Here is a 56,075-nt window from a genome sequence, read left to right on the forward strand (position 1 = left end):
AGGACGACCGGTTGGCCTCGTCCTCACCGCCGGGCAGGCGGGTGATGCGCCGGCCTGCGAGCAGCTCCTCCCGCTCGTCGCGAAAGGCGCAATCCTGATCGCCGACCGCGCCTACGACCCCAACGCGATCCGCGCGACGGTGACCGAACGCGGCGCCTTCGCGAACATCCCGCCCCGCGTGATCCGAAAGGGCAGCTTCCCGTTCAGCTCCTGGCTCTACCGCCACCGGAACCTCGTCGAGCGCTTCTTCAACCGCATCAAGCACTTCCGCGGCCTCGCCACCCGCTACGACCGCTCGCCCGACAACTTCCTCGCCGCGCTCAAGCTCGCCGCGATCCGCATCTGGCTTGCTTCGAAATGGGTCCGCATCCTAGACGAATGGGTCCAGCGCTCCCCCTTTCGTCTCGCCGGCAGCACTTGCGTCCGGCAGCACCTGCGACCGGGCGCCGCGCCGCTCGTACGGACGGCTCGGAGCAACCGCGTCGTTCACGTCCATGACGAGGCACTCGACACCGCGTAGCGATAGAGAGAGCGTCCGGCTCCGTTCTGGCCGATAGCGGTATGTCGACATGGCGGCTGTGGATGGACCAAGGTCTTGCCCGTCGCCCGGCTGTCCTCAATACGGCATGACGATCAGAGAGTTTCGGTAGGCGCCCCAGTGTGCCGTCGTGATGTCGTTGGCGGTGGAAGCCGGGTAGGTCTCGAGACCGGGCCCGAACCTTGCCCGGACGAGCCCACCCTCGGCCGGAACAATGCCCGCATGCCGCGCCGCCGCGCAGACGTTCGAATCGCTTGTGTAGGGACCCGACCCCCACACGCCTCCCCTGCTTTCCGCAGGGCAGCGGCAGAGGCCGCTTTCGGCGCTTTCCCAGTAGGCCGGACATTTCGGGATCAAACCGAGCCTGCGCTCCGGGTGGTCGACACCCTCGAATACCATTGTGCCGCTATAGCCTCCCCATGCGCCGGACTGAAGGCCGTTGCTGAGCGACCCTGTGTAATAGACCCGACCATGCTCGGTGCGGGCCGTAACCCAACCTCCCTCCGGCCCCACGGCGCCGACATGGGCAGCGGCACCGCAAATCGGGGAATCCCAAGTATAGTAATAGGTCCCGAAGAGGAGGCCCGCTTCGAATGGCGGCTCGCATCGGCAGGTCAGTCGGCTGCGCGCCGAGGGCATGCGGTCTGGACACAGCCCTGGCGTCAACTCCCCTTCATCACCGACGGTGAACTCGAGTGGCTCGCAATCGAGGCCGTTCACGACGAGAGCCATCCTCGCTCGTCCCGCCGGTACGCGCTCGTCCTCCAGGGCCATGCCGCGACAGATGGTGTTGGTCGCCGCCGAGCGTAGCGCCGCCATGCCGCGGATCGAGAACAACTCCCAGACTTCTTCGATTTCGCCGGTAGATGATCGCGAATAGGGAAATTTCAGACCGACCCTTGCCTTGCAGGGATGAGGTTGCCCCTCTCCGACGAGATACGCCGAAGAGCGTGGAAAGGTGAACTGGAGGCAGAGGCGATCTCCACGATTCAGCTCAGGCACCGTGATGCCGATCCGGTCGGACCGATCGATGACGTAATGAAATTGGGTTTCTGAACTCGTCTGGGTGTAGAGACGCGCAAGACTTACGCTTTCGCAACTACAGTTGTCGTCGCGCGTGTTCCGTAAGGAGGGCGGGAGCATCCCGCCATGAGGAATTACCCCGTCCGTGGGAAGCTCGTCCAAGACGGCGAACTTCGAGCCCACCCAGTCGTTGTCCAGCGGGCCATCGCAGTGTCCCCAGGAACCCACGAAGGCCTTGTGTTCGTCCACGAACTCGATGCGATACCGACCCCAGAATCGGGACGGCGGATTGCCCTTGGCTTCTCGACAGGGATGCTCGCCGGTGGGCTGAATCCACTCCCCCGCGAGGACCGTGCCCTCCAGAATCGAGGAGGACAGCCGACCGTTCTCGTCGGCGTAACGACCGAGTACGAACGAGCCGAAATTCGTCCGCTCCAGGGTCGTAACTCCTCGGCTCGTGTTCCAGTAGCCGGTTGGGCTCTCTTCGGCGCCGCCGGCTACCGGCGCCGCCATCCACAGCATGGCGAAGAAGGTGAGGTATCCGCCCAACCTCCATCTCATCCGCATTGCGTGTCCCCCCAGCGTCGCCGAAGCGATTTACGCGTAGTTCTGGGCGTCCAGCCGTCCCGAAAGGGACTCGGAGAGCTATCCCGCTGGGGAAGAACAGTTCAAGGTGGGAATTCTACGGGTATATCCCTGTTCGTACGCATTGCAGGCGGACAGGGAGCATAGCCAGAGACCGTTCATGGGCTTCCAGCGCGTGATGCTGCTGCTCGCGCTTGTTCAGCCGCCCGGATCGCTCGAGTGCGCCTCGGGAGCGCATCGGGAGCGCATCGGCGAGAGAACGCCAGCAGGATGCTCGCGACACTGGCTGAGCGGCCAAAGCCGCGATACGTTATGAGTTCGCGTCGCGATCGATCGAGAACTGGGGCATGCGACGGATTGCGTCGACGGGGCGGAAGCGCTCGGCGCGGTCGTTGTTGGATGGGAGACAGATTAAAAGCGATCCTGATCTCGTTCAGCCGGAGGTTTTCAGCAAATGCGCAAGCGCGGAAACATCTCTGCCGACCGGTGGGTCAAGATCATGTGCGACTACTCCGCCGAGGGTGTCTGGATGCGCGGCGGGGCCGTCGCTCTGGACGGCTTTCCCGTCAGCGAAAATCTGAAGGCGCGTTTGCGAGGCTGGCAACGTTACTACGAAATGAACGCGGCACCGGAGACCGAGGTCTTTTTCGACGTCGCCCTCTTCAGCCGCGTCGGGCTGGACATCGCGCGAGCCGTAAAGGCCGAACTCCCCGATTGGACTGTGGTGTACTTCGACGAGGCGCTCCTCGCGGCTGCCCCGGAGTCGGCTCCGAAATCGGCATATATCTACGAGATCGTTCTGTCGGATTGAGTTCTGGCCTCATCACCGGCGAAACGGATTTCTTCCAGCCGGGCCAGCGACAACGCGCCCTCGCACCGCATCCTGGTGGGGAAGGCCGAGTTCGAAGCCGCGTGGGCTTGCCGCTCGGCGAACGGGGCATGTACCCGTCGCGCGCGGGAGAGGACCCGCCTTCCGTCGGCTTGCGGGAAATCGCCTCTGCGGTGCCTGTCGCCACGCAGAAGACGTGCGGACGCGTTCCAGGAACCGAGCATCGATCCACGAAGCATCGGTGATGCGCTCGGCAGCGTCGATGTCGTGCGGCACGCGAGAGGCGTCTCGGTTCGCGGCGGATGAGCCTCTCCTCCGCCGACACTCCAGACCGTGTCCGCTGTCCCGGGACGGCGCACACCACCCCGTCCCGCCCCTCACCCACCCCCCAACCCCTCCGCCAGCGCCTCGAACACCACCCGCACCCGCCGGCTCGTGCGCATCTCCCGGTGCGTCACGAGCCACAGCGGCACCTCGGTGCCGGGCGCGTCGGGGAAGAGGCGGACGAGGCCGGGGAGGCGCTCGGCGATCTCGCGCAGCACGATGCCGACGCCGACACCGCGGCGGACGAGCTCCCAGAGGACGACGGCGTTCTCCGAGACGATGCGGAAATCCGCCTCGGTGAGCGCGTGTCCCTCCGCCACGAGGTGCTCCACGAAGCGGGGAAGCGGCTCGAAGCCCATGATCTCGCCCGGCGGCACGTCGGCGAGGGTGCGCGGGCGGCCCCGGCGAGCGATCCAGCTCTCGGCGGCGTAGAAGTGGGCGACCATCTCGCCCACGCGCCGGCCGATCAGCTCCGGCTCGGCGGGGCGCACGTGGCGCACCGCGATGTCGGCCTCGCGCCGGCGCAGGTCGGAGAGCGCGTTCGAGGCGACCAGAACGAGCGTGACCCGCGGCGCCTCGCGGCGCAGGCGCGCGACGACGTCGGGCAGCAGGTAGGCGCACACCGCGTCCGTGGCCGAGATCGTGACGCGGCCCGAGACGTCGGCCGCCCGGCCCGCCGCCGCCAGCGCCATCGCGTCGGCCGCGGCTCCCATCGCCTGCGCGTGCTCGAGCAGCCCGCGCCCGAGGTCGGTGAGGACGAGGCGCTTGCCGACGCGGTCGAACAGCGTCGCGCCGAGCGCCGCCTCGAGCGCCGCCACCTGGCGCGACAACGTCGGCTGCGTCGCGCCGATCCGCCGCGCGGCGGCGGAGAGGGAGCCGGCTTCCGCGGTGGCGCGGAAGGCGCGCACCAGGTTCCAGTCGAGCCCATCCATACGCCAATGTATGAGCGATCGCCGCATTTCGGCAATTCCCATCGCCCGTGCATGAGGGCTAAGCGGAGCCGAGACAAGCCGGGCCGAGCGAAGGAGGCCGTCATGCTCGCCACCAGGAAGGACGCGCGGTTCTGGGACAGGATCGCGCCGCGCTACGCCAAGATGAAGGTCGGCGACGCCGCCGGCTTCGAGCGCACGCTCGCGGCGACCGCCGCGCGGCTCGCGCCCGATCACCGCGTCCTCGAGATCGGCTGCGGCACCGCCACCACGGCGCTGCGCCTCGCGCCGGGCGTCGCGCGCTACGTCGCGAGCGACGTGTCGGCGGCGATGATCGCGATCGGCCGGGAGAAGGCGCGGGCCGCCGGCTGCGCCCACATCGAGCTCGTGGAGGGGACGGCCGAGGACCTGGCGGGGAACTCGGCCGCACCCGAGGGCGGCTTCGACGCGGTGCTCGCCTTCAACGTGCTCCACCTCGTCGCGGACCGGCCGGCGACGCTGGCGCGCCTGCGGGGCCTGCTCGCGCCCGGCGGGCTGCTGATCTCGAAGACGCCCTGCCTCGGGGAGATGAACCCGGTCTTTCGCCTCGTCGTGCCGGCGCTGCGCCTCGTGCGCATGGCCCCGCGCACCGTCGCCTTCGTCACGGCGGCCGCGCTCGAGGAGGAGATGCGCGACGCCGGCTTCGAGATCGTCGAGCGGGCGCGCCACGGCTCGAAGCCGAAGGACCCGCGGGTCTACCTCGTGGCGCGCCGGCCGTAGGCGCCCCGCAGCCGTCGCCTCCGGAACGCCCGACCGCGCATTCGGCTTGACGGGGCGTTCGCAGGTGGTCACCTATGCGTGAAGCGGGGTGAGTGGGAGCACGATGGCGGCCGCGTCCAGATATTCGACGACCAAGAGGCCCATGAGCGCCCCACGGATCTACCTGATCCGCATGGGCGTGTTCCTGGTGCTGGCGGGCTTCCTCGCCTTCATCCTCTACGAGCCGATCTGGGAGGCGTTCCTCGCCAATCCCGGGCTCAACGGCATCATCGTCGGCGTGCTGCTCATCGGCATCGTGCTCGCCGTGCGCCAGGTCGTGCGCCTGTTCCGCGAGGCGCGCTGGGTCAACGCGGTGGACCTCGAGACCGGCGAACAGATCGCGACCAAGCGCCCGGTCCTGCTCGCGCCGGTGGCGCAGGTGGTCAACGCGCGGGCGAACGGCGGAGGGCCGGTCGGCATCCCAGTCGCGACGCTGCGCTCGCTGCTCGATTCCGTCGCCGCACGCCTCGACGAGAGCCGCGAGATCGTGCGCTACCTCGCAGGCCTGCTGATCCTCCTCGGCCTGCTCGGCACGTTCTGGGGCCTGATCGAGACGGTGGGCGCGGTCGGCGAGAACATCGCGGCGCTGCGCTCGGGCGGCGACGCCGCCGTGCTGTTCGACGAGCTGAAGTCGAGCCTCGCCGCGCCCCTCACCGGCATCGGCATCGCCTTCTCGTCCTCCCTCTTCGGGCTCGGCTCCTCCCTCGTCGTCGGCTTCCTGGAGCTGCAGGCCGGCCAGGCGCAGAACCGCTTCTTCACCGAGCTGGAGGACCACCTTTCCGCCCATGCGGTGGAGGACGCGCCGCCGGTGACGCTCGCCAAGACCGGGGCCTCCGGTGTGCCGCCCGAGCTCGCGGCGGCGATCGCGCGGCTCTCGCAGGTCGTCGAGAGCGGCGGCGGCGGGCGCCAGACCTCGCAGGCGATGGCGAACCTCGCCGAAGGGATCCAGGGCCTCGTGCAGCACATGCGCGCCGAGCAGCAGATGATCCGCGACTGGGTGGAGGCGCAGGCCCAGCGCGAGAAGGAGCTCAAGCAGGTCCTCGAGCGGATCGCCGGCGAGAAGGCCTGACCCCATGGCGCTCGCCACCCGCCGCACGAGACGCGAGCGCGGCCTGAACTACTGGCCGAGCTACGTCGACGCGCTCTCCACGCTGCTCCTCGTCATCGTCTTCCTCCTGTCGATCTTCGTGCTCGGCCAGTTCTTCCTCACCCAGGAGATCGCCGGGCGCGACACGGCGCTCGACCGGCTCAACCGCCAGATCGCGGAGCTGACCGACCTCCTCGCGCTCGAGCGGGCCCAGCGCCGGGAGAGCGAGGACGAGCTGGCCGCGCTCCAGTCGACTCTCGTCGCGACCGAGGAGGAGCAGGCGCGCCTCCAGGCGCTGCTCGCGGACGGGCTCGGCGCCGGGGAGCGCGAATCGGCGCTCGCCCGCGAGCTCGACTCCGAGCGCCGGGAGACCGATCGCGCGCTCGACCAGGTCGCCCTGCTCAACCAGCAGCTCGCGGCGCTGCGCCGCCAGATCGGCGCGCTGGAGGCGGCGCTCGAGGCCTCCGAGCAGCGCGACCGCGAGAGCCAGGCCCGGATCGCCGATCTCGGCTCGCGGCTGAACGTGGCGCTCGCCCAGCGCGTCCAGGAGCTGGCGCGCTACCGCTCGGACTTTTTCGGCCGGCTGCGGCAGATCATCGGCACGCGGCCCGACATCCGCATCGTCGGCGATCGCTTCGTCTTCCAGTCGGAGGTGCTGTTCCCGCCGGGCCAGGCGGCCCTGCGGGCCGGGCCGCAGCCCGAGCTCGAATCGATGGCGCAGGCGATCCTGGAGCTCGCCGAGGAGATCCCCCCCGACATCGAGTGGGTGCTGCGCGTCGACGGCCACACCGACGTGCGCCCGATCAACACGGCGCAGTTCCCGTCGAACTGGTACCTCTCCGCCGCGCGCGCGATCGCGGTGGTGAACTACCTCGAGCAGGCGGGCGTCCCGTCCGAGCGGCTGCTCGCGGCCGGCTTCGGCGAGTTCCAGCCGATCGCCGAGGGCGAGACGGAGGAGGATCTCGCGCGCAACCGGCGCATCGAGTTCAAGCTCACCGAGCGCTGAGCGCACGTCGCACGTCCGGGCGGCCGCGGCGCTCGCCGCCTCGTCGTCCTCCTGCGGGCCTGGATCGGCGGGCCCGATGCCCCTAGTCTCCGGGCGCATCGGTGCGGGACACGTGCCGACGCGGACCCGATGGACGCAGACCCGACCGACGTGGACCCGACCGACACGGACCCGACCGACACAGGCACCATGACCGCGACCGACCGCGACCTCGCCTCCGTCCTCGACTTCCTCGTCCTCGCCGAGCGGCTGAAGACGGAGCTGCGCCATTCCTGGCTCTCCGACGGGCGCCGGGAGAGCGTGGCCGAGCACACCTGGATGATGGCGCTGATGGCGCTCGCGCTCGGGCCGCGGCTCGAGCATCCGGTGGACGTCGCGCGCGCCATGGAGCTCGTCGTCGTCCACGACATCGCCGAGACCGAGGTGGGCGACATCCCCGTCTTCGAGAAGAGCGCCCGCAAGGCGGCGAAGGCGCGGGCCGAGGCGGCCGCGATGGAGCGCATCTGCGCGCGCCTGCCGCCGGATCTCGGCGCACGGATCGGGGCCGCCTGGCGCGAGTTCGAGGACGGGGTTACGCCGGAGGCGCGCTTCGCCCGCGCCCTCGACCACCTCGAGGTCCAGCTCCAGCACAATCTCGCCGACCTCGACACCTGGGAGCCCGTCGAGCTCGGCCTCGTCTGGACCAAGATGGACGGCCCCTGCGCCCACGACGCCACCCTGCGCGCGCTCGCCGCCGCGATCCGAGCCCGCGCCGAGGCCAAGCTCGCCGCCGCCGGGCACGACGTGGCGGCTCTTCGGGCGCAGCACGCGACCCCGCGGGTGCAGCCGTGACCGGTGCCGGAGCACCCCGCGCGCGCATCGCGCACGTCGCCTTCTGGACCGCGGACCTGGAGCGCCTCGCCGCCTTCTGGGCGGAGGCGCTCGGCGCCGAGGTCGGCCCGCTCTACGAGAGCGCGCGCCGACCCGGCTTCCGCTCGCGCTTCCTGCGGCTCGGCGGCGAGGTCACCGTCGAGCTGATGAGCGCACCGTGGATCGATCCCGCCGCGGCCGGGCCGCAGGACGAGCGCGCGGGGCTCGCCCACATCGCCGTCTCGCTGGGCGCCACCGAGGCGGTCGATGCGCTGGCGCACGAGCTCGCGCAGGAGGGCCGCCTCCTCGCGCCCCCGCGCTGGACCGGCGACGGCTTCTACGAGGCGATCATCGCCGATCCCGACGGCAACGCGATCGAGATCACCGCCTGAGGGGGGCGCGGCGTTCGGCTTGCGGGCCCGCGAGGCCCACCTTAGGTTCGCGATCCCCTCCCTTCGTGTCTCGTGTCCATGCCTCCCGAACTCCTGCAGCTCCTCTCCCTCGACGTCGTCGCCTCGGCGCTGCTCGTGGCGGGCCTCCTCGTCGTGCGCATCCTGGCGATCCGCTTCGTCCGGACGCGGGCCGGGATGCCGGATCACGTGCAGCGACGCTCGATCTCGGCGGTGAAGAACGGCACGCTGATCCTGCTCCTCGTCGGGCTCGCGCTGATCTGGGCGCCGCAGCTGCGCACCTTCGCCCTCTCGCTGACCGCCGTCGCCGTGGCGCTCGTGGTGGCGACGAAGGAGCTGATCGCCTGCCTGTCGGGCGCGCTGCTGCGCGCCTCGAGCCGGCCCTTCTCGGTGGGCGACTGGGTCGAGATCGGCGAGGTCCGCGGCGAGGTCGTCGACCACGACATGCTGGCGACGCGCATCGACGCCTTCGCCGCCGGCCCGGGCGGCTTCCAGCGCACCGGCGAGGTGATCACCGTTCCCAACAGCGTGTTCCTGTCGACGCCGATCCGGCGGCTGTCCGCATTGCGCGCGCAGGTCGTCGCCACCACGGCCGTGGTCGTCGACCCTCCCGGCCTCGGGCCGGACGCGCTGCGCGCGGCGGTGGAGGATGCGCTCGTGACTGCGCGGGCCGGAGGGGCGCTCTGGGAGGGGGAGCCGAGCGTGCGGTTCTCGACGACCGACCTCGGCCGGCTGCGGATCGAGGTGACGCTGACGGCGCCGACCCGGAGCGCCGAGACCGCAGCGAGCGCGGTGACCCTCGCCGTCCTCGCGGCGTTGCGCCCGCCCGCCGCGTGAGGCCCGCGTATTTCCCTTGCGGAGCGCGGGGTTTCGTGCGAAACGACTGCGCAACCAGGATCCGGGCCCCTCTGGCGGGAACGTGCCGACCATCCCGCGATGTCGGATCCTCGCATCGGCTCGTCGGCGCCGGTCACCCCCCCAGATGGAGCTCACGTTCCTGGCTGCCGAGTTTCTCGGCAAGCCCGCTTGGCTTTGGCTCGCCTTCATCGGCGTCGTCGGCCTGATTCTCGCCTTCGATCTCGGCGTTCTCCACAGGAAGGCCCACGAGATCGAGCTGCGCGAGAGCATCCTGCTCTCGCTGTTCTACATCGGTCTCGGCCTCTCCTACGGCGGCTTCGTCTGGTGGTATCTCGGCCCGGATTCGGGCATGCAGTACCTGACGGGCTATGCCGTCGAGAAGAGCCTCTCGATGGACAACGTCTTCGTCATCGGCGTCATCCTCGCTTATTTCGGCATCCCGCGCGCCTACCAGCACAGGATCCTGTTCTGGGGCATCCTGGGCGTGATCGTGCTGCGCGGCATCATGATCGGGCTCGGCGCCGGGCTCGTCGCCCAGTTCCACTGGATCCTCTACCTCTTCGCCGCCTTCCTGATCTTCACCGGCATCAAGATGCTGATGTCGGCGGGCGGCGACGACCACTACGACGTCGAAAGCAACGCCGTCCTGAAGTTCATGCGCAAGCGCTTCCACGTCACGGACCGGGTCGACCAGGACCGGTTCTGGCTGCGCCTGCCGCATCCCCGGACAGGGGCGCCCACCTGGTACGCGACGCCGCTCTTCCTGGCGCTCGTGTGCGTCGAGCTCGCGGACGTGATCTTCGCTGTGGATTCCATCCCGGCGATCTTCACGATCACCACGGACCCGTTCATCGTCTTCACCTCCAACATCTTCGCGATCCTGGGCCTGAGGGCGATGTTCTTCATGCTCTCCGCGCTGGTGCACCGGTTCGAGTATCTCAAGTACGCGCTCTCGGCGGTGCTGGTCTTCATCGGCTCGAAGATCTTCGTCGCCGACCTGATGGGCTGGGAGAAGTTCCCCCCGCCGGTCTCGCTGGGCGTGACGTTCGGGCTCCTCGCCGCGGGCTTCCTGTTCAGCCTGTGGAAGACCCGCGCGCCCGAGCCGATCCCGGCTCCCGTCCCGGTGCCGGTCTCGGTCGAGGCGCCGCCCGTCGAGCGCATCGGCTGACGCCGTCGAGCCCCCGCGGCCTGCGCCGCGGGGGCTCTCCCCGTGCCGTCCGAAGGCCGCAGACGTGCCCGCGCTTCCGCTCTTCGCTCACTGGCTCGACGTCGCCACGAGCCCCCTCGTGCTGATCGCACCCCTCGTCCTGGCGCTCGCGAGCGGCCGGCGCTCGGTCGTGCGTCTGGGGACCACGCTCGTCGCTCTCGTCCCCTCCGCATTCTCCGCGCTCGGCGAGCCGCTCGCCGAAGCGACGACGCTCCTCGCCCTCGGTGCGTTGGCGGGCCTCGTCGTCGCCGAGATCTGGCTCGCCCTCGCGCTCCCGGTGCTCGTCGGAATCTGGCGCGGGTTGCGCCGCCTCTTCGGCGGGCGTCGCGGGCCGGGGCCACCGCCGTGATCCCTCCGGCAGGCGCGCGGCGCCATCGTCGCCGCCTGCGCGGGGAACCGCTCGAGGCCGCCCTCGTCAGCGAGCTGCCGACCCGATCGCCTCGAACGCCCCCGTCCGCTCGGAGAGGAAGAGCGCATCGATCGTGCGCAGCGTGACGAGCGCGCTGTCGACGCCCGTGAGCGCATCGCGCGCCGCGGGCTCCCCCCGTACGGCCCGGCAGAAGGCCTCGGCCTGGAGCCGGTACTGGTCCGCCGGCGCGATCTCGATCACGCGCTCGGCGCCGCCGCGCACGATCACGATGCGGTTCGCCACGTCGGGTCGCGCGTTGAACGGAAGCGCGTCGAGCACGAGCTCGCCCTCCTCGCCCTCGACGCGCACCCATTGGCCGGGGGCGCGCTGCGTCCCCACCGCGAAGGACAGCCGGCGGCCGGCGCCGAAGTCGACGAGGCCGCCGACCTCCCGGTCGATGCCGCTGCCCGGGTCGCGGTCGATCACCGCGAGCGCGCGCACCGGGTCGGCGTCGAGGAGGAGGCGCGCCGACATGATGGCGTAGCCGCCGATGTCGAGGAGCGCGCCGCCGCCGAGATCGAGCCGGTTGCGGATGTTCGCCGGGTCGCGGTTGAAGAAGGAGAACGAGACGTGCACGTGCGTCGGCCTGCCGATCGCCCCCTCGGCGATCAGCGCGCGGGCACGCTGCCATTGCGGATGATGGCGGATCATGTAGGCCTCCGCCACGATCGGCCCCGGCGGCAGGTCGAGGAGCGCCTGCGCCTCCGCGGCGTCCCGCGCGATCGGCTTCTCGCACAGCACGTGCTTGCCGGCCCGCGCCGCGGCGAGGGTGTAGGGCACGTGCAGGTGATTCGGCAGCGGGATGTAGATCGCCTCGACGTCGTCGGCCGCGATCAGGGCCTCGTAGGAGCCGTAGGATCGCGCGATCCCGAGCGCCTCGGCCTCCGCCCGCGCCCGGGCCTCGTCGCGCGAGGCGATGGCGACGACCTCGCACAGCGGGCTCGCCCGCATCGCGGGGATCACCTTCTCGCGCCCGATCTTGGAGGCGCCGAGCACGCCGAAGCGGACGGGGGCGAGGGCGGGCGTATCGGTCGTCATCGGCGGTCTCCGGGTGCGAGCGTCGTCTCGACGCGTATCGGGCGCGCCGGCGCGCGCGTCACAGGTCCGGCTTGCCCGCGATCACCGTGAGCATGCGCCCATCGCCGAGCATGCGCGCGCCGGCGCGGCGCACGTCGTCGAGCGTCACCGCCGAGACCAGCGCGTTGCGGCGTGCCACATAGTCGATGCCGAGATCGTTGAAGGCGATCTGCACGAGCTGGCTCGCGATCTTGGTCGAGGTGTCGAAGCCGAGCGGATAGGAGCCGGTGAGGTAGGCCTTGGCCTTCTCGAGCTCCTCCGCGGAGGGGCCTTCCTCGCGCAGCCGGTCGATCTCGCCCGCGATCACGGCGAGCGCCTCGGGCACGCGCTCGTTCTTGGTCGCGGTGAAGCCCCAGGTCGTCGCCGCCGCCCGGAAGGTGGCGAGCGAGGTGCCCACCGAGTAGGCGAGCCCGCGCTTCTCGCGCACCTCCTGGAACAGGCGCGAGGTGAAGGCGCCGCCGCCGAGAACGTGGTTGAGCACGTAGGCCGGCACGAAGTCCGGGTCCGACCAGGGCAGGCCGTTCATGGCGAAGCGGATGACCGATTGCGGCACGTCGATTTCCACGACGTGCCGCGCACCGACGCCCGCGAGCGCGGTGAACGGCACCGCCGTGAGGGTGGGCTCCTCCGGCAGGGCGGCGAAGGCGTGATCGACCCGCCGCGCCACCTCGTCGGCGGCGATGGCGCCGACGACCGCCACCTTCAGCCGCCCCCGCGCCGCCTGCGCCCGGTGCAGCGCGACGACGTCCTCGCGGGAGATCGCGGGAAGGCTGTCGAGCGTGCCCGACGTCGGCGTACCGTAGGGATGGCCTGGGAACGCCTCCGCGAAGAAGCGCCGGGAGGCGACGGTGCCGGGGTCCTTCATCTGGTAGCGCAGGCTCGCCATCGACTGCGCGCGCACGCGCTCGAGATCGGCCTCGTCGAAGCGCGGCTCGAGCAGCGCGAGGCGCAGCAGGCCGAACGCCTCGTCGGCGTGGCGGGTGAGCGTCTTCAGCGTGCCGCCGAGCGAATCGGGGCCGGCGCTGAAGGACAGCTCGATCGCCCGGTCCGCCAGGCGCTCGTGGAAGGCGGCGGAGGAATGCGGGCCCGCGCCCTCGTCGAGGAGCCGCGCGGTCGTCTGCGCGAGGCCGGCCTTGCCGTCGGGGTCCTGCGCGGCGCCGCCCTCGAACAGGAACGACAGCGCCACGAGCGGGACGACGTGCGATTCGACGTGCCAGACCTCGATGCCGGCGGGCGTGATCACGCGCCCGACCTTCGCGGGAGGGGCGGTCACGGGCGTGACGGCGACGGACATGGATGTTCCTTCCCGGGGAGCGTCCCCGACTGGTTTGCGCCTCAGCCGGCCTTGCGGAGCTGGCCGGTGACGGAGCGGTGCGGGGCGAGGACGCGCCCGGCCGCGGCGGCGAGATCCTCGCGCGTCACGGCCTCGACCTCGGAGGGCCAGCGCTTCACGTCCTCGATCGTCTCGCCGATGGCGAGCGCCGCGCCGTAGATGCGCGCGAGCGAGGTCTGGCTGTCGGCGGCGTAGACCGTCTCGGCGACGAGCCGCGTCTTGGCGCGGGCGATCGCCGCCTCCTCCAGCGCCGCGTCGGGAACAGCGCGGATCGCGGCGTCGAGCGCCTCCTCCGCCGCCTCGAGGCCGACGTCGTGGGCGGGCACGAGGTAGAGGGCGAAGCGCGTGTCGTCGATGGCCGACGCCATGTACCAGGCGCCCGCGTTCACCGCGACACCCTCGTCGAGGACGAGCCTGCGATAGAGGTAGGAGGTCGGCCCGCCGCCGAGGAGCTCGGCCAGCACCTCGAGCGCCGCGCTCTCCCGCGCGGAGCCGGTGACGACGGAGGGGGCGAGGTAGAGCCGCTGCAGGGTGGGCTGCTCGACCCGCGGATCGGCGACCGCGACGCGGCGCATGGCGCGCGGCTCGGGCTCGCGGGGGCGCACCCGCAACGGACGGGCGCCGCGCGGCGCGACCCGGCCGTAGCTGGCATCGGCGAGGCGCAGCACCTCGTCGGGGACGACGTCGCCCGCGACGACGAGGATGGCGTTCTCCGGCGTGTAGAAGCGCCCGTAATAGTCGAGCGCATGGCCGCGATCGAGCGCCTCGATCTCGTGCATCCAGCCGATGATCGGGATGCCGTAGGGGTGGTGCACGAAGAGCGACGCCGCCATCGCCTCCGAGAGCTGCGCCGCCGGATCGGTCTCGACGCGCATGCGCCGCTCCTCGAGCACGACGTCGCGCTCCGGAGCGACGACCTCGTCCGACAGGCGCAGGTTCGCCATGCGGTCGGCCTCGAAGCCCATCATCGTGCCGAGGTGCTCCTTGGCGACGCGCTGGAAATAGGCCGTGTAGTCGTAGGAGGTGAAGGCGTTCTCCTGGCCGCCGAGCTCCGACACCACCTTCGAGAAGGCGCCGGCGGGGTGCTTCTCGGTGCCCTTGAACATCAGGTGCTCGAGGAAGTGGGCGATGCCCGAGACGCCGATCGGGTCGTCGGCGGAGCCGTTGCGGTACCAGACCATGTGGGTCGCGACCGGCACGCGGGTGTCCGGCACGACGACGACGTCCATGCCGTTGTCGAGCGTGTAGGAATGGACCTGCGGGCCCTCGGCGGAGAAGTCGGGCCGGGCGCCCGCGCCGGGGGCGTGAATCAGGCTCGGGCCGGCGGGCGTGCGGGGCATGGGCATCCTCGTGAGGGGTGCGAGAGGCGGGCGTCGTGGCGGGAATATAGGGGCCGCGCACGCTCCCGAGAAGCCGGGCGCGGCGCGGCGTCGCCGGAGGCCCGTGCGACCGGGCGCGCGATCACGGTCCGGGGAGCGGTGTTTCCGCCCGCTTGATCGGCGCGCGGGCGATGCCTACCTTCGCGCCATGCCGAGTCGACGAGGGCGCGCCGCGCGCGCCCCACGAAAGAAAGGGACTGCGAGATGGCGACCGTGAAGGTGACCGACCAGAGCTTCGAGGCGGACGTGCTCAAGTCCGGGGAGCCCGTGGTCGTGGATTTCTGGGCGGAGTGGTGCGGCCCCTGCCGCATGATCGGCCCGGCGCTCGAGGAGATCGCCGGCGAGATGGCCGGCAAGGTGAAGATCGCCAAGGTCAACGTGGACGAGAACCCCGGCATCGCGGGGCAGCTCGGCATCCGCTCGATCCCCACGCTGATGATCTTCAAGGGTGGGGAGCTCGCCTCCCAGAAGGTCGGCGCGGCGCCCAAGGGCGACCTGCAGCGCTGGATCCAGTCGAACGTCTGATCGCGTCCGCGCTTGACGGCCCGCGCGGCTCTCGCGCATGACTGAACGCGGCCCCCCGCCTGGGCGGGCCGCGTTCGAGAGATCCCGGCCGCGCGATGCTCAAGACCCGCCTGATTCCCTGCCTCGACGTGAAGGACGGCCGTGTCGTCAAGGGCGTCCAGTTCGTCGACCTGCGCGACGCGGGCGACCCCGTCGAATGCGCCGTCGCGTACGACCGCGCCGGCGCCGACGAGCTGTGCTTCCTCGACATCACCGCGAGCCACGAGGATCGCGGCATCCTGCTCGACGTCGTCACCCGCACGGCGGAGGCCTGCTTCATGCCGCTGACCGTCGGCGGGGGCGTGCGCACCGTGGACGACATCCGTGCGCTGCTGCTCGCGGGCGCCGACAAGGTCTCGATCAACACCGCCGCCGTCACGGACCGGGGCTTCGTGCGCCGCGCCGCCGAGAAGTTCGGGGCGCAGTGCATCGTCGTGGCGATCGACGCCAAGCGGGTCTCCGCCGCGGGCGAGCCGGCGCGGTGGGAGATCTTCACCCACGGCGGGCGCAAGGCGACCGGGCTCGACGCGGTGGACTACGCCCGCGAGGTCGTGGCGCTCGGCGCCGGCGAGCTGCTCGTCACCTCCATGGACAAGGACGGCACCAGGTCCGGCTACGACGTCGCGCTGATGCGCGCCATCGCCGACGCCGTCTCCGTGCCCGTCATCGCGTCCGGCGGCGTCGGCACGCTCGACCACCTCGTCGCCGGCGTTCGCGACGGGCATGCGAGCGCGGTGCTCGCCGCCTCCATCTTCCATTTCGGCGAGCACACGATCGACGAGGCCAAGCGCGCCATGGCGGACGCGGGGCTGTCCGTGCGGCTCGACGCGTGAGGCGGCCGATGCGGAGACGCGCGCGATGACCGGCTTCACCCTCGGCGACCTCGAGCGCAACCTGGCCGCGCGGGCGCAGGCCTCGCCGGCGGAGAGCTACACCGCCCGGCTGATGGCCGATCCGCAACGCGCGGCGAAGAAGCTCGGGGAGGAGGCGGTAGAGGCCGTCATCGCCGGGGCGACCGGCGACCGTGCGGCGCTCGTGTCCGAGAGCGCGGACGTGCTCTATCATCTCATGGCGCTGCTCCTCGCCCGCGGGGTCGCGTTCGACGAGGTGCTCGCCGAGCTCGAGGCCCGCACCGGCCGCTCGGGGCTCGCCGAGAAGGCGGCGCGCACGGCCGAGGGCGTTCGTGCCGCACCCGAGGGAGGCCGCCCGTGACGCCGACCGATCCCGCCCAGCGCCAGACCCTGGCGGAGGCCGCCCGCGAAGGGACGATCTCGCCCTACCGCCGGTTCTCCCGGGGCGAATGGGCGCACCTGCGCGCCGACACGCCGCTGACCCTGACCGCCGAGGAGGTCGACCGGCTCCAGTCCCTCAACGACCCGATCTCGCTCGACGAGGTCATCGCCATCTACCTGCCGCTGTCGCGGCTGCTCTCGCTCTACGTCGCGGCGACCCAGGGCCTGTTCAAGGCGACGCAGCGCTTCCTGCTCGCCGAGAACGAGGTGAAGTCGCCCTACATCATCGGGGTCGCGGGCTCGGTGGCGGTGGGCAAGTCGACGACCGCGCGCGTTCTGGAGGCGCTCCTGGCGCGCTGGCCGAACACGCCGAAGGTGACGCTGGTCACGACCGACGGCTTCCTCCTGCCCAATGCCGAATTGAACCGGCTCGGGCTGATGGAGCGCAAGGGCTTTCCGGAGAGCTACGACACGGCGGCGCTCTTGCGCTTCCTCAACGCCATCAAGTCCGGCGAGAGCACGGTGCGCGCGCCGCTCTACTCGCACCTCGTCTACGACGTCGTGCCCGGGGAGGAGGTGGTGATCGAGCGGCCGGACATCCTCATCGTCGAGGGGCTCAACGTCCTGCAGCCGGCGCGCCTGCCGAGGGACGGCACGGCGATCCCGTTCGTCTCCGACTTCTTCGACTTCTCGATCTATCTCGACGCGGACGAGGCGGACCTGCACCGCTGGTACGTCAACCGCTTCCTGCGGCTGCGCCACACCGCCTTCCGGGATCCGCGCTCGTTCTTCCGCCGCTACGCCGAGCTCGACGAGGCCAAGGCGATCGAGATCGCCGACGGGCTGTGGAACCGCATCAACCTGCCCAACCTGCGCGAGAACATCGTGCCGACGCGCCAGCGCGCGAGCCTGATCCTCAAGAAGGGCGCGAGCCACCGCATCGAGGACGTGCAGCTCAGGCGTCTGTAGCACCCCTCGCCCCCGGCCGAGCGGCGTGGTGAAGCGTGCTCGGGGCCGGACGGAGCCTCGTCCTTCCCTGTAGGGGAAGGTGGATCGGCGCACAGCGCCGAGACGGATGGGGCGCGGGACGCGCGTTCGGCGAAGCCGAAGAGCACCGGCGGGGCCGCAGACCGTGTGCTTCCGCTTCCCGGAACGCGTCGCTTGCGCGCCGCGCCCCATCCGTCACGCCGCTTCGCGGCGCGCCACCTTCCCCTACAGGGAAGGAGTGCGGCCGGAGGCCGTACGCCCTCGTCCCCCCGGCCCCTCTCTCCTCCCGGGAGAGGGGAGAGCGCGCCGCTTCAGGCGCTGGCGCTGGTCTTCTCGTCGCGCTCGGAGTGGATCAAGAGCGGGCCGGACTTGCCCTCGATCGTCTCGGGGCTGATCACCACCTGCTCCACCGAGTCCATGCCCGGCAGGTCGTACATCGTGTCGAGCAGGATCGCCTCGAGGATCGAGCGCAGGCCGCGGGCGCCGGTCTTGCGCTCGATCGCCTTGCGGGCGACCAGCTTGAGCGCCTCGTCCTGGAAGGTGAGCGCCACGTTCTCCATGTCGAAGAGCCGGGCGTACTGCTTGACGAGCGCGTTCTTCGGCTCGCGCAGGATCTGGACGAGCGCCTCCTCGTCGAGGTCCTCGAGGGTGGCGAGCACCGGCAGGCGGCCGACGAACTCGGGGATGAGGCCGAACTTCAGCAGATCCTCCGGCTCGACCTCGCGGAACACCTCGCCGGTGCGCCGGTCGTCGGGCGCCGAGACCTTGGCGCCGAAGCCGATGGACGAGCCCTTGCCGCGCTGGGAGATGATCTTCTCCAGCCCCGCGAAGGCGCCGCCGCAGATGAACAGGATGTTCGTGGTGTCGACCTGGAGGAACTCCTGCTGGGGATGCTTGCGTCCGCCCTGCGGCGGCACGGAGGCCACCGTGCCCTCCATGATCTTCAGCAGCGCCTGCTGCACGCCCTCGCCCGACACGTCCCGGGTGATCGACGGGTTGTCGGACTTGCGCGAGATCTTGTCGATCTCGTCGATGTAGACGATGCCGCGCTGGGCGCGCTCGACGTTGTAGTCCGACGCCTGCAGCAGCTTGAGGATGATGTTCTCGACGTCCTCGCCGACGTAGCCGGCCTCCGTCAGCGTGGTCGCGTCCGCCATCGTGAAGGGCACGTCGAGGATGCGCGCCAGCGTCTGCGCCAGCAGCGTCTTGCCCGAGCCGGTGGGCCCGATGAGCAGGATGTTGGACTTGTTCAGCTCCACGTCCGAGTGCTTCGAGGCGTGGGCGAGGCGCTTGTAGTGGTTGTGTACCGCGACGGAGAGGACCTTCTTGGCGTGGTTCTGCCCGATCACGTAGTCGTCGAGGACCGCGCGGATCTCCTTGGGCGTCGGCACGCCGTCGCGGGACTTCACCAGCGAGGTCTTCGACTCCTCGCGGATGATGTCCATGCACAGCTCGACGCACTCGTCGCAGATGAACACCGTGGGTCCGGCGATGAGCTTGCGCACCTCGTGCTGGCTCTTGCCGCAGAAGGAGCAGTACAGCGTGCTCTTCGAATCGTTGCCGCCGGTCTTGCTCATGTCCGATCTCCAATCCGAGCCCGCGCCGCCGCAGCGCGGGCCGTTCTCATACATATAGGCGGTGGGCTAACAAACGGTAGCCCCGTTCCCGGACCGGCCCGGGCGGTCTCGCGGGCCGACCTCCGCCAGGGTCTCACGACGCTCCCGATCGGCGGTACCGGCGCCATGCAAACACGCGCGCGCGCCGCGATCAATAGGCCGGCGGGCGCGTGCGACACCGGTCGCACGCGCCCGCCGGTAGAGAAGTCCCGTACGGAATCAGGCCGGGGCCGATTCGGGACGCTGGCTCAGCACCTCGTCGATGAGGCCGAACTCCTTGGCCGCATCGGCGGTCATGAAGTAGTCGCGCTCGAGCGCGTTCTCGATGGCGGCGAGGTCCTTGCCCGTGTGCTTCACGTAGATCTCGTTGAGGCGGCGCTTGAGCGCCTCGATCTCGCGGGCATGGATGAGGATGTCGGTCGCCTGGCCCTGGAAGCCGCCGGAGGGCTGGTGGACCATGATTCGCGCGTTCGGCAGCGCGAATCGATGGCCGGTCGCGCCGGCGCACAGGAGCAGCGAGCCCATCGACGCGGCCTGGCCGACGCACAACGTCGACACCGGGTTGCGGATGAACTGCATCGTGTCGTAGATCGACAGACCCGAGGTCACCACGCCGCCCGGCGAGTTGATGTAGAAGGAAATCTCCTTCTTCGGGTTCTCGGCCTCGAGGTAGAGGAGCTGCGCCACGATCAGCGACGCGGAATAGTCCTCGACGGGGCCGGTCATGAAGATGATGTTCTCGCGCAGGAGGCGCGAGTAGATGTCGAACGCGCGCTCCCCGCGGCTCGATTGCTCGACCACCATGGGCACGAGCGTGCTGTTGTAGACCTCGAGCGGATCTCTCATCGTCTCACGGCTCCCGGTGAAGCGGGCCGCGCCCTCTGGGGCGCGGCCTCGTCGGATCTGTCGAAGGTGGGAGAGCAGGCGTCCGGGATCAAGCCTCGCCGGGCTTGGTCTCGGCCTCGGCGGAGGCCTCGCCCTCGCCCGCCGTCTCCCCCTCGTCCTCGTCGGCGAAGAGCTGCTCGCGGGTGACCGTCTCCTCGGCGACCTTCACCTGGCCGAGGATGTGGTCGACGACCTTCTCCTCGAAGAGCGGTGCGCGGATCTCGGCCAGCGCCTGGGGGTTCTTTTGGTAGAACTCCCACACCTGCCGCTCCTGGCCGGGATACTGCCGGGCGCGGGCGACGAGGCCCTGCGTCACCTCGTCGTCGGTGACCTTGATCTCGTTGGTCTCGCCGATCTGGGCGAGCACGAGGCCCAGGCGCACGCGCCGCTCGGCGATCGTGCGGTACTCGACCTTGGCCTCCTCCTCGGTCGTCTTCTCGTCGGCGAAGGTGCGGCCCGAGCGCTGCATGTCGGTCACGACCTGCTGCCAGACGCTCTGGAACTCCTGCTCCACGAGGGACGGGGGCAGGTCGAAGGCGTACTTTTCGTCGAGTCGGTCGAGCAGCTCCTTCTTGACCTTGGCGCGCGAGCGCGCGTCGTAGTCCTTCTGGATCGCCTCGCGCAGCGCGTCCTTCAGCGCGTCGAGGCTGTCCATGCCGAAGCCCTTGGCGAACTCGTCGTCGAAGGTCACCTCGCCCGGCGCCTGGACCTCCGTCACCTTGGTGGCGAAGGAGGCCTCCTTGCCGGCGAGATGCGCAGCCGGGTAGGCCTCCGGGAAGGTCACGACGATGGTGCGCTCCTCGCCCGCCTCGGCGCCGACGAGCTGGTCCTCGAAGCCGGGGATGAACGTGTTCGAGCCGATCTCGACCGTGACGCCCTCGCCCTTGCCGCCCTCGAACTCCTCGCCGTCGATGGAGCCGACGAAATCGACCACGACGCGGTCGCCGGTCGCGGCGGCCCCGGCCTTGGCCGAGAACGGCTTCTGCTGCGCGGCCATGCGCCCGAGCGCATCGTCCACCTCGGCGTCCGACACCGCGGCCACCGGCTTGGTCACCGACACGTCCGAGATGTCGACGAGCTCGAAGGTGGGCAGCACCTCGAGCGCGACCTTGAAGGCGAGATCGGACTTGGCGTCGAGTGCCTTCTCCATCTCGTCCTTGTCCTCGGGGAAGTCGTAGCGCGGCTGGTTGGCCAGCTTGAGCGCGTTCTCGTCGACGATCTTGCGCTCCGCCTCGGCCACCGCGTTCTGCACGACCTCGGCCATGACCGACCGGCCGTAGAGCCGGCGCAGGTGCGCGACCGGCACCTTGCCCGGCCGGAAGCCGTTGATCTTCACGCGGTCCTTCAGGGTGGCGAGCTCGTCGCCGAGCCGCTTCTCGAGCTCGGAGGCCGGCAGGACCACCTGGAATTCCCGCTTCAACCCGTCCGACAGCGTCTCCGTCACCTGCATCGCGTCTATCCGTTCTCGATCCTCGAATTGAGCTTCGGCCGCCGAACGATCCCGCCGATCGGCGCGCGGCACTGGCCGCGCCGCCCCGTCGACCGGAAAGCTCCGGAAACCCCGATCCGGCGGCTTGGTGCGGGCGGAGGGACTCGAACCCCCACGACTTTCGCCACCGGAACCTAAATCCGGCGCGTCTACCAATTCCGCCACGCCCGCGCCGCGGGGCGGCGTACCACCCCGCACCGGTTGGCGGCTCTATATCACGCTCGCTCGCCCGCGCACCAAAAAAATCGGCGCCGGCGCCCGCCGCAGGGCCGGGCGTCCGCGACCCCGATCAGGCGTCCTTCATGAGCGCCCAGATCACCCCGGCGACGAAGAGCCCGCCCACGGCGAGCGTCGTCACGGCCTCGGACGGGTTGGCGTTCGCGAGCCACCAGCCGCCGCCGCCGGCGGCGCCGATCATCAGGACGTGTCTCATCTCGGCACGATCCTCCGCGCGCGGCCGACCGCCGGCCGCCTCGAGGCCGCGGCCGCGCAAGCGGCGTGCCGGGACGGCCGGGCTAGCCCGCGAGCGTCGCCCGAACGGCCAGGCCCGCCGCGCGCCCCGTCTCCCAGGCGCCGTGCGCCGTCGAGAAGTCCCGCGCCGAGGTGGCCTCGCCGGCGAAGTGGATGCGCCCGTCGACGGGGACCGCGAGCGCGCCGCGGTCGCCCGCGTGGCCGGGCAGCGCGCAGGAATAGGAGCCGTGCACGAAGGGCTCGGCCAGCCAGTCGCTCGCCGCGAGCGGGCGGATCGTGCGGCGCACGCCCGAGCCGAGGATCCCCGCGAGCTCGTCCAGCGCGAAGGCCGCGAGCGCGCCCTCCCCGGCCCGCGAGAGATCGCGGGCGAGGCGCCCGCCGACGAACACCTCGATCAGCGGCGCGCCCAGCGGGCGCAGCAGGTAGGAGCCGGTGCGCGCGTCGTCGAGGCGCCCGAAGACGTGGCCGTTCGGCGAGAACGCCTCCGGCTCGTCGAGCGCGAGGTAGAGCTTGTCGGCGAGGCCCAGCGGCAGCCCGGCGGCGGCGACCTCCTTCTCCGGCAGCGGCGGGTCGAAGCGCACGCCCCGTCGCGCCAGGACGGCGGTCGAGACCGTGACGATCACCGCCCGCGCCGAGATCCCGCCCTTTGCGGTGTCGAGCCGGATGCGCCGTCCGCCGTGGTCGATGCGCGTCACCGGGCAGTCGAGCACGACGGGCGCGTTCGCGCCGAAGGCGGCGATCAGCGCGCCGTACCCTTCGCGCACCCGCCAGTTCTCGCCCGTGTCCGCCTGCGCATAGGCGGCGTAATCGAAGGTGGAGACGCCGTCGAGGCCGACGCCGCTGACCCAGGTCGAGATCGCGTCGAGCAGCGGGTCGAAGCGCCCGCCCGCCAGGAAGGCGCTCGCGGGCAGGTCGACCCGCTTGCGCGCGCCCTCGCGCAGGGCGGCGTCGAACGCCTCCCAGGCGGCGTCGAACTCCGCCTGGTCCCGCGCGTCGAAGCCCTCCCCTTCGGTCTGCTCGCCCCAGCGCGGCGGCGTGCGGTCGACCGTGAAGCCGAGCGCGCCGGCGATCTCGGTGAAGGGGTTGCGATCGGCCGAATGCAGCCAGCCGCAGCCGAGATCGAGCGGATGACCCTCGCGCCGGATCGTGCGCGCCCGCCCGCCGATGCGCGGGCCGGCCTCGAGCACGAGCGTCTCGAGCGGCGCGCCCGCGAGCGCGTCCGCCGCCGCGAGGCCCGCGGCCCCGGCTCCGACGATGGCGACGTCGATCTCCCGCATCCCGCGTCCCTCCGCGCGCACGTCCGACGTTCGGACACGCCCTCGAAGTAGCACCGGTGCGCGCCACCGCAAGGCGCCGGCGCGAGCGCCCGCGAAACCGTCCTGCCCCCTGCCGCGTTGGTGCCCCGGCGGATGGAGCGGTCGGCACGCGGGCGTGCGCCGGCCGCTTTCTTGCCTCCGGGGGCGAGATCTCCGATAACCCGGACGATGGCTCTTTCGCACCGCCGAACGCGCGGCGGCGGACGACGAACCGGCACGCCGAAGGGGATTGTCGCTTGCGCACCATGATCCGCTATGGCGGTCTCGCCGTCCTGATCTCGGCGCTCGTCATCGTCGTGCTCCTGCCCTTCGCCACCTCCTTCGTCGAGAGCTGGTCGCGGCGCGACGTCGACCTGCGCTCGCAGCTGGTCTTCAACGCCGCGCGCGCGCAGATCGAGGACGCCTGGGCGCGCGGCGACGCCGCGGCGCTCGAGGCCCTCTTCGGCCGCATCGCCACGGACGCGCGCATCGCCGCGATCGGCCTGTGCGAGGACGGCGCGCTGACGCTCGCCACCGGGGGCATGCCGGCCGGCTTCGGCTGCGACGCCGCGCCGGCCGACGGCGCCGCCGGGCCGCGTCCCGTCGCGCTGGACGGCGAGACCGCGCTCGTCACCGCTCATCTCCTGTCGGCGCCGGGAGAGGGCGACGCGCGCCTCGTCCTCCTGCACGACCTCGCCTTCATCGAGGAGCGCGCCGGCGAGACCCGCATGGCGCTCGTCCTCGCGCTCGTCGGGGTGGGCTTCGGCGGCGCGGCGCTGGCCTCGGCCCTGTCCATCATCGTGCTCTCGCGCTGGCGCCACTCGGTGCGCCAGGCGATCGAGGACGTGCGCGAGGGGCGGAGCGAGGACGACACCCCGTCCGACACGCAGATCGGGGAGGAGATCAAGAGCGCGCTCGGCGAGCTGGAGCTGGCGCGCCGGCAGATCGACACCGTCCACACGATCTGGAACCCGGACACGCTGCAGGTGGCGCTCGCCAACGAGCTGCCGGGCTCGGAGGTGATCGTGGTCTCGAACCGCGAGCCCTACATCCACAATCGCAAGGAGGACGGCACGATCCAGGTCCAGCGGCCGGCCTCGGGCCTCGTCTCGGCGCTCGAGCCCGTCACCCGCGCCTGCGGCGGCACCTGGATCGCCCACGGCTCGGGCTCCGCCGACCGCGAGGCGGTGGACGAGCACGACCGCGTCGGCGTGCCGCCGTCGAAGCCGAGCTACACGCTGCGCCGCCTCTGGCTCTCGGACGAGGAGCAGGACGGCTACTACTACGGCTTCGCCAACGAGGGCCTCTGGCCCTTGTGCCACATCGCCTTCGTGCGCCCGATCTTCCGCGAGAGCGACTGGCGCTTCTACCGCTCGGTGAACGAGCGCTTCGCCGAGGCGGTGGTGGCGGAGGCCAAGCGGCCGGACCCGATCGTGCTCATCCAGGACTATCATCTCGCGCTCGCCCCGCGGATGATCCGCGATCGGCTGCCCAGCGCGACCATCATCACCTTCTGGCACATTCCCTGGCCGAACTCCGAGACGTTCGGGATCTGCCCCTGGAGGGAGGAGATCGTGGACGGGATGCTCGGCTCCTCCATCCTGGGCTTCCACACCCAGTTCCACTGCAACAACTTCCTCGACACGGTCGACCGCTTCATGGAGAGCCGCATCGACCGCGAGAGCGACTCGATCTCGCTCGCCGGGCACGAGACCTTCGTGCGGCCCTACCCGATCTCGATCGACTGGCCGCCGGCGGCGCTCGAAGGGCAGGCGCCGGTGCCCGAGACGCGCGTGACCGTGCGCGAGCGGCTGGGGCTCGCGCCGGACATCAAGCTCGGGGTGGGCATCGAGCGCTTCGACTACACCAAGGGCATCCTCGACCGCATGCGCGGGGTCGACGCCCTCCTCGACGCGTTCCCGGAGTGGAAGGGGCGGTTCTGCTTCGCCCAGGTGGCGGCGCCCACCCGCGCCAAGCTCGCGAGCTACCGCAACCTGCAGGCGGAGGCCGAGGAGCTCGCCGCGGAGATCAACGCCCGCCACGGCGCAGACGGCTGGGAGCCGATCAAGCTGCTGGCGCGCCACCACGAGCCCGACGAGGTCTTCGAGCTGTTCCGCGCATCGGACCTGTGCATCGTCTCCTCGCTGCACGACGGCATGAACCTCGTCGCCAAGGAGTTCGTCGCCTCGCGCGACGACGAGCAGGGCGTGCTCGTGCTCTCGGCCTTCGCCGGCGCCTCGCGCGAGCTGTCCGAGGCGCTGATCGTCAACCCCTACGACGCCTACGAGATGGGCCGGGTGATCCACCGCGCCTTGACGATGGACGCCGCCGAGCAGCGCGAGCGCATGAAGGTGATGCGCGAGCAGGTGGAGGCGCGCAACGTCTACCGCTGGGCGGGGCAGATGCTGCTCGACGCCGCGCGCCTGCGCAAGAAGGAGCGCATCATGCGCCTGATCGAGGCCAAGGAGCGCCGCAGCGGACGCCCGAACGAGCGCAGGAGGAAGCCCGCCGCATGACCGCCGCCACCACCCCCATCGACCGCCACGCCCTGTTCCTCGACTTCGACGGCACCCTCGTCGAGATCGTCGACCGCCCGGACGCCGTCGCGGTGGCGCCGGAGGTGCCCGGAACGCTGGAACGCCTGTCCCGGGCGCTCGGCGGGGCGCTCGCCATCGTGTCGGGCCGCCCGATCACCTTCCTCGACGCCAAGCTCGCGCCGTTCGCGGGCGACGCCGCGGGCCTGCACGGGGTCGAGCGCCGGCTCGCCGGCGTGCTCCACCCCTGCCGGCCGGAGGAGCATCCGGAGCTGCGCCGCGGCATCGCCGCGCTGCACGAGGCGCTCGATCCGGTCGCGAACGTCATCATCGAGGACAAGGGCTGCTCGGTCGCCGTGCACTGGCGCATGGCGCCCGCGGAGGAGGGCCGCGCCAAGGGGCTCGTCGACGATCTCGCCGCGCGGCTCGGGGCGGACTACCGCATCCAGCACGGCAAGATGGTGGCCGAGATCCTGCCCGCGCTCTCCGGCAAGGGGCCGATCATCGCCCGCTTCATGGAGGAGGCGCCCTATGCCGGGCGCACGCCGGTCTTCATCGGCGACGACCTCACCGACGAGAACGGCTTCGCTACCGTGAACCGGCTCGGCGGCGTCGCCGTGCGCATCGGCGACGGCGCTACCTGCGCGCGCCACCGCCTGCCCTCCGTCCAGGCGCTCTACGCGACGCTTTCCCGCTGGGCGGACGCCGGCGGCGTCGACTTCACGGACGTGCCGCCGGCGTGATCTCGGGGGTGTCGCCCCGGATTGCGAAGCAAGTCCGGAGCCCAGACCCTCCTGAGCCGTGAGGAGTGGGCCGACACGCCTCCATAGGCATCGGAGGGGCGGATCGGAGGGACGCGCGCGCTATCGCCCGAGCTCACCGGCGCTCGAACACCAGGTTCGTGATCTCCGTGCGGGCGCCGTCGATCACGTCGGTGACGCGCAGGGTGAAGCGGTCGGAGCCCTCGGGGTTCTCGAGCGTCATCTGCTGCCGGCCGCCGCCGACGCGCTCGGGGAAGCGCACGGCGAGAACCATCCGGTCGCCCTCGAGCCTGCCGGTGAGCCGCGCCGGGCCGGCCCGCGAGCCGACGTAGACGCCGCTGTAGGTGCCGCTGCCGTCGACGGCGAGGTCGGCGCCGATGGCGCGGGTGAAGATCAGCATCGCCCGGCAGGTGCCGTCGAGCGCGATGCGCGTCTCGTCCGCGGCACCGTCGATGCGGCAGGTGACCCGGCGCGGGCTGGGATCGCTGTCGCGCGTGACCGTGCCCGCGCCCACCCAGGTCCCCTCGAACCGCTGATTGAAGGCGGGGCCGGCCTCCGCGGGGCCCGCCGGCGGCAGGGCCGCCGAGGCTACCACCACGAGCCCCGCGAGCCCGAGCGCTGCGCGTCGCATTCTCGTCGTCCTCGTCCTGTCGCCCCCTCCCCGGCTGCGCGAACGCCGCCGGCGCGAAAAGGTGCCGGTGACGCATCGGCAAAGAAAAAGGGCCGCTCGCGCGGCCCTCTCGTCCGTTTCCGACGGCGGCGGCGCGGATTACTCCGCGGCCTCCGCGTCCCCCGAGCCGGGCTCGGGCGCCTTGCGGCGGGTGCGGCGGCGGGGCTTGGCCTCGTCCTCGCTCTCGCCGGCGACCGGCGCCGCGGCCTTGCGGGTGCGCTTGGGGGCGGGCGCCTCGTCCGCGACCGGCGCCACGGGGGCGGTCGACGGCCGGGTCACGAAGGCCGGCAGGCTCTGCGCGGCGCTCTCGTCCTCGGCCTCGGGGCGACGGCGCTCCCGGCGCGGGCGCTCGCGGCGGCCCTCGTCGCGGGCCTCCTGCGGCTCGCCGTAGCGCGGCGCGTCCCCGGCGTCGTGGCCGAACGCCTCCTGCCGGGGCTCGTGTCCACGGGGCTCCTGGGCCCGAGGCTCCTGAGCCCGGTACTCCTGCCCACGTCCTTCCTGAGGGCGCCCGTCCTGAGGGCGCCCGTCCTGGCCGCGGAAGCCGGGGCTGCGGGTATCCTGGCTCCGGGCATCCTGGCCGCGGCCGTCCTGACCGCGCCCGTCGCGGCGGTCGCGCGGCTGGAAGCGCTCGCGGCGGTCGTCCCGGCGCTCCTGGCGCGGTGCACGATCCTCGCGCGGTCCACGATCCTCACGCGGTCCGCGGTCGTCGCGCGGTGCACGATCCTCGCGCGGGCCGCGGTCGTCACGATTCGCGCCTCGGCCGAAGCTCGGCTGCGGCTGCTGGGCCGGGTCGAGGTCCTCGAGGCGCTCGCCGCCGCGGTAGTCCCCGTCGTCGTCGCCCTCGTCGCCGTCCTCGTCGTAGCCGCGCTGCGGGAAGCCGTACTGCTGGCGCAGCTGCTCCTGGGCGGCGGCGATGATGCGGTAGTAGTGCTCGGCGTGCTGGAAATAGTTCTCCGCCATCACCGGGTCGCCGCTGGCCAGCGCATCGCGTGCGAGCTGGCTGTACTTGTCGGCGACAGTCTGAGCGGTGCCACGCACCTTCACGTCTGGGCCGTTCGACTCGTAGCTGCGCGTGAGCGGGTTGGGGCCCTTGTTGCGGCTACGGCCCCGCATGCGCCTGTTCTGGTTCGGTCTCATGGATGTGCTTCGACCCTTGCCTGGCCTCTCGTCGTCGACGCGAGCGCAATGCGCGCGGACGAGGATCAGCCGTCGTCGGCGCGCGCCTCCGTCATCTTCCAGGTCGACCCGGCGGCGGCTGCCGCGCGTCGTCCTCGATGTCGGGTTCGGTGACCGCCGGACCGTCTGGCGCCCCGTCCTGGCGGTGATCGTGTCGCCCCTTCGCGTCCTGATCGACCTCGCCTGCTCGATGAACCGGCGAATCTGGCGCTCTGGAGTCTGCTCGATTGCGGTCGCACCCTAGACGCTTCGGTGCGCGCCGCCAAGCGTTATTTGGGCGGCCGCCGCGCGATTGCAAGCGAAAAGCGGAGGGGGACGGGGGCAGGGACGCCGGCCATGCCCCCCGCTCACCGGCCGAAGACGACGATGCGGGGTATGCCGGCGAGATCGCGGGCGAGCCGCAGGAAGACGAGCCCGTGCGTCTCGCCGAGCCGCGACACCGGCTCCGCCTGCCCGATGCCGACCTCCACGGCGAGGACGCCGCCCGGCGCCAGCAGGTCGCGTCCGCGCGCGAGAATCGCGCGGTAGGCGTCGAGCCCGTCCGCCCCGCCGTCGAGCGCACGCACCGGGTCGTGCGCGCGCACCTCCCGCGCGAGGCCGGGAAGATCGCCTTCGGGAATGTAGGGCGGGTTCGAGACCACGAGGTCGAAGCCCGGCGCCGGCGCGAGCGCGCCCGTCCAGTCCCCCACGACGAAGGCCGCGCGGTCCCCGACGCCGTTGGCGCGGGCGTTCTCCCGCGCCGTGCGGCAGGCTTCCTCCGAGCGGTCGAGGCCGATGCCGGAGGCGTCCCGACGCTCGGCGAGGAGCGCGACGAGGATGCATCCCGACCCCGTGCCGAGGTCGAGGATCCGCGGCGCCCGCCCGGGCGCGAGCGCGAGCGCGGTCTCGACGAGCGTTTCCGTGTCGGGCCGCGGCACCAGCGTCTGCGGCGCCAGCCGGAAGCGCAGGCCCCAGAACTCCGCCTCTCCGAGGATGCGCCAGACCGGCTCGTGCGCGAGCCGCCGCGCGGCGAAACCGGCGAGGCGGGCGGTCGCGTCCGCGCCGAGCGGGCGCTCGAGCTCGGCCAGCAGCACGCCCGGGCGCACGCCCGCGGCCTCGGCGACGAGGATGCGCGCGTCGAGGGCCGGCTCGTCGAGCCCCGCCCGCGCAAAAGCGCCCCGCACGGCCGCGAGCGCCGCACCACGCGTCCCGCCTGGATCGAGAGCGACCGGATCGAGAGCCACGTGACCCGTCACCCCTCCTGCTCCGCGAGCAGCGCCGCCCGGTGCTCGGCGACGAGCGCGTCGACGACCTCGTCGAGCGCCTCGCCGGCGAGGACGGCATCGAGCTTGTAGAGGGTGAGGCCGATGCGGTGATCGGTGACGCGTCCCTGCGGGAAGTTGTAGGTGCGGATGCGCTCCGAGCGGTCCCCCGAGCCGACCTGCGCCTTGCGATCGGCCGCGCGGGCGGCGTCGGCGCGGGTGCGCTCGAGGTCGTAGAGCCTGGCGCGCAGGAGCTGGAGCGCGCGCGCCTTGTTCTTGTGCTGCGAGCGCTCCTCCTGGACCACGACGGCGATGCCGCTCGGCAGGTGGGTGATTCGCACCGCCGATTCGGTCTTGTTGACGTGCTGCCCGCCGGCGCCGCCCGAGCGCATCGTGTCGATGCGCAGGTCGCCCTCGTCCAGCGCGAGATCGACGTCGGCGGCTTCCGGCAGGACGGCGACCGTCGCCGCCGAGGTGTGGATGCGCCCGCTGCCCTCGGTCTCGGGCACGCGCTGGACGCGGTGGACGCCGCTCTCGAACTTGAGCCTGGCGAACACGCCGCGCCCGACGATCTCGGCCACGATCTCCTTGAAGCCACCCATCGCGCCCTCGCTCGCCGAGATCGGCGAGACGCGCCAGCCGTGGATCTCGGCGTAGCGGGCGTACATCCGGAAGAGGTCGCCCGCGAACAGCGCCGCCTCGTCGCCGCCGGTGCCGGCGCGCACCTCGAGGATCGCGCTGCCCTCGTCGGCGGCGTCCTTGGGGAGCAGCATCAGCTGGAGCGCGCGTGCGGCCTCCTCGGCCGCGGCCTGCGCCTCCTCGCGCTCCTCCCGGGCGAGGCCGCGCATCTCGGGGTCCGTCGCGGGATCGGCGATCAGCGCCTCGATGCCGGCGAGGTTCTCCTGCGCCCCGCGCCAGGCGCGGATCGCCGCGACCACGCCGTCGAGCTCGGCGAGCTCGCGCGAGAGCGCGACCACCGTCTCCGAATCGGGGCCGGCGGCGAGCATGTCGGTGATCACGGCGTGGCGCTGGACGATGGCGTCGAGGCGCTCGGTCGGGGGCGAGAGCGTCATGTCAGACCGGGATATGGCGCGCCTCCGCGAAGGCGGCCAGGGTCGCGCGCAGGGAGGCGTCGCCGTCCTCGCGGGCGAGCTCGCGCGCGAGGACCTCGGCGATCGCCCCGGCCTCGGCGGCGATCAGCGCCGCCTTCACCGGCCCGACGGCGGCGGGGGACATCGACAGCGTGCGGTAGCCGAGGCCCACCAGGGCGAGCGCCTCCAGCGGGCGGCTCGCCACCTCGCCGCACACGGACACGCGGCAGGTCGTGCCCTTCGCCGCCTCGACGATGGTGCGGAAGGCGCGCAGGGCGTTGACCGAGAGCGCGTCGTAGCGGCTCGCCACCTGCCGGTTCTCCCGGTCCGCCGCGAACAGGAACTGCAGCAGGTCGTTCGAGCCCACCGAGACGAAGTCCGCCCGCTTGCAGATCTCCTCCATCTGGAAGAGCAGCGAGGGCACCTCGATCATCACGCCGACCTCGATCCTGGTCGGCAGCGTGTGGCCGTGGCGGGTGAGGTGGGCGATCTCGCGGTCGACGATGGCGCGCCCGCGCACGAACTCGTCGACGGTGGCGACCATCGGGAACATGATCGCGCACGCCCGGCCCGCGCTCGCCTTCAGCAGCGCGCGCACCTGGCTGCGCAGCAGGCCCGGCCGGTCGAGGCCGATGCGGATCGCCCGCCAGCCGAGCGCCGGGTTCTCCTCCTCGATCTGCGACATGTAGGGCAGGATCTTGTCGCCGCCGATGTCGAGGGTGCGGAAGACGATCGGCATCGCCGGCCCGATCTGCTCCAGCACCGCCTGGTAGAGCTTCTGCTGCTCGGCCGTCGAGGGCATGCGCTCGGCGACCATGAACTGGATCTCGGTGCGGAAGAGCCCGATGCCGGCGGCACCGGTCTCCTCGAGATGCGGCAGGTCGACGAGAAGGCCGGCATTGAGCTGCAGCTCGATCGCCGCGCCGTCCCTGGTCACGCTGGGCACGTCGCGCAGCGCCCGGTACTGCTCCTGGCGCTTGGCGCGCAGCCGCGCCTTCTCGGCGTAGGCCGCCTCGATGTCCGGGCGCGGGCGCACCTGGATCTCGCCGGCGACGCCGTCGACGATGATCGCGTCCCCCTGCTCGACGAGGGAGGTGACGTTCTCGACCTCACCCACCGCGGGGAGCCCGAGCGCGCGGGCGACGATGGCGACGTGGCTCGTCGGCCCGCCTTCCTCCAGAACCACGCCGCGCAGGTTGGCGCGCTGGTAGTCGAGCAGCGCGGCCGGCCCCATCGAGCGCGCGACGAGAATGGCGTTGTCCGGCAGCGCCTCGGCGGCCGTGACGAAGTCGCGCCCCACGAGCTGGTGGAGCAGGCGGTTGGCGAGGTCGTCGAGGTCGTGCAGGCGCTCGCGCAGGTACGGGTCGGTCTGGCGCAGCAGGCGCGCGCGGGTATCGGACTGCACGCGCTCGACCGCCGCCTCGGCGGTGAGCCCGGTGAGCACGACCTCGCGCATGCGCCTGAGCCAGCCCTGGTCGTGCGCGAACATGCGCACGGTCTCCAGCACCTCCCGGTGCTCGCCCCCGTCGCCGACGTCGCCGCGCTCGATCAGCTCGTCGATCGAGGCGCGAACGGCCTTGATCGCCGTCTCGAGCCGCGAGACCTCGGCTTCCGGGTTCTCGGCGATGAGGTTCTTCACGACGACGCGCGGCTCGTGCAGCACCACGTGGCCGAGCCCGACGCCGTCGGCGAGCGAGACGCCCTGGATGTAGAGCGGCCGGCGCACGGCGATGTCCGCGCCCGGCTGGGCGAGCGCCTGGAGCTCGCCGGAGGCGACCATCTCGGCGAGCACCATCGCCGTCGTCTGGAGCGCCTCGACCTCCTCCTCGGTGTAGGTGCGCATCGTGCGGTTCTGCACGACGAGGACGCCGAGCGTGTTGCCCGCCCGCAGCACCGGCACGCCGAGGAAGCCGTGATAGATCTCCTCGCCCGTCTCCGGCTTGTAGGAGAAGGACGGGTGCGTCTGCGCGTCGGCGAGCGCGAGCGGCTGCGCCTCGCGGGCGATGAGGCCCACCAGGCCCTCGTCGGCGCGCATGGTCGTGAGATGGACGGCCTCGCGGTTGAGGCCCTCCGTCGCGTAGAGCTCGAGGGTCTGGTCGGCGCGCAGCACGTAGACCGAGCAGACCTCGGCCACCATGTTGGCCGCGATCAGCACCACGATCCTGTCGAGCCGGTCCTGCGTCGAGATCGGCTCGGCCATGATCTCGCGGAGCCTGCGGAGCAGAACGCGCGGACCGCCGGGATGGGCTCTCGTCGGCAGGGCCGGGTCTCCTTCACGCCGGGTCTTCTTCACGCCGGGCGATCGCGCCCGGCTCCAGGGTCGGGCGCGCGGGTCGGCGCACGCCGCTCGTCTGCCGCGGCCGCCTCAGGCCGCGTCCAACCCGTATAGCGAGTGCAGCGTGCGCACGGCAAGCTCGGTGTAGGCCGCGTCGATCAGCATCGAGAACTTGATCTCCGAGGTGGTGATGGCGCGGATGTTCACCCCCTTCTCCGCCAAGGCCTTGAAGGCCTTCGCGGCGACGCCGGCATGGCTGCGCATGCCCACCCCGATGGCCGAGACCTTGACCACGTCGGTGGCGCCCTCGAGCTTTTCGTAGCCGATCTTCGGTTGCAGATCCTCCAGCAACGTCCGGGCACGGGCATAGTCGCTCGCCGGCACCGTGAAGGTGATGTCCGTCGTCGCCGAATCGCGCGAGACCACCTGGATGATCATGTCGACGTTGATCGCGGCGTCGGCCAGCGGCACGAAGATCGAGGCCGCGACGCCCGGCGTGTCCGCCACCCGCCGCAGCGTGATCTGGGCCTCGTCCTTGGAATAGGCGATGCCGGTGACGGTCTGCTGTTCCACGATGTCCTCCTCGTCACAGATCAGCGTGCCCGGCCGCGGGTCCTCGGGCGGATCGAAGCTCGAGCGCACGATCGTGCGCACGCCGTAGAGCATGGCGAGCTCGACCGAGCGCACCTGGAGCACCTTGGCCCCCAGGCTCGCCATCTCGAGCATCTCCTCGTAGGAGACCTTGTCGAGGCGCTTCGCCTTGGGCACGATGCGCGGGTCGGTCGTGTAGACGCCGTCGACGTCGGTGTAGATGTCGCAGCGCTCTGCCTCGAGCGCGGCGGCGAGCGCCACCGCGCTCGTGTCCGAGCCGCCGCGGCCGAGCGTCGCGATCCGCCCCGTCGGGGCATGCACGCCCTGGAAGCCGGCCACCACCGCGACCTCGCCGCGCTCGGCGAAATGGGAGAGGATCCTCGAGCCGTCGACCCGCGTGATGCGCGCCGAGCCGTGCGTGCCCGAGGTCTCGATGGGGATCTGCCAGCCCTGCCAGGAGCGCGCGGGGATGCCGATCGCCTGGAGCGCGATCGCCAGCAGCCCGGAGGTCACCTGCTCGCCGGAGGCGACGACGGCGTCGTACTCGCGCGCGTCGTGGATCGTCGAGGCCTCGCGGCACCAGCCGACGAGCTCGTTGGTCTTGCCCGCCATGGCGGAGACCACGACGGCGACATCGTAGCCGGCCTTCACCTCGCGCTCGACGTGCCGCGCCACGTTGCGGATGCGGTCGAGATCCGCGACGGAGGTGCCGCCGAACTTCATCACCAACCGGGGCATGGGGGGTCTCGCCTCGCTGTCCGTGCGCGCAGGGATGATGCCCCGCCGCCGGCGCGGAGCGCCACTCCAATGACCGCGCGCACGATGCGTGTCAACGCGCCGTTAGGCGAGGACCGCCGCCGCCCCTCCCGGGCAGCTCTCCCGCAGCTCCGCCGCGATCCACTCCCGGAATGCGCTCACCGCGCGCGTCGGCGCGCGGTCGCGGGCGGTGACGAACCAGTAGGAAATGCCGGTGGGGTAGCGGTCGGGGAAGGGGGCGACCAGGCGGCCCATGGCGAGCGCGTCGGCGGCGAGCGTCTCCCAGGCGAGGAACACGCCCTGCCCGGCCATCGCGGCGTCGAAGCACAGGGCCGCGTCGGAATAGACCGGGCCGTCCTGGAGGATCCGCGCGTCGAGCCCGTTGGGAGCGAGCCAGACGTCCCAGGTGAACATGGCGTTGGGCTCGGCGACGATCGGCACGCGGGCGAGATCGGCGGGCGTGCGCAGGCGCGCGGCGAGCGCGGGCGCGCAGACCGGGAAGACGAGCTGCGCGATCAGCCGCTCGGCCCGCACCCCGGGCCAGCCGCCGCGTCCGACCCGGATGCAGACATCGACGTCCGAGACGTTCGGGTCGACGAGATCGAGCGCGGCGTCGATGCGCACCCGGATGCCGGGATGGGCGCGGGTGAAGCGGTCGAGCCGCCAGACCAGCCATTTCGAGGCGAGCACCGGCGCGACCGAGACGGTGAGCACGTCCTCGCGCCGCCGATCGGCCAGCGCCACCGCCGCCGAGAGCTCGGCGAAGCCGGCGGAGAGCCGCTCCAGCACCGCCGCGCCGAGGTCGGTCGGCACCAGCCCGCGGGGGCGCCGCTCGAACAGGGTGCGGCCGAGCTCGGCCTCGCATTTGAGGATCTGCTGGCTCACCGCGCCCACCGTGACGCCGAGCTCCTCGGCGGCGGCGCGCAGCGTCCCGAGCCGGCCCGCCGCCTCGACCGCGCGCAGGGCCCCGAGATGGACCCGGGCGAGGTTACGCATATAGCTCCCCTATAGGCTCGTCGAGAACAACGGGATTTCGCCCAAGGCCCCGAGGCGCCATGGTGCAGCCATGCTAAACCTCTTCCAGATCCTCCGGCAAGCGCTCGCGACCGCCGAGCCCGAGCCGGACCCGAACGACCCCTTCTCCCACCCGGCGATCGCCGCGATGAGCCCCGCCGAGCTGGCGGACCTGCCGCTGCCGCACCCGCCGGCCCCGGCGCCGCTCCCGCGCGGGGTGCGCGCGCCGCGCCACGATCAGGGCACGAGGACGAGCTTCCCCCTGGCCTCGCGCCGGGCGATCCGCCCGATCGCCTCGGCGGCCTGCGCCAGCGCGTAGGTCGCCTCGACCCGCGCGGCGAGGGTGCCGTCCGCGGCCCAGGCGAGGAGCCGCTCCATGTTCCGCGCATGCCGCGCGGGCTCGCGCTCGAGGAACGCGCCCCAATAGACCCCGCGGATGTCGCAGCCCTTGAGCAGCACGAGGTTGAGCGGGATCTTCGGGATCTCTCCCGCGGCGAAGCCGATGACGAGGTAGCGCCCCTCCCAGGCCGTGGCGCGCAGCGCCGCCTCGGCGAGATCGCCGCCCACCGGATCGTAGACGACGTCGACGCCGCGCCCGCCGGTCAGCGCCTTGAGGTGCGTCTTCAGGTCCTCGCGCGCGTAGTCCACCGTCTCGTCGGCGCCCGCCGCGCGGGCCAGCGCGAGCTTGTCCGCCGACGAGGCGCAGGCGATCACCCGCGCCCCGAGCGCCTTGCCGACCTCCACCGCCGCGAGCCCGGTCCCGCCGGCGGCGCCGAGCACGGCGAGCGTCTCGCCGGGGCGAATCGCCGCGCGATCGGCGAGCGCGTGGAGCGTCGTGCCGTAGGTGATCGACAGGCCCGCCGCGCGCACGTCGTCGAGCCCCGCGGGAACGGGCGTCAGGCGGTCGGCCGGGGCGACGACCCACTCCCGCGCCGCACCGTGCCCGACATAGGCGACGACGCGGCGCCCGAGCTCCCAGCCCTCGACGCCCGCTCCCAGCGCGGCGACCTCGCCGCACAGCTCGCCGCCGGGCGAGAACGGCAGGTCGGGGCGGACCTGGTAGCGCCCCTGGACGATCAGCGTGTCGAAGAAGTTGAGGCCCACCGCGCGCATCCGCAGCAGCACCTCGCCGGGGCCGGGCTCCGGTACCGGGATCTCGGCGAGCGCCAGCGTCTCGGGCGGCCCGAGCCGCTCGCACAGGATCGCCCGCATCGTCCCCGTCATCGCCGCGCCTTTCGTCCCGGATCGCCCCTACCGCGCCTCGACCACGCCGCCGCTCTCGAGCGTCCGGCGCAGCCGGGTGAAGGCGAGGCGGATGCGCGATTTCACCGTGCCGAGGGGCAGGCCGGTGCGCTCCGCGATCTCGGAATGCGAGAGCGCGTCGAAGAAGGCGAGACGCACGAGCACGAGCTGCTCCTCGGGAAGGCTGCGCATCGCCTCGCGCACGGCCGCCTCGCGCTGGCTGGCGTCGAGCTCGCCCTCGAGGTCCGTGTCGTCGACGACCTCGAAGAGCGGGCTGTCGGGCTCCACCGGCGTCGAGCGATCCCGCCGCATCAGGTCGATTCGGCGATTGCGGGCGATTCGGTAGAGCCAGGTGGTGAGGGAGGACTTCGCCGGGTCGAACATCTCGGCCTTGCGCCAGAGCGTCACCATCGCGTCCTGCACGATCTCCTCGGCGAGCGCCTGCTCGGCGCCCTGCCGCAGCAGGTAGGCGGTGAGCCGCGGGGCGTACCAGTCGAACAGGCGCGCGAAGGCGTCGCGGTCGCGATGCTGCGCCACCGCGGCGATCAGCGCCTCGTGCTCGCTGGGAGAGGGCAAGACGTCCTCGATTCTCCGCCCCGGAGCGGCGACGATCGGCGCACCGGACACCTTGCAGTGTTAAGCCTTCGGGACGGGTCCGGCAATCCGCCGCGCCCGCGATCCGTCCGTGTCGCGGGCATTCAGGCAAGGTTAACGTATTTTTGCCCATTTCAGGCCAATCTAGTGCTCAGCGAAAGCCGAGCCCGCCGGAAGGCGGTGAAACCCCGCGATCCAAGGTGAGCGTCATGAGAACTTCCCGATCGATCCGCCGCTTCGCGCCCACGCTCGCGCTCGTCGGCGCCTGCGTGGCCGCCCTCGCGCTGACGACCGGTCCCGCCACGGCCCAGCAGGCGGAGGCCACGCCGCTCGGCCAGTTCAACGACTGGGCCGCCTTCGTCACCGAGGCGAGCGGCACCAAGATGTGCTACGCGTTGTCGCAGCCCAAGACCCGCCGTCCCGAGGGCCTCAGCCGCGACCCCGGATACCTCTTCGTCTCCTTCCGCCCCTCGGAGAACGTGACGAACGAGGTCGCTGCGGTGATGGGCTTCCCCACCCAGGACGGGCAGACCGCCACGGGCGTGATCGACGGCACGACCTTCAACTTCGTCACCCGCGGCGAGAACGTCTGGGTCCAGAATCCGGACCAGGAGGACGATGTCGTCCAGAGCTTCGTCCGCGGTCGCTCGTTCGAGCTCAACGTCCGCTCCGGGCGCGGCAACGACACGACGGACGTCTATTCCCTCTCCGGCTTCACCGCGGCGCTCAACCGCGCCAAGGAAGAGTGCGGCGTCTGATCGCGACGCCGCGCGCACCCCGTCACCCCTCCTCCGCCCGGGTCCAGAACGGCGTCGCCTTGCCGAGCTTGGCGAGCGCCTTCCGGGCGGACGCGAGATGCTCGGCGCCGGCCTCCGCGGCGTCGGGCCGCGCGAGCTTGGCGAAGCCGCGGGCGAGCGCCTCGTCGGCGGGATCGAACAGCGCCTCCATCCGCGCGCCGACGGCGAGGTCGTTCAGCGCGCCGAGGTCCTCCTGCAGGGTCTCGAGCCGGCCGAGCATCTCCGCGTGGCGGCGCCCGCGGACGCGGGCCGCCTTCTTCCCCTCCTTCGCGGCGAAGGCGGTCTCGAAGAACTCCACCGCGTAGCGCAGCTTCTTCACCTCGATGCGCAACTCGTGCCGGGTCTCGGGGTCGAGCGTGGACAGATCCGCGCCGTCGCGCGCGATGCGCTTGCGCCGCTTCTTCAGCAGACGCCGCGCGAAGTCCGACACGGACGCGTCGCGCACCGGGTTCTCGCCGGCGAGCCAGGCCCCGGCCTCGATCCAGGCGGCGGTGTCGATCAGCATCAGCCGATACCGCTCGCTCGTCGAGGCCTCCCGCGCCTGCGCGCTCGCCGCGTCGCGCCGCGCCGCGAAGACGGCGGCGAGATGCGCGAGGTCGGCGTCGTCGGGGTGCGCGGCGCGCATCGGCTCGACCACGGTCGCGATCTGCACGTCGAGATCGCGCGCGTCGCCGAGGGCGTTCGCCATCCACTTCAGCTCGGCGGAGACGGCGCGGCGGCGCTCGTCCTCGACGACCGACTTGAACAGCGAGATCGCCGCGCGCAGGCGCCGCAGCGCCACCCGCGACTGGTGGATCGCGCCGGGCGCACGGAGGTCGCGCAGCGCCTGCTCGTTGGCGACGAGCTGGGCGAGGCAGGCGCGGGCGATCGCCTGGAAGGCGGCCCCCGCCGTCATCGCGGGGTCGAGCGCGACCTCGATCTTCTTGACCACCCGCGGCCCCTCGCCGGCGGCGAGCGCGAAGCCGCGATCGGCCTTGGTGCGGAAGCCGAGCCGCGCAGGGACGATCTCGGCGATCCGGCGCGCGAAGGCGAACAGGTCGGCGGGGCCGCCGGCGCGCAGCTCGAGCTCGATCTCGCAGACCGGCTCGGTGCGCTCTCCCGCGCGCACCGTCCCCTCGTCCACCACCATCTCGGCGGCGAAGCCGCCGTCGGTGATCGCCAGCGTGCGCCGGCGCACCGACACGCCGAAGGCCGGCACGAGCCTCTCGCGGACCTTGCGCTTGGCGAAGAGCGGGGCGAGGGGCGTGCCCGCGAAGACGGCGAGGTCCGGCGCGTCGCCGACCGCCGGCGTCTCGATCTCGGCGCGGTCGAACAGCGCGGCGGCGAGCTTGCCGCCGGCCTTGGCGGTCTGGATCCGCGCGGACCCGGTGCGGCGGATGCGCAGGCTCACCCCCTGCGCCCGCAGGCGGCCGTCGGGCGTGTCGAAATAGGTCGCCTCCGTCCGCTTCGCCTTCGGCGCGGCGGCGAGCGCCGCCTTCAGGAGGGGATGGCGGGCGAGCCGCTTCCAGTCCGCGGGCGCGAGCTCGAGCTTGAGCTCGACCTCTCGCGCCGGGGCGGAGGGGGGAGCGGCGGGAGGCTGGAGCGGGTCCGGGGCGGCGGCGTCCATGGCTGTCTCTGAGGAACGATCGTCGTGCATCCCGCTAGCAAGCGCAGGCCGACGGGCGATGCAAAGCTTTTTGCGAGAAAGCGATCGCGCGCCGCCTCCTCCGGGCCGAGATAGCCGGCTAACCCAGTCGTAGAGACGGTAGCAGAACTCGGGCGCCAGCGAGAGATCGACGGGTCCGCAGAGTCGCGCCGCCGCGAGACGGCGCATCTGCGATTCCGCCCCTGCGGAGACGGCGTCCGTGAAGATCCGGGTCGGCAGATCGCCCATGCTGGAACGATCCGCCATGCGCGCGCCGCCGAGCAGGCCGCCCAGCGCGGAGCCGAGCAGGCTCGTGGAGGTATTCCCCTCGGCGGACGCCGCGAGCTGGCCGCGCGCGTCGGGTCGATCGTCGCCGCGCCCCTTGCATGCCGCCCGCCGCGGGTGGCACTCCTGGCGGCGTCCGATCACAGCCCGCGAGGAGGCCGAAGCTGCCCGACGACTCCCCCTCCCGCCGCCCTCCGCGCCCGGTCACGCCCGCCGTGCTCGACCGGATGGCGCTCGCCTATCTCGAGCGCTTCGCCTCGTCGTCGGAGAACTTGCGGCGCGTGCTCGCGCGCAAGGTGGAGCGGCGGTGCCGGCTGCGGGGGGAGGCGCCGGAGGCGGCGCTGGCGCTCGTGGAGGAGGCGGTGGCGCGGGCGGTGCGGGGCGGGCTCGTCGACGACGCGGCCTATGCGCAGGGGCGGGTGGCGAGCCTCAGGCGCCGCGGCGGGTCGCGCCGGGCGATCGCGGCGCGGCTCTCGGCCAAGGGCGTCGCGCCCGAGACGATCGACGCGGCGCTCGCCGGCGACGCCGAGGCGCGCGTCGCGGACGATCCCGACGCCGATCCGGAGATGGAGGCGGCGCTGGCGCTCGCGCGCCGGCGTAGGCTCGGGCCGTTCCGCACGGCGGCCCGGGCGGAGAACCGCGAGCGCGACCTCGCCCGGCTCGCGCGGGCGGGCTTCTCATACGGCGTCGCCAGGGCGGTGGTCGACGCACAGGACGGCTGAGACACCCGCCGTCGATCCGGGCAACGCAATCTTAGAGGCCGCCGTGCCAGGGTGCGGGACGTTGCCTCGCCCGGAAAGCCGGATCATGTCCCGCCCGATCGTCGTCGTCGCCGACCATCTCGCCGTCAACGGCGGCTCCGCGCGCGTCGCGGTGGAGAGCGCGCTCGGCCTCGCGGCGGCAGGGCATCGCGTCCTGTGCGTCGGCGGGGCGGGCGCGCCCGATCCGCGGCTCGCCGCCGCCGGCATCCCGGTGCGGATCGTCGCGCCGCCGGAGCGCGCACGGGGCCGCGCGGCGTCGGCCGTGCGCGTGATCTGGAACGCCGATGCCGGCCGCGCCGTGGCCGAGAGCCTGGCGCAGGCGGGGCCCGAGGCGATCGCCCACGTCCATTCCTGGGGCCAGGAGATGTCCGGCGCCACCTTCGCCGCCGTGCGCGGGGCCGGGGCGGTGGGGGTCGTGACGCTGCACGATTTCCTGTCCGTGTGCCCGAACGGCACGTTCTTCGATTTCGGCGAGGCGGCGATCTGCACCCGCGCGCCGCTGTCCGGGGCCTGCATCGCCCGGGCCTGCGACGCCAAGCCGTATCCCTTCAAGCTGATGCGCCTCGCCCGCCACGCGGCCACCGCGCGCCTCGGCCGGCTGTTCGAGGCCTGCCCGGACGCGATCGTGCTCAGCGCGCTGCATCGCGAGGTGATCGCCCCCCACCTGCCGCCCGGCATGCGCCTGCACCGGGTGGCGAACCCCGTCGAGATCGACGCGCCCGACGGCCCGCCCGCCCCGCGCGCGCCGGACGCGCCGTTCCTCTTCGTCGGCCGGCTCACGCCGGAGAAGGGCGCCGCGCTCTTCGCCCGCGCCGCCGCGACGGCGGGCGTTCCCGCGGTCTTCGTCGGCGACGGTCCCGAGGCGGACGCGATCCGTGCGGAGAACCCGCGGGCGCGGCTGCTCGGCTGGCAGGCGCCGGAGCGCGTCGCGGCGCTGATGCGCACGGCGCGCGCGCTCGTCTTCCCTTCGCTCTGGTACGAGACGCAGGGGCTCGTCGCGCTCGAGGCGCAGGCCGCGGGCACGCCCGTCGTCGTCTCCGACGGCTGCGCCGCGCGCGAGTTCGTGCGCGACGGCGAGACGGGCCTGCACGTGCCGTCGGGCGACGTGCAGGCGCTCGCCGCGCGCCTCGTGCGTCTCGCCAGCGACCCGGACCTCGCCGAGCGCCTCGGGCGGGCGGCGCAGGCGGCGTTCCTGGCCGATCCGCCGAGCCGCGCCGCGCACGTCGCCGCGCTCGAGACGGTCTACGAGCGCGCGGCCGCCGCGCAGGCCGGCGCGCGCCCGCGCAGGCCGGGCGCGCGCGAAAGGGCGGTTGCGGCGAAGGCCGGTTGAGGCGAAGAATGCCCCCGAAGCGGGCCGCTGCGGCTCGCGAGAGGGGGCCCTCGCGATGAAGACCGTGCTCGTACCCACCGCACCGCACGAGCTGATGGACGCGACGCTGCAGACCGCGATCGCGCTGGCGCGGCGATTCGGCAGCTACGTCGAGGGCTTCTCGCTGCGTCCGCCGCTCGCCGAGATCGTCTCGGTCGACATGGTCATGGGCCTCACCTGGGCCGCCGACGAGCGGGCGGACGAGGAGGCCGAGGTCCAGGCACGCGACACGTTCCAGCGCTTCATGGACACCGCCGGCATGGCGCGCGACGCCGGGCCGGGGGAGGGCCCGCGCTGGCGCTGGCACGCGGACGCGCCGGCGGGCGACGAGTTCGTCGGCGCCTATTCGCGCATCTTCGACGTCACCGTCGTCGGCCGCCCGACCCAGACGGCGACCGGCCCGCGGATGGCGACGCTCGAGGCCGTGCTGTTCGAGGGCGGCCGGCCCGCGCTGATCGCCCCGCCGCGGGCGCGCGACACGATCGGTGAGACCATCGTCGTCGCCTGGAACGGCTCGACCGAGACCGCCCACGTCATCGGCATGGGCATGGAGCTGCTCGCCCGCGCCAAGCGCGTCCACGTCCTCACCGTGGAGAGCGGCATGGTGCCGGGCCCGAGCGGCGAGGCGCTCGCCCGCGCGCTCCAGCGCCACGGCCTGCCCGTCGAGCAGGTGCATCTCGGCCCCGAGAAGCGCAATGCCGGCGAGGCGATCCTCGACTACGCCGAGGGCGTGGGCTGCGACCTGCTGTTCAAGGGTGCCTACACGCAGAGCCGCATCCGGCAGATGATCTTCGGCGGCGCCACCAGCCATATCCTGGCGAACGCCACCATCCCCGTCTTCATGGCGCACTGATCCCGCGCCCGTTTCCGCCTCGACACAGAGCTCACGAGACCACCCGCGAGAAGGACCCCCGATGGAAATCGCCCGCCCCTACCTGCTCTTCCTGGGCGACGCGCGCGACGCGCTCGCGGCCAAGACCGGCCTCGGCATCGTCGACTGGCGTCGCGACTGGGTCGTGGGCCAGCTGCGGCTTCCCGGCTGCAACGCCGATGCGAAGCTCCCCGACATGACCATCGCCGAGGGCGCGGCGGCGGGCGCGCGGACGCTCGTGATCGGCGTCGTCAACGCCGGCGGCGTGCTCCCCGACCATTGGGTCGACGAGGTCGTCGCGGCGCTCGACGCCGGCATGGACGTGGCGGCGGGCCTGCACACCCGCCTCGGCTCGGTGCCCGCCATCGCCGAGGCGGCGGCCCGCAACGGCCGGCAGCTCTTCGACGTGCGCCATTCCAGCGAGCGCTTCGCCACCGGCAAGGGAAACAAGCGCCCGGGCATGCGCCTCCTCACCGTGGGCACCGATTGCTCGGTCGGCAAGAAGTACACCGCGCTCGCGCTCGAGAGCGGCATGCGCGCGGCGGGCTTCGACGCGGACTTCAAGGCCACCGGCCAGACCGGCGTGTTCATCTCCGGGCGCGGCGTCGCCATCGACGCGGTGGTGGCGGACTTCATCTCCGGCGCGGTGGAGTGGATCTCGCCGGCGTCCGCCCCCGACCACTGGGACCTGATCGAGGGCCAGGGCTCGCTCTTCCATCCGTCCTTCGCGGGCGTCTCGCTCGGCCTCCTGCACGGCGCCCAGCCGGACGCGTTCGTCGTCTGCCACGAGCCGACGCGCACCACGATGCGCGGCGTCGACACGCCGCTGCCGACGATCGGCGACGTGATCCACATGACGCTCTCGCTGGGGCGGCTGACCAACCCGGCGATCCGCTGCGTCGGCATCGCGGTCAACACCGAGAAGCTCGCCGAGGACGCGGCGCGCGCGGAGCTCGATCGCCTGGCGCGGACCTACGCCCTGCCCGCCAGCGACCCGGTGCGCTTCGGCGTCGAGCCGATCGTGGCGGAAGTGGCCGAGCGCTTCCGCTGAGGCGGGGGCGTCGCGCGCCCTCGCGGTGCGCGTCGCCGCCTCGGGTTCCCGGCGCGGGTTCCTGGCGCGGGAACGAAGGCGCGCTTGCACACGTGCGGGCGCGCGAGGAGAGCGCCTTAAGGCTGCTGCAACCTTCTCGCTCGACGATTGGGGACAATGCCCGCAAGAGCCGATGTCGGATCGGCCGAGGAGTCCTCCATGTCCCGCATGCCGCTGATCGAGCCGCAGGAACTCGTCCGGGACGGCTGCGCCGCCTGTGCGGCGTCGCCCGCCCGCGACTTCGCCATCACGATGGCCTTCCAGCCCATCGTCGACGTCGCCACGGGCCGGCCCTTCGCCTACGAGGCGCTCGTGCGCGGCCTCGACGGCGCCGGTGCCGGCGCGGTGATCGCCGGTGTCGGGCCCGACGCGATCTACGCCTTCGACCAGGCCTGCCGGGTGAAGGCGATCACGCTCGCGGCGGAGCTGGGCCTGGCCGACACCGGCGCGCTCCTCTCGATCAACTTCCTGCCGAACGCCGTGTACGAGCCGCGCGCCTGCATCCGGCGCACGCTCGTCGCGGCGAGACGCCACGACTTCCCGCTCGACCGGCTGATGTTCGAGCTCAGCGAGACGGAGCGGCTCGCCGACGACGACCATCTCGCCCGGATCGTGCGCGAGTACCGTTCGATGGGCTTCACCACGGCGATCGACGATTTCGGCGCCGGGCATTCCGGCCTTGCCCTCCTGGCCCGTTTTCGCCCCGACGTGGTGAAGCTCGACATGCAGCTCGTGCGCGACATCGACGGCGACCCGGCCCGGCGGGTGATCGTGCGCGGCGTCGTCGCGATGATGCGCGAGCTCGGCGTGCGCGTCGTCGCCGAGGGCATCGAGACCCGCGCCGAGAGCGAGGCGCTCGCCACGCTCGGCGTCACGCTGCAGCAGGGCTACTGCTTCGCACGGCCGGCGGTGGCGGCGCTCCCCGCGATCGCCGCCTGAGCGCCTCGCATTGTACCTGCGAAGAGAATTTCAGCGTTCTTATTGAGTGATGCCGTCATCCGAAAGATAGAGTTTCAGAGGCCGGATTGGTACGTGCATTTTCTTCCCATCAGCAAATATCACCTCCAAGTATTTATCTCTCTCTAGGTTCAATTCTCTAGTATTGAACGTAAACAAGCAAACTTCTCCTGGCTTGATCGCTTGAAGTTTTTCGTCAGGATGAAACTGGCCCGAAATTGTCCTCTGAATATTATCTCTGAGAATGGCGAACAGTGCTCCGCGTGCCCGTACAGCGACAACAGTCTGCGTCACGGAGCAGCGATTTGTTATAAGCAAGGCGGGCCTGAAGTAGGATTTTTTATCTCTCCCAATATTTTCATCTAACAACAAAACACGATTAACCTTAGCCTGCGCTTCGGCGAATACGAGTTGCAGTATAGGCCTCCTCCTTCTGTCGCGCAAAATTACACTCATGTTCACCGCAGAAATAAGCAAGCTTACCGACGCGATGAAAGCTGCAGCTATATAGTACACCTCCTGGGTCACAGCTATTCTCCGAAATGCTGGGCACATGTTTTACAATCAAGCATATAATCAGTCAACGCTACTTTGTCCGTTTTTGTGCATACCGGCTTATAGAGCATTTCAAAGCTTCTACAGAGGGAATGACCCAGTTGACCGGATATTAGGTTTCCTTTGAACAGCCTGACATGTCTGGATGCACAGCGCGGATCTGTCGAAGACAATCTTGAAAGTAAATGATACTCCGACTCGCGAAACGCGGTAAGCCAATTCAATGTATCGCGAAAATGATCTCGTGTTGGATACCGCCCAAAGCGGATCACGTCTCGTCGGCCGCCGAGCAGGTTCTCGTACCCTTCCGGCGGGCAGGTGTCGTCTATAAACGCCTCAAGTAGCACAGCATCCCTAAACAACTGATCTAACAACATTCCGCCTTTCGGCGATATACATATACTTTCTGTATCAGCAAGCGATGCCCCTGGGCCGCTCTCGGAGAAAACAAGACCCTGCAAGTGGCAGAACTGGAGGGACAATCTAGCGCAATCTGGTTCAAAAGCAAAATCTCTCTCAAGTGAGTCAAGCATTTGTTTTATTTGGCTACCGCCCGAGGAGACATGTCCGTACTTTCCTCCCGAAGCACCACTATGTAGCCATTGAAGCAAACGGACCACGCCAAGGAATGTTCCCGGTGCACCTGGATCCCACCATAAAAGGTTAGATACCACCGAACTCTGTGCGGGATAAAAAAGCTCAGAATCTGATTTCGGATTCCCATAGCAGAGTATTTTCAGTATCCGCGTAAACTCGAATTCCGACTCAAATTGAGCCTTGGATAGCACCTCTGCATCGAAGGAGAGGAAGTATCTGTTTTGTAGGATATATTTCATGTTACGTAGTGCCCTAGCGTGGCTCCGATTGAATAGATCAAATAATCTGGTTTCAACTGATGAATTAGACAATTTCCTTATGAAACTCCAGATAAAATCGTCACGATCTGCCATCTGAACAGGAATTCCTGACATTAGCTCATATACTGTACCTCGCCTCGTACCAGAACTTGATCTTCCGTTTTCATCTTCAATCGCACACAGAACCCTTTTTTCCAGTATTTTTGTGAGCAACGCTTGGCTGTCAAGTTCGATCTCAAAGTACCCCCGAGTACCAAGTATGCCGTCCAGATCGCGTGTAAGCGCCTCGAAGGTATAACTCCGGCACGCCATGACCGCTCGAAAGCGGGTCGGGTTCGATCCCTTGGGGTGCTGAGGAGTAGCTGACGCGTCGTTTGATCTTGAGAGGCAAACAAGCAGATCCGACAACGCAAAAAAGACACCCTCTACCATATCGAATGACTGCTCATCAATGTTGTCGATGTATACCACAAATTCTTCAATCCCACGCTCCATGGTGACATAGGAAATGAAACACTGGATTGGAGCCGTTCCGTCGTCATCGGACATGAATTCCTTCAAGGCACGCATTTTTTCGTCGTCAGTATCCGCAAGAATGGCCTTGCGCTTCAATTCTGATGGATAGTTCTCCACCAGAAAATCAAAGAAGTTGAGGTTAATTAATTCGCGATGCTCCTTGAGGAACCTGTTCAGGAACTCATTTAGTCTCTTACTTACAATCGTCTTTGATACAAGTTTCCTTTCATCCTTCTTGAGAGTCGCAAAATCTTCGCCGGGCATTAGATGGTAGCGCTTTCCTTGGAAATCAATCGGAAAGACATATCGCTTTGGATCATTAGCCGCGTGCTGATAGACGTGCTCAAGCACCGTAGACTTTCCAGATCCCATCAACCCGTGCAAAATCGCGACCTGATTAGTACTCGCTCTAAGGTACTCATCGATTGCGGCTTCAGTTTCAGGCACCGCCACGTAAACCTTCGAGCGCCGGCCCTGTGGTAGCCGATCCGCGAAAATTGGTGCCAAAACGCTCTTGAAAGCTGTATAAATTTCGTTGTAGGGAGCTGTAGACTTGACAGGTAGATGACCTGTATTTCGCCGTGAGCCAGGTACATAGGACATCATGATTTCCACTTTACCTTACGAGAGCTCACCTACTTTGAGTAGTAGTTATTGGTTTCCTCCCGGGAGAAGCTGCGCATCTCTCACACAGGACATCCGGTACGATGGATGCGCCGAACCCGGATACCGCACGCACCCCGCGGTCCTGGCTTTGCACGATCTCATGTTCGGAATTTTGTTCGGATAAGTCAATCACTCAATGGAGAGACGAGGTCGTGCCGACGCTATGCCGGACGCACAGAAGTCCTTGGCATCGAGGCCGATCGGATGAAGAGATGCGACGCTGATCGCTCTCGATCAACGGGAGGTTGGGCAAGGCCTACATCCGGAATTAGCCAAGCCCGAGCCCGGTCTGGAACAGGCGCAGCGCCATGACCGCGAGGATCACGACGATCAGCCGCTCGAAAGCGCGGCGCGAGAGGCGCTTCGCCAGCGCGTTACCGAGCGGCATGCCCAGCGCGATCGGCACGAGGGCGAGCACGCCCTCCAGGAGCCGGACGGGCGTGAGCACGCCCGCCACCGCGAGCGAGACCGCCTGCACCAGCGCGAAGGCGAGGAACATCACCGAGACGGCGAAGATGAACGGGCCGCGGGTGAGCCGCATGGCGTGGATGAAGGTCACCGTCACCGGCGCGGAAATCCCCGTCGCGCCCTGCAGCGCCCCGCCGACGAGCCCGGCGACGGGGGCGATCCGCTGCCCGGCGCGCGCCGAGAGCGTCACGCTCGGCTTGAGCAGGATGGTCGCGATGTAGATCGTCACGATCGTCGCCAGCGTCAGCGAGAGCACTTCGACCGGCAGCGTGGTGAGCGCCCAGGTGCCGAGCACGATCCCGACGAGGCCCGAGGCGACGAGCGGCAGGAGGAAGGGCGCGTCCGGCCGCTCGGCCCGGTACTGCCGGATCTGCCAGGCGTTGGTGACGACGAGCGGCACGATGATCACGGCGAGCGCGTGCGGCACGCCGAGGAAAGCCGCCAGAACGGGAATCGAGACGATCGGCAGGCCGAGCCCGATCGCGCCCTTGACGACGCCGCCGAGGCCGAGTGCGAGGAAGACGACGAGGAAGAACTCGAGGCTCAACGTGGACCGTTCCCGTGAGCCTCTCCTCTAGGCGCGCGGGCGCGCCGCGGGAAGGGGCGCGGGCGCGCATCCGCCCTTCGCCGCGCGCACGGCGCAGGTCGGCGGCGCCCCGACGGTGCGCGGCTCGGCGCGAGACCCGTCAGCGGGTGGTGCCGGTCGTGTCCGGCGTGCCGGCGCCCTCGGCGGCGGCGACGGGGGAGACCGTCTCCGGCGGCGTGCACACGACCTTCTCCTCGAAGACGTAGCACACGCTCATCTCGCCGGTGCGGTAGTCGACCCGGAAGACGCCGCCCTCGCGCTCGTGGTTGGACGAGACCAGGCCGTACTCGCCCGGCTCCTGCGCCTCGGCACCCTCGCCGGGGCCGAAGCAGAGCGTCACCCCCACCGTGCCCTCTTTGAGCGCGTACTGGCACGAGGAGACCGCGCCGGTGACCCGGTCGATTCGGTAGAGGCGGTTGAGGTCCGTCTGGGGTGCGGGCATGAACTCGAAGGCGCCGGTGGCCCGGGCCGGCGGGCTCGCGAGGAGCGCCGCGCCGAGCGCCGCGGCGGCGAGCGCGCCCGCGAACGCGTTTTTGCGCGTGGCGAAGGCAGCCCCGCTCGTCGCAATGGTCGTCGTCATGGCTCGCGTCTCCCGGTGCCCGCCGGGCGCGCGCATCCCGTGCCGCGTCGCGCCCCCGCGGGGAGAATCGCGCCGGCATGGTTAGCGCTCGGTTAACGGCCGTGCGCCTACGGTCTATGACGAAGCCTCGCATGGCAGACCGGAGCGAATCATGCCCGCGCGACCCCTCGTCGTCTTCGACCTCGACGGCACCCTCGCCGACACGGCGGCCGACCTGATCGCCATCCTCAACGGGCTGCTCGCCGAGGACGGCCTGCCCGGCATGCCGGTCGAGGAGGCGGGATCGCTCATCGGCGCCGGGGCGCGGGCGCTGATCTCCCGCGGCTTCGCCAACGCCGGCCGCGAGCTCGCGCCGGGGCGGCTCGAGGCGCTGTTCGAGACCTTCCTCGCCCGCTACGCGGACGACGTCTGCATCGAGACGCGGCTCTATCCCGGCGTCGAGGCGACCCTCGACCGGCTCGACGCCGAGGGCTACGCCTTCGCCGTTTGCACCAACAAGCCCGAGCGGCACTCGCTCCTCCTGATGGACGCCCTCGGCATCGCGCCGCGCTTCTCCGCCATCTGCGGACGCGACACGTTCGCCTTCTGCAAGCCGGACCCGCGCCACCTCGAGCAGACGATCTCCCGCGCCGGGGGCGACCCGGCCCGCGCGATCATGATCGGCGATTCGATCACCGACATCGCCACCGCCAAGGCCGCGGGCGTGCCCGTGATCGCGGTGCCCTTCGGCTACACGGACGTGCCGGTCTCCGAGCTCGACCCCGATCTCGTCGTCGAGCATTTCGATGCGATGGCCGAGGCGATCCTGCGGCTGCTGCCGCCCCGCTGAGGCGCGACGCGCAGGCGCTTGCGTCGCGACGCGCGCGCGGGCAGCATCGGCGCTTCGGCCCCGGGGCGGACGGGGTCGCGTGCGGAGGCGAGCCATGCCCATCTCGAGACGTCGCTCCTACGAGCAGGGCCATCGCCCGAAATTCCTCGTCTTCGTCGACGACACGCCCGAGTGCGCCCGCGCGGTGCGCTTCGCCGCGCGGCGCGTGGCGCGGCTCGGCGCCAAGCTCGTGATGCTCGCGGTCTCGGCGCCGCCGGAGAGCTTCGAATGGCTCGGCGTCGGCGACGTGATGCGCGCCGAGGCGGAGGACGCGGCGAACGAGCAGCTCGACAAGGCCGCGGTCCTCGCCCGGGAGGCCGCGGGCGTCGAGCCCGAGCGTGTGATCCGCGTCGGCAAGAAGCAGGACGAGATCCTGAAGCTCGTCGCGGAGGACGAGGACATCGCCTTCCTCGTGCTCGCCGCCGGCACCTCGAGCGAGGGGCCCGGCCCGCTCGTGACGAACTTCGCCGGCGTCGCCGCGAGCACCTTCCCGCTGCCCGTCGTCATCGTGCCCGGCAGCCTGAGCGACGAGGAGATCGACGCCCTGGCGGGGTGAGCGCGCGGCCCTCCGGCTGGGCGGAACGCGCCTCGCGGCGCGCCGGCGACGAGAAAAGGGCGGCGCCCGCCGGACGCCGCCCTCCCTCGTTCGCTCAGCGCGCGCGGGGCGATCAGCCCTCGACGCCGCGCGCCTCCTCGAGCCAGCCGTCGAACCGGTCGCTGTTCTCCTGGATCCACTCCTCGGCGTGGCGCTCGATGTCCTCCATCGAGTCCTCGCCCTGCTGCATGAGCAGGTTCTGGGCCGAGACGTCGTTGATCGGGATCTCGGCGAGCTCCAGGAAGCGCGCCGCGGCCGGGTTCTCCTCGGCCCAGTCGCGGTTGGCGAGCACGCGGATCTCGTCCACCGCGAAGCCGAGGTTCTTACCCTCGGCCGAGGTGTCCTCGGGGGTGGCGTCGGGGTTGTTCGGCAGCGAGGTGTAGGGCACCTCGAGCCACTCGACGTCCTCGCCCGGGACGAGCACGCCCGACACCCACAGCGGCGTCCAGGTGTAGTACAGGATCGGCTCGCCGCGCTCGAAACGGGCGATCGTGTCCGCCATCAGGGCGAAGTAGCTGCCCTGGTTGTGACGCACGGTGTCCCCGAGCCCGTACTCCGGGATCTGGTGCTCGATCACGAGCTCGCAGCCCCAGCCCGGGTTGCACCCGGTGAGGTCGGCCTTGCCGTCGCCGTCGGCGTCGAAGATCGCGGCGATCTCCGGGTCCGCGAGCTGCTCGAGGTTGGTGATGCCGTGCTCGTCGGCCGTCGCCTTGTCGATCAGGTAGCCCTGCAGCACGTTGTCGATGAACGTGCCGAGCTTGACCATGCGGTCCTCGCCGCCGGAATTCTCGAAGAACTCCTGGTGCAGCAGGTTCCAGTGCACGCCGGTGAAGTCGGCGTCGCCCTGGCCGAGCGCCACGTGCATGACGGCGTACTCGCCCTCGAGCGGGTCCTCGACCTCGTAGCCGAGCCGGCGCAGGCCCTCGAACAGGATCTCGTGCTGGAAGATCTCCTCGGCGATGCCGGAGGTCATCGGCTGCACCGTCCGGCCCTCGCCCGGCATGGCGGGGGCGTCCTGGGCCGAGGCCTGGGCGCCGAGCCCGAGCGCCGCGATCAGCGCGAGCGCGCTGGCCGTCGTGGTCGTTCGCATTGGTGTCTCCTTCCGCTGGTCTTCCGGTTCGAGCCCGCGTAGGGGCTCGACCCTGGTCGGCGGCGGCGCGGCCCCGGACGGGGTCGCGCGCGCCGCATCGACGCGCGGCGGCCACGCTCGAGGCGGGCCGTCGCTCGCGTGCGATTCTGTTTCGCGTCTCAGCCGCGGCGCTGCGTCGCCGCCGCCGCCGCGCTCGCCGTGCGCCCGGCCGAGAGGCCGCGCACGAGGCCGATCGGCCCGCGCTCCACGAAGCGCCGGCCGCCGCGCTCGCGCTCGGACGAGGCGAGCGCCTGGGTCATGCGGTCGAGCACGATGGCGAGCACGACGATGCCGATGCCGCCGATCACCGCGAGCCCCATGTCGAGGCGGCCGATGCCGCGCAGCACCATCTGGCCGAGCCCGCCCACGGAGATCATCGAGGCGATGACCACCATCGAGAGCGCGAGCATCAGCGACTGGTTGACGCCGGCCATGATCGTCTTGGTGGCGAGCGGCAGCTGCACCTTGAACAGCAGCTGCCGGCCCGAGGCGCCGAAGGCGTTGGCCGCCTCGATCACGTCCTTGGGCACCTGGCGGATGCCGAGGTTGGTCAGGCGGATCAGCGGCGCCACGGCGAAGATGATCGTCACGATCACGCCCGGCACGTTGCCGATGCCGAACAGCACCACGATCGGCACCAGGTAGACGAAGGCCGGCGTCGTCTGCATCGTGTCGAGGACCGGGCGCAGGCCCGTCTCGAACCGGTCCGAGCGCGCGGCCAGGATCCCGAGCGGCACGCCGATCACCGCGCAGAAGAACACCGCGGTCAGCACCAGCGCGAGCGTCACCATCGACTGCTCGTAGGCGCCGATCAGCCCCACGAAGAACAGCGACAGCGCCGTGCCCAGGGCCAGCCGCCCGCCGACGATCTGCCAGGCGACGAGGGCGAGGAGCGCGATCATCAGGCCGGGCGGCAGGAACAGCAGGAGGTCGGTGATGCCCTCGAGCACCCAGTCGATCGGGCGGCGGATCGCCTGGAAGACCGGGCGCGCGCCGGCGATCCAGTCGAAGGCGACCTCGACCCAGTCGTCGAAGGGAATCTCGAGCGTTTCGAACGGGTAGAGCGGGTTGAAGGACAGTGTCTGCATGGTCGTCGCTCCCCGGCTCACTCGCCCGCCGCCGCGACGGGGCTCGGCTGCTGCGGCACGGCCTCGGCGGGGCTCTGCGCCTGCGTCTCGGCGTCGGTCCCGGTCTCGGCCGGGAGGTTGTCGAGCGCCTGCAGCAGCGAGGTGCGCGAGACGACCCCGCGGTAGCGGCCCTGGTCGTCCACCACCGGCACCGGGTGCGGCGAGGTCGCGACGACGCCCATCAGCTCGTGCAGCGGCGCCTCCGGCAGGACGGTCGCGACCTCGGGCACGAGCGCCGCGTCGAGCGAAGCGTTGTCGCGCCGGGCCTGCTCGAGCGACGACACCGAGACCACGCCGGCGAAACGCCGGCCGCGCCCGATGACGAAGCCGTACTCGCGATCGAAGTCGCCCAGCAGCCGCAGCGCCGCGCGCGGGCCCTGCTCGGGCTTGTCGATGATCGTCACCTGGGTCTTCGTGGCGATGTCCGCCGCGGTGAGGACCTTCGAGATGTCGACCCCGCGGAAGAAGGAGCGGACGTACTCGTTCGCGGGGTTCTTGAGGATCTCGTCGGGCGTGCCGACCTGCACGACGATGCCGCCCTGCATGATGGCGATCCGGTCGCCGATGCGCATGGCCTCGTCGAGATCGTGGCTGATGAAGATGATCGTGCGCTTCTTCTCGTCCTGGAGGCGGATCAGCTCGTCCTGCATCTCCGAGCGGATCAGCGGGTCGAGCGCCGAGAAGGCCTCGTCCATCAGGAGGATCGGCGGATCGGCGGCGAGCGCGCGGGCGAGGCCGACGCGCTGCTGCATGCCGCCCGAGAGCTCGTCGGGATAGCTCTCCGCGTTGGCGGCGAGCCCGACCTGCTCGAGCGCGGCGAGCGCCCGCTCGCGGCGCTCCTCGCGGCTCATGCCGGCGAGCTCGAGCCCGAAGGCGACGTTGTCGACGACCTTGATGTGCGGCAGGAGCGCGAAGGACTGGAACACCATCGAGATGGTCTTCCGGCGCAAGTCCCGCAGGCCCGCCTCGTCGAGCTTCGTGATGTCGCGGCCGTCGATCGAGATCGAGCCCGCGGTCGGCTCGATCAGCCGGTTGAACATGCGTACCATGGTGGACTTGCCGGACCCGGACAGGCCCATGATCACGAAGATCTCGCCCTCGCGCACGGTGAAGGACGCATCGCACACGCCCACCGTGTTGCCGGTACGCGCGAAGATCTCATCCTTGTCCAGCCCACGACGGACCAGCGCGAGCGCGTCTCGCGGGTCCGGCCCGAAGATCTTGTAAAGGTTCTCGACGACGATCTTGTCGTTCATGCCTCTCCCAATACGCGCAGCGGCGGTGCGCCGATGAGAGCATCGACGAAAGTGGGGACAGCAGATTCCCTAGGGGCAATACGACTAGCGCATGCAACATCCGACCCCGAACCAACGGAGTGCTATCCGGGAACCCGCGTTTCGACGAGAACTTAACGGACGCGAGCGCGAAAGGCAACCGTTGAGCTTTCGCTATACGATGCGATGCGCGCGCGGGGCCGTACGGAATCGACGCGCGGGCTTCGCCGTGCCCTGGCGAAACCCGCGCCCGGGGCCTGCGCGCAAGCGCCGCAACCGCACCGGCTTGCGGGGCGCCCCGCATCGGCGCATCTCCCGCGGATCCCGCCGTCGGCGGCTCCCGGACGACATCCGCATGCCCTCTCGAAAACCCGTCGCGCCCGCGGCGCCGGAGCCCGCTCCGGTGCGGCGCGCGCGCGTCGCGCCCCCGCCCCGCGCGGCGGACGTGGCGATCCTCGGTGCCGGCGCCGCCGGCATCACCGCCGCGCGGCGGCTCCTCGCGCTCGGCCTCTCCGTCGTCCTGATCGAGGCCCGCGACCGGGTCGGCGGGCGCGCGCTCACCGCGCGGCTCGCCGGGCAGGCGGTCGATCTCGGCGCGCACTGGCTGCACGCGGCCGACGACAACGGCCTCGTCCGCGAGGCGAGGCGTCTCGGCCTCCCCCTCTTCGACGCTCCGCAGGAGCCGCGCCTGATCCTCGGCGCGCGCGGGGCGGACGCCCTGGAGACCCGCGCCTTTCACGAGGCCTGGGCGGAGGTCGACGACGCGATCGCGGAGATCGGCGCCGGCCGCGACCTCGCGCCGGCCTCGGCCGCGCTCGACCGGCTCGGTCCGCGGGCGCAGCCCTGGCGCGCCGTCCTCGCCTTCGCCCACGGCCCCTTCGCCTGCGGCGCGTCGCTCGACGCGATCGGCGCGGCCGATTTCGCGGCGGCGCGGGACGATCTCGACCTCTTCGTCGCCGGCGGCTACGGCGCCCTGGTGGCGCGCCTCGCCGACGGGCTGCCCGTCGCGCTGGCGACCCGCGCGACGCGCATCGACTGGTCGGGCCGCGAGGTGCGCGTGGAGACCGACAGTGGCACCCTCGCAGCCCGCGCCCTCGTCGTCACCGTGCCGGTGCCGATCCTCGCACGCGGCGATACGGCACGCGGCGACATCGTCTTCGATCCGCCGCTCCCCGCGCCGACCCGCGACGCGCTCGCCGCGCTGCGCCCCGCATCCTACGAGCACGTCGTCCTCGCGTGGCCCGGCGGGCCGCTGCGCGAGGCGGCGAACACCACCGTCGCCTTCGACGGCGACGCGGAGGCGAACCTCGGCCTTCTGGCGAACTTCGACGGCGGCGTGCTGCACTACGCCGATCTCGGCGGCGCGCTCGTCGGGCGTCTCGGCTCGCCGCAGGCCCGGGCCGGCTTCGTGCGTGAGAGCCTCGGCGCGCGCTTCGGACGCGACGCGGTGGCGGACCTCCGGGTCCTGCACGCGAGCGGCTGGGGGGAGGACCCGCTCTCCGCCTGCGCCTGGACCATCGCGCCCCCGGGCGCCCACGGCGCCCGCGCGGTGCTGCGCGACCCGATCGGCGGGCGAATCCTGCTCGCGGGGGAGGCGACCTCCTCGACGCTCTGGGGTACGATCGGCGGCGCCTGGGCCGAGGGCGAGCGCGCCGCGCGCGAGGTTGCGGGGATGCTGGCGGGGATGCCGGCGGGCGAGACGGTCTGCTGACCTCGGCCTGTCCGACCCGGAGCACGCCGCGCTGCGCGTCCTCGGCACCGGCGACGGAAAGGGAGCTGCGGCGTGAGCGCGACCGTCCTGTACTGGAGACGAACCGACGAGGAGGGGCTGGAACGGCTCGAGATCGCCGTCGAGCCCGACGGCGTCGCGGTCCGCGGGACCGTCCTGTGCCTGGAGGCCGGCGGCTTGCAGCTCGATCACCACTGGTCCCTCGATGCGGCCTGGCGGACCCGATGGGCCTTCGTCGAGCGCCGG

52 protein-coding genes, 1 tRNA gene and 1 pseudogene (1 of these 54 running past the window's edge) are annotated in these 56,075 nt (G+C 71.1%); 26 read left to right on the forward strand and 28 right to left on the reverse strand.

Features of this window, described 5'->3' with window-relative positions; all coding sequences use genetic code 11:
- A pseudogene (locus G407_RS29625) lies at window positions 1-346 on the forward strand (IS5 family transposase); the annotation flags it as partial.
- A gap of 270 nt (window positions 347-616) precedes the next feature.
- On the opposite strand, the gene G407_RS31435 reads toward G407_RS29625, so the two are convergent.
- Window positions 617-2,110: an LCCL domain-containing protein gene (locus tag G407_RS31435; protein WP_169728826.1), complete on the reverse strand. Its 1,494-nt coding sequence runs from the start codon at window positions 2,108-2,110 to the stop codon at window positions 617-619.
- Window positions 2,111-2,600: 490 nt separating this feature from the next.
- On the opposite strand from G407_RS31435, the gene G407_RS29635 reads away from it, so the two are divergent.
- Window positions 2,601-2,957, forward strand: coding sequence for a hypothetical protein (locus G407_RS29635; RefSeq protein WP_052341802.1), 357 nt, complete (start codon window positions 2,601-2,603; stop codon window positions 2,955-2,957).
- A 395-nt stretch (window positions 2,958-3,352) separates the two neighbouring features.
- Here G407_RS29635 and G407_RS0123250 read toward each other — a convergent pair whose 3' ends face one another.
- Window positions 3,353-4,258, reverse strand: a complete 906-nt coding sequence (locus G407_RS0123250; protein ID WP_245259160.1) for a LysR family transcriptional regulator — start codon at window positions 4,256-4,258, stop codon at window positions 3,353-3,355.
- Between the two features lie 75 nt (window positions 4,259-4,333).
- Here G407_RS0123250 and G407_RS0123255 point away from each other — a divergent pair, with 75 nt between their 5' ends.
- From G407_RS0123255 to G407_RS0123290, 8 genes are all read left to right on the forward strand, one after another.
- Entirely contained in the window at window positions 4,334-4,987 is a 654-nt protein-coding gene (locus tag G407_RS0123255; RefSeq protein WP_029032734.1) for a class I SAM-dependent methyltransferase, read from the forward strand.
- A gap of 142 nt (window positions 4,988-5,129) precedes the next feature.
- Entirely contained in the window at window positions 5,130-6,095 is a 966-nt protein-coding gene (locus G407_RS0123260) for a MotA/TolQ/ExbB proton channel family protein (RefSeq protein ID WP_245259161.1), read from the forward strand.
- A gap of 4 nt (window positions 6,096-6,099) precedes the next feature.
- The gene (locus tag G407_RS0123265; RefSeq protein ID WP_029032736.1) at window positions 6,100-7,119 is read left to right on the forward strand and encodes a peptidoglycan -binding protein; all 1,020 of its coding nucleotides are present in this window, start codon (window positions 6,100-6,102) and stop codon (window positions 7,117-7,119) included.
- A gap of 129 nt (window positions 7,120-7,248) precedes the next feature.
- Window positions 7,249-7,950: an HD domain-containing protein gene (locus tag G407_RS0123270; RefSeq protein ID WP_052341803.1), complete on the forward strand. Its 702-nt coding sequence runs from the start codon at window positions 7,249-7,251 to the stop codon at window positions 7,948-7,950.
- Window positions 7,947-8,360, forward strand: coding sequence for a VOC family protein (locus G407_RS0123275; RefSeq protein ID WP_029032738.1), 414 nt, complete (start codon window positions 7,947-7,949; stop codon window positions 8,358-8,360). Before G407_RS0123270 ends, G407_RS0123275 begins: the two co-directional genes overlap by 4 nt.
- Before the next feature lie 78 nt (window positions 8,361-8,438).
- The gene (locus tag G407_RS30820; RefSeq protein ID WP_052341804.1) at window positions 8,439-9,215 is read left to right on the forward strand and encodes a mechanosensitive ion channel domain-containing protein; all 777 of its coding nucleotides are present in this window, start codon (window positions 8,439-8,441) and stop codon (window positions 9,213-9,215) included.
- A 145-nt stretch (window positions 9,216-9,360) separates the two neighbouring features.
- On the forward strand, window positions 9,361-10,404 hold the full coding sequence (locus G407_RS29645; RefSeq protein ID WP_052341805.1) for a TerC family protein: 1,044 nt from the start codon (window positions 9,361-9,363) through the stop codon (window positions 10,402-10,404).
- Window positions 10,405-10,468: 64 nt separating this feature from the next.
- A complete protein-coding gene (locus G407_RS0123290; RefSeq protein WP_029032739.1) occupies window positions 10,469-10,792 on the forward strand; it encodes a hypothetical protein in 324 nt (107 codons plus the stop codon).
- A gap of 66 nt (window positions 10,793-10,858) precedes the next feature.
- On the opposite strand, the gene G407_RS0123295 is transcribed toward G407_RS0123290, so the two are convergent.
- The 3 genes from G407_RS0123295 to G407_RS0123305 are packed head-to-tail and all read right to left on the reverse strand — an operon-like array spanning window position 10,859 to window position 14,608.
- A complete protein-coding gene (locus G407_RS0123295; protein WP_029032740.1) occupies window positions 10,859-11,890 on the reverse strand; it encodes a Gfo/Idh/MocA family protein in 1,032 nt (343 codons plus the stop codon).
- A gap of 58 nt (window positions 11,891-11,948) precedes the next feature.
- Window positions 11,949-13,223, reverse strand: coding sequence for a M16 family metallopeptidase (locus tag G407_RS0123300; protein WP_029032741.1), 1,275 nt, complete (start codon window positions 13,221-13,223; stop codon window positions 11,949-11,951).
- Between the two features lie 41 nt (window positions 13,224-13,264).
- Complete coding sequence (locus G407_RS0123305; RefSeq protein WP_029032742.1) at window positions 13,265-14,608, reverse strand: M16 family metallopeptidase; 1,344 nt, start codon at window positions 14,606-14,608, stop codon at window positions 13,265-13,267.
- Between the two features lie 237 nt (window positions 14,609-14,845).
- Here G407_RS0123305 and trxA point away from each other — a divergent pair, with 237 nt between their 5' ends.
- The 4 genes from trxA (at window position 14,846) to coaA (ending at window position 17,406) form a co-directional block, all read left to right on the forward strand.
- Entirely contained in the window at window positions 14,846-15,166 is a 321-nt protein-coding gene (gene trxA, locus G407_RS0123310) for a thioredoxin (protein WP_029032743.1), read from the forward strand.
- A gap of 95 nt (window positions 15,167-15,261) precedes the next feature.
- The gene (hisF, locus tag G407_RS0123315) at window positions 15,262-16,038 is read left to right on the forward strand and encodes an imidazole glycerol phosphate synthase subunit HisF (protein ID WP_029032744.1); all 777 of its coding nucleotides are present in this window, start codon (window positions 15,262-15,264) and stop codon (window positions 16,036-16,038) included.
- A gap of 25 nt (window positions 16,039-16,063) precedes the next feature.
- Window positions 16,064-16,417 (forward strand): phosphoribosyl-ATP diphosphatase, encoded by a 354-nt coding sequence (locus G407_RS0123320; RefSeq protein ID WP_029032745.1) that lies wholly within the window; start codon window positions 16,064-16,066, stop codon window positions 16,415-16,417.
- The gene (coaA, locus tag G407_RS0123325) at window positions 16,414-17,406 is read left to right on the forward strand and encodes a type I pantothenate kinase (protein WP_052341806.1); all 993 of its coding nucleotides are present in this window, start codon (window positions 16,414-16,416) and stop codon (window positions 17,404-17,406) included. Before G407_RS0123320 ends, coaA begins: the two co-directional genes overlap by 4 nt.
- A 329-nt stretch (window positions 17,407-17,735) precedes the next feature.
- Here the strand turns inward: coaA and clpX are convergent, their stop codons facing one another.
- The 6 genes from clpX to G407_RS0123355 all read right to left on the reverse strand — a co-directional run bounded on the left by clpX (window position 17,736) and on the right by G407_RS0123355 (window position 23,162).
- Window positions 17,736-19,001, reverse strand: a complete 1,266-nt coding sequence (gene clpX / locus G407_RS0123330) for an ATP-dependent Clp protease ATP-binding subunit ClpX (RefSeq protein WP_029032747.1) — start codon at window positions 18,999-19,001, stop codon at window positions 17,736-17,738.
- A gap of 258 nt (window positions 19,002-19,259) precedes the next feature.
- Entirely contained in the window at window positions 19,260-19,886 is a 627-nt protein-coding gene (locus G407_RS0123335; RefSeq protein WP_029032748.1) for an ATP-dependent Clp protease proteolytic subunit, read from the reverse strand.
- 88 nt (window positions 19,887-19,974) lie between these two features.
- Window positions 19,975-21,375, reverse strand: coding sequence for a trigger factor (gene tig / locus G407_RS0123340; protein ID WP_029032749.1), 1,401 nt, complete (start codon window positions 21,373-21,375; stop codon window positions 19,975-19,977).
- A 125-nt stretch (window positions 21,376-21,500) separates the two neighbouring features.
- Window positions 21,501-21,585 (reverse strand) — tRNA-Leu (locus G407_RS0123345).
- 118 nt (window positions 21,586-21,703) lie between these two features.
- Complete coding sequence (locus tag G407_RS0123350; protein WP_156917697.1) at window positions 21,704-21,847, reverse strand: hypothetical protein; 144 nt, start codon at window positions 21,845-21,847, stop codon at window positions 21,704-21,706.
- Window positions 21,848-21,929: 82 nt separating this feature from the next.
- Entirely contained in the window at window positions 21,930-23,162 is a 1,233-nt protein-coding gene (locus G407_RS0123355; protein ID WP_029032751.1) for a flavin monoamine oxidase family protein, read from the reverse strand.
- A 284-nt stretch (window positions 23,163-23,446) separates the two neighbouring features.
- On the opposite strand from G407_RS0123355, the gene G407_RS29650 reads away from it, so the two are divergent.
- Window positions 23,447-25,696 carry an alpha,alpha-trehalose-phosphate synthase (UDP-forming) gene (locus tag G407_RS29650; RefSeq protein WP_052341807.1) on the forward strand — a complete coding sequence of 750 codons (2,250 nt, stop codon included), beginning with the start codon at window positions 23,447-23,449 and terminating at the stop codon, window positions 25,694-25,696.
- Window positions 25,693-26,457 carry a trehalose-phosphatase gene (gene otsB, locus G407_RS0123365; RefSeq protein WP_043540449.1) on the forward strand — a complete coding sequence of 255 codons (765 nt, stop codon included), beginning with the start codon at window positions 25,693-25,695 and terminating at the stop codon, window positions 26,455-26,457. The genes G407_RS29650 and otsB overlap by 4 nt, the downstream gene beginning before the upstream one ends.
- Window positions 26,458-26,590: 133 nt before the next feature.
- On the opposite strand, the gene G407_RS29655 is transcribed toward otsB, so the two are convergent.
- The 9 genes from G407_RS29655 to G407_RS0123415 form a co-directional block, all read right to left on the reverse strand.
- Window positions 26,591-27,106, reverse strand: a complete 516-nt coding sequence (locus tag G407_RS29655; protein ID WP_052341808.1) for a hypothetical protein — start codon at window positions 27,104-27,106, stop codon at window positions 26,591-26,593.
- 138 nt (window positions 27,107-27,244) lie between these two features.
- On the reverse strand, window positions 27,245-28,258 hold the full coding sequence (locus G407_RS29660) for a DUF4167 domain-containing protein (protein ID WP_043540475.1): 1,014 nt from the start codon (window positions 28,256-28,258) through the stop codon (window positions 27,245-27,247).
- A gap of 410 nt (window positions 28,259-28,668) precedes the next feature.
- Window positions 28,669-29,544, reverse strand: a complete 876-nt coding sequence (gene prmC, locus G407_RS29665; protein WP_084327762.1) for a peptide chain release factor N(5)-glutamine methyltransferase — start codon at window positions 29,542-29,544, stop codon at window positions 28,669-28,671.
- Window positions 29,545-29,552: 8 nt separating this feature from the next.
- Window positions 29,553-30,635, reverse strand: coding sequence for a peptide chain release factor 1 (gene prfA, locus G407_RS0123385; protein ID WP_029032753.1), 1,083 nt, complete (start codon window positions 30,633-30,635; stop codon window positions 29,553-29,555).
- Window position 30,636: 1 nt separating this feature from the next.
- Entirely contained in the window at window positions 30,637-32,853 is a 2,217-nt protein-coding gene (gene ptsP, locus G407_RS0123390) for a phosphoenolpyruvate--protein phosphotransferase (RefSeq protein ID WP_052341810.1), read from the reverse strand.
- A 165-nt stretch (window positions 32,854-33,018) separates the two neighbouring features.
- Window positions 33,019-34,257: an aspartate kinase gene (locus G407_RS0123395; RefSeq protein WP_029032755.1), complete on the reverse strand. Its 1,239-nt coding sequence runs from the start codon at window positions 34,255-34,257 to the stop codon at window positions 33,019-33,021.
- Window positions 34,258-34,359: 102 nt separating this feature from the next.
- On the reverse strand, window positions 34,360-35,271 hold the full coding sequence (locus G407_RS0123400) for a LysR substrate-binding domain-containing protein (protein ID WP_029032756.1): 912 nt from the start codon (window positions 35,269-35,271) through the stop codon (window positions 34,360-34,362).
- 255 nt (window positions 35,272-35,526) lie between these two features.
- The gene (locus G407_RS0123410) at window positions 35,527-36,501 is read right to left on the reverse strand and encodes an NADPH:quinone oxidoreductase family protein (RefSeq protein WP_029032758.1); all 975 of its coding nucleotides are present in this window, start codon (window positions 36,499-36,501) and stop codon (window positions 35,527-35,529) included.
- 39 nt (window positions 36,502-36,540) lie between these two features.
- Window positions 36,541-37,107: a sigma-70 family RNA polymerase sigma factor gene (locus G407_RS0123415; protein WP_029032759.1), complete on the reverse strand. Its 567-nt coding sequence runs from the start codon at window positions 37,105-37,107 to the stop codon at window positions 36,541-36,543.
- 227 nt (window positions 37,108-37,334) lie between these two features.
- Between G407_RS0123415 and G407_RS0123420 the strand changes: the two genes are divergently transcribed.
- A complete protein-coding gene (locus G407_RS0123420) occupies window positions 37,335-37,883 on the forward strand; it encodes an invasion associated locus B family protein (RefSeq protein ID WP_043540450.1) in 549 nt (182 codons plus the stop codon).
- A gap of 22 nt (window positions 37,884-37,905) precedes the next feature.
- On the opposite strand, the gene G407_RS29670 is transcribed toward G407_RS0123420, so the two are convergent.
- Window positions 37,906-39,528: a CYTH and CHAD domain-containing protein gene (locus G407_RS29670; RefSeq protein WP_052341811.1), complete on the reverse strand. Its 1,623-nt coding sequence runs from the start codon at window positions 39,526-39,528 to the stop codon at window positions 37,906-37,908.
- Window positions 39,529-40,046: 518 nt separating this feature from the next.
- On the opposite strand from G407_RS29670, the gene G407_RS0123430 reads away from it, so the two are divergent.
- The 5 genes from G407_RS0123430 to G407_RS0123450 all read left to right on the forward strand — a co-directional run bounded on the left by G407_RS0123430 (window position 40,047) and on the right by G407_RS0123450 (window position 44,861).
- The gene (locus G407_RS0123430; RefSeq protein WP_245259162.1) at window positions 40,047-40,553 is read left to right on the forward strand and encodes a RecX family transcriptional regulator; all 507 of its coding nucleotides are present in this window, start codon (window positions 40,047-40,049) and stop codon (window positions 40,551-40,553) included.
- Window positions 40,554-40,638: 85 nt separating this feature from the next.
- On the forward strand, window positions 40,639-41,922 hold the full coding sequence (locus G407_RS0123435) for a glycosyltransferase family 4 protein (protein ID WP_029032762.1): 1,284 nt from the start codon (window positions 40,639-40,641) through the stop codon (window positions 41,920-41,922).
- A 55-nt stretch (window positions 41,923-41,977) separates the two neighbouring features.
- Window positions 41,978-42,814, forward strand: a complete 837-nt coding sequence (locus G407_RS0123440) for a universal stress protein (protein ID WP_029032763.1) — start codon at window positions 41,978-41,980, stop codon at window positions 42,812-42,814.
- A 61-nt stretch (window positions 42,815-42,875) separates the two neighbouring features.
- Window positions 42,876-43,883: an N-acetyltransferase DgcN gene (gene dgcN / locus G407_RS0123445; RefSeq protein ID WP_029032764.1), complete on the forward strand. Its 1,008-nt coding sequence runs from the start codon at window positions 42,876-42,878 to the stop codon at window positions 43,881-43,883.
- Window positions 43,884-44,081: 198 nt separating this feature from the next.
- Window positions 44,082-44,861: an EAL domain-containing protein gene (locus G407_RS0123450; RefSeq protein WP_425337523.1), complete on the forward strand. Its 780-nt coding sequence runs from the start codon at window positions 44,082-44,084 to the stop codon at window positions 44,859-44,861.
- Window positions 44,862-44,900: 39 nt separating this feature from the next.
- On the opposite strand, the gene G407_RS31930 is transcribed toward G407_RS0123450, so the two are convergent.
- From G407_RS31930 to G407_RS29675, 4 genes are all read right to left on the reverse strand, one after another.
- Window positions 44,901-45,407: a hypothetical protein gene (locus G407_RS31930; RefSeq protein ID WP_156917698.1), complete on the reverse strand. Its 507-nt coding sequence runs from the start codon at window positions 45,405-45,407 to the stop codon at window positions 44,901-44,903.
- Between the two features lie 2 nt (window positions 45,408-45,409).
- On the reverse strand, window positions 45,410-47,413 hold the full coding sequence (locus tag G407_RS31935) for a hypothetical protein (protein ID WP_156917699.1): 2,004 nt from the start codon (window positions 47,411-47,413) through the stop codon (window positions 45,410-45,412).
- Between the two features lie 328 nt (window positions 47,414-47,741).
- Window positions 47,742-48,488, reverse strand: a complete 747-nt coding sequence (locus tag G407_RS0123455) for a sulfite exporter TauE/SafE family protein (RefSeq protein ID WP_029032766.1) — start codon at window positions 48,486-48,488, stop codon at window positions 47,742-47,744.
- 139 nt (window positions 48,489-48,627) lie between these two features.
- Complete coding sequence (locus tag G407_RS29675) at window positions 48,628-49,107, reverse strand: hypothetical protein (RefSeq protein WP_245259163.1); 480 nt, start codon at window positions 49,105-49,107, stop codon at window positions 48,628-48,630.
- Between the two features lie 151 nt (window positions 49,108-49,258).
- Here G407_RS29675 and G407_RS0123465 point away from each other — a divergent pair, with 151 nt between their 5' ends.
- Window positions 49,259-49,936 (forward strand): HAD family hydrolase, encoded by a 678-nt coding sequence (locus tag G407_RS0123465; protein ID WP_029032767.1) that lies wholly within the window; start codon window positions 49,259-49,261, stop codon window positions 49,934-49,936.
- A 94-nt stretch (window positions 49,937-50,030) separates the two neighbouring features.
- Complete coding sequence (locus G407_RS0123470) at window positions 50,031-50,531, forward strand: universal stress protein (protein WP_029032768.1); 501 nt, start codon at window positions 50,031-50,033, stop codon at window positions 50,529-50,531.
- Window positions 50,532-50,643: 112 nt separating this feature from the next.
- Here the strand turns inward: G407_RS0123470 and proX are convergent, their stop codons facing one another.
- The 3 genes from proX to proV form a co-directional block, all read right to left on the reverse strand.
- Window positions 50,644-51,660, reverse strand: a complete 1,017-nt coding sequence (proX, locus tag G407_RS0123475; protein ID WP_029032769.1) for a glycine betaine/L-proline ABC transporter substrate-binding protein ProX — start codon at window positions 51,658-51,660, stop codon at window positions 50,644-50,646.
- A gap of 158 nt (window positions 51,661-51,818) precedes the next feature.
- Window positions 51,819-52,787, reverse strand: coding sequence for a glycine betaine/L-proline ABC transporter permease ProW (gene proW / locus G407_RS29680; RefSeq protein ID WP_052341812.1), 969 nt, complete (start codon window positions 52,785-52,787; stop codon window positions 51,819-51,821).
- A 17-nt stretch (window positions 52,788-52,804) separates the two neighbouring features.
- Window positions 52,805-54,082, reverse strand: coding sequence for a glycine betaine/L-proline ABC transporter ATP-binding protein ProV (proV, locus tag G407_RS29685; RefSeq protein WP_084327766.1), 1,278 nt, complete (start codon window positions 54,080-54,082; stop codon window positions 52,805-52,807).
- A gap of 373 nt (window positions 54,083-54,455) precedes the next feature.
- Between proV and G407_RS29690 the strand changes: the two genes are divergently transcribed.
- Window positions 54,456-55,811, forward strand: coding sequence for a flavin monoamine oxidase family protein (locus G407_RS29690; protein ID WP_169728828.1), 1,356 nt, complete (start codon window positions 54,456-54,458; stop codon window positions 55,809-55,811).
- A gap of 72 nt (window positions 55,812-55,883) precedes the next feature.
- Window positions 55,884-56,075 carry the start of a putative glycolipid-binding domain-containing protein gene (locus G407_RS0123495; RefSeq protein WP_029032770.1) on the forward strand. It continues 378 nt past the right edge of the window, so only the first 192 of its 570 coding nucleotides appear in the window; the start codon lies at window positions 55,884-55,886; its stop codon lies off the right edge, out of view.

The organism is Salinarimonas rosea DSM 21201 (assembly GCF_000429045.1).
Taxonomy (GTDB): domain Bacteria; phylum Pseudomonadota; class Alphaproteobacteria; order Rhizobiales; family Beijerinckiaceae; genus Salinarimonas; species Salinarimonas rosea.

Excerpts from the sequence above, each read along its gene's own strand:
- G407_RS29660 (WP_043540475.1), bottom strand. The coding sequence starts at position 28,258 with ATGCGGGGCCGTAGCCGCAACAAGGGCCCCAACCCGCTCACGCGCAGC.
- G407_RS0123295 (WP_029032740.1), bottom strand. The coding sequence starts at position 11,890 with ATGACGACCGATACGCCCGCCCTCGCCCCCGTCCGCTTCGGCGTGCTC.
- G407_RS0123410 (WP_029032758.1), bottom strand. The coding sequence starts at position 36,501 with ATGCGGGCGATCCTGTGCGAGCGGCTCGGGCCGCCCGAGACGCTGGCG.
- G407_RS0123260 (WP_245259161.1), top strand. The coding sequence starts at position 5,130 with ATGAGCGCCCCACGGATCTACCTGATCCGCATGGGCGTGTTCCTGGTG.
- G407_RS0123465 (WP_029032767.1), top strand. The coding sequence starts at position 49,259 with ATGCCCGCGCGACCCCTCGTCGTCTTCGACCTCGACGGCACCCTCGCC.
- G407_RS0123335 (WP_029032748.1), bottom strand. The coding sequence starts at position 19,886 with ATGAGAGATCCGCTCGAGGTCTACAACAGCACGCTCGTGCCCATGGTG.
- G407_RS29635 (WP_052341802.1), top strand. The coding sequence starts at position 2,601 with ATGCGCAAGCGCGGAAACATCTCTGCCGACCGGTGGGTCAAGATCATG.
- G407_RS0123435 (WP_029032762.1), top strand. The coding sequence starts at position 40,639 with ATGTCCCGCCCGATCGTCGTCGTCGCCGACCATCTCGCCGTCAACGGC.
- dgcN (WP_029032764.1), top strand. The coding sequence starts at position 42,876 with ATGGAAATCGCCCGCCCCTACCTGCTCTTCCTGGGCGACGCGCGCGAC.
- hisF (WP_029032744.1), top strand. The coding sequence starts at position 15,262 with ATGCTCAAGACCCGCCTGATTCCCTGCCTCGACGTGAAGGACGGCCGT.
- G407_RS0123400 (WP_029032756.1), bottom strand. The coding sequence starts at position 35,271 with ATGCGTAACCTCGCCCGGGTCCATCTCGGGGCCCTGCGCGCGGTCGAG.
- G407_RS29670 (WP_052341811.1), bottom strand. The coding sequence starts at position 39,528 with ATGGACGCCGCCGCCCCGGACCCGCTCCAGCCTCCCGCCGCTCCCCCC.
- clpX (WP_029032747.1), bottom strand. The coding sequence starts at position 19,001 with ATGAGCAAGACCGGCGGCAACGATTCGAAGAGCACGCTGTACTGCTCC.
- G407_RS0123300 (WP_029032741.1), bottom strand. The coding sequence starts at position 13,223 with ATGTCCGTCGCCGTCACGCCCGTGACCGCCCCTCCCGCGAAGGTCGGG.
- proV (WP_084327766.1), bottom strand. The coding sequence starts at position 54,082 with ATGAACGACAAGATCGTCGTCGAGAACCTTTACAAGATCTTCGGGCCG.
- otsB (WP_043540449.1), top strand. The coding sequence starts at position 25,693 with ATGACCGCCGCCACCACCCCCATCGACCGCCACGCCCTGTTCCTCGAC.
- G407_RS0123440 (WP_029032763.1), top strand. The coding sequence starts at position 41,978 with ATGAAGACCGTGCTCGTACCCACCGCACCGCACGAGCTGATGGACGCG.
- G407_RS29655 (WP_052341808.1), bottom strand. The coding sequence starts at position 27,106 with ATGCGACGCGCAGCGCTCGGGCTCGCGGGGCTCGTGGTGGTAGCCTCG.
- G407_RS31935 (WP_156917699.1), bottom strand. The coding sequence starts at position 47,413 with ATGATGTCCTATGTACCTGGCTCACGGCGAAATACAGGTCATCTACCT.
- G407_RS0123420 (WP_043540450.1), top strand. The coding sequence starts at position 37,335 with ATGAGAACTTCCCGATCGATCCGCCGCTTCGCGCCCACGCTCGCGCTC.
- prfA (WP_029032753.1), bottom strand. The coding sequence starts at position 30,635 with ATGACGCTCTCGCCCCCGACCGAGCGCCTCGACGCCATCGTCCAGCGC.
- G407_RS0123265 (WP_029032736.1), top strand. The coding sequence starts at position 6,100 with ATGGCGCTCGCCACCCGCCGCACGAGACGCGAGCGCGGCCTGAACTAC.
- G407_RS0123305 (WP_029032742.1), bottom strand. The coding sequence starts at position 14,608 with ATGCCCATGCCCCGCACGCCCGCCGGCCCGAGCCTGATTCACGCCCCC.
- proX (WP_029032769.1), bottom strand. The coding sequence starts at position 51,660 with ATGCGAACGACCACGACGGCCAGCGCGCTCGCGCTGATCGCGGCGCTC.
- G407_RS0123355 (WP_029032751.1), bottom strand. The coding sequence starts at position 23,162 with ATGCGGGAGATCGACGTCGCCATCGTCGGAGCCGGGGCCGCGGGCCTC.
- tig (WP_029032749.1), bottom strand. The coding sequence starts at position 21,375 with ATGCAGGTGACGGAGACGCTGTCGGACGGGTTGAAGCGGGAATTCCAG.
- trxA (WP_029032743.1), top strand. The coding sequence starts at position 14,846 with ATGGCGACCGTGAAGGTGACCGACCAGAGCTTCGAGGCGGACGTGCTC.
- G407_RS29675 (WP_245259163.1), bottom strand. The coding sequence starts at position 49,107 with ATGACGACGACCATTGCGACGAGCGGGGCTGCCTTCGCCACGCGCAAA.
- G407_RS0123470 (WP_029032768.1), top strand. The coding sequence starts at position 50,031 with ATGCCCATCTCGAGACGTCGCTCCTACGAGCAGGGCCATCGCCCGAAA.
- G407_RS0123350 (WP_156917697.1), bottom strand. The coding sequence starts at position 21,847 with ATGAGACACGTCCTGATGATCGGCGCCGCCGGCGGCGGCGGCTGGTGG.
- G407_RS29645 (WP_052341805.1), top strand. The coding sequence starts at position 9,361 with ATGGAGCTCACGTTCCTGGCTGCCGAGTTTCTCGGCAAGCCCGCTTGG.
- G407_RS29690 (WP_169728828.1), top strand. The coding sequence starts at position 54,456 with ATGCCCTCTCGAAAACCCGTCGCGCCCGCGGCGCCGGAGCCCGCTCCG.
- G407_RS29650 (WP_052341807.1), top strand. The coding sequence starts at position 23,447 with ATGATCCGCTATGGCGGTCTCGCCGTCCTGATCTCGGCGCTCGTCATC.
- proW (WP_052341812.1), bottom strand. The coding sequence starts at position 52,787 with ATGCAGACACTGTCCTTCAACCCGCTCTACCCGTTCGAAACGCTCGAG.
- G407_RS0123270 (WP_052341803.1), top strand. The coding sequence starts at position 7,249 with ATGGACGCAGACCCGACCGACGTGGACCCGACCGACACGGACCCGACC.
- G407_RS0123250 (WP_245259160.1), bottom strand. The coding sequence starts at position 4,258 with ATGCGGCGATCGCTCATACATTGGCGTATGGATGGGCTCGACTGGAAC.
- G407_RS0123255 (WP_029032734.1), top strand. The coding sequence starts at position 4,334 with ATGCTCGCCACCAGGAAGGACGCGCGGTTCTGGGACAGGATCGCGCCG.
- ptsP (WP_052341810.1), bottom strand. The coding sequence starts at position 32,853 with ATGGCCGAGCCGATCTCGACGCAGGACCGGCTCGACAGGATCGTGGTG.
- G407_RS30820 (WP_052341804.1), top strand. The coding sequence starts at position 8,439 with ATGCCTCCCGAACTCCTGCAGCTCCTCTCCCTCGACGTCGTCGCCTCG.
- G407_RS0123320 (WP_029032745.1), top strand. The coding sequence starts at position 16,064 with ATGACCGGCTTCACCCTCGGCGACCTCGAGCGCAACCTGGCCGCGCGG.
- G407_RS0123395 (WP_029032755.1), bottom strand. The coding sequence starts at position 34,257 with ATGCCCCGGTTGGTGATGAAGTTCGGCGGCACCTCCGTCGCGGATCTC.
- G407_RS0123450 (WP_425337523.1), top strand. The coding sequence starts at position 44,082 with ATGTCCCGCATGCCGCTGATCGAGCCGCAGGAACTCGTCCGGGACGGC.